The sequence below is a fragment of the Saccharolobus solfataricus genome, assembly GCF_900079115.1.
In the GTDB taxonomy this organism is placed as follows: Archaea; Thermoproteota; Thermoprotei_A; order Sulfolobales; family Sulfolobaceae; genus Saccharolobus; species Saccharolobus solfataricus.
The window spans coordinates 574,068-628,413 of record NZ_LT549890.1; the positions used below are offsets into that span (position 1 = coordinate 574,068).

83 protein-coding genes, 2 tRNA genes and 1 pseudogene (2 of these 86 only partly in view) are annotated in these 54,346 nt (G+C 35.8%); 22 read left to right on the forward strand and 64 right to left on the reverse strand.

Annotation, left to right across the window (positions count from 1 at the left end):
- A protein-coding gene (locus SSOP1_RS03310; RefSeq protein WP_009991200.1) for a CopG family ribbon-helix-helix protein crosses the window boundary here: on the reverse strand, positions 1-166 show its 5' end (the start). It extends 236 nt beyond the left edge of the window; the window shows 166 of its 402 coding nt (coding positions 1-166); the start codon lies at positions 164-166; its stop codon lies beyond the left edge, outside the window.
- Positions 167-200: 34 nt separating this feature from the next.
- Here SSOP1_RS03310 and tldD point away from each other — a divergent pair, with 34 nt between their 5' ends.
- Positions 201-1,532, forward strand: a complete 1,332-nt coding sequence (gene tldD / locus SSOP1_RS03315; protein ID WP_009991202.1) for a zinc metalloprotease TldD — start codon at positions 201-203, stop codon at positions 1,530-1,532.
- Entirely contained in the window at positions 1,525-2,784 is a 1,260-nt protein-coding gene (locus SSOP1_RS03320; protein ID WP_009991204.1) for a TldD/PmbA family protein, read from the forward strand. Before tldD ends, SSOP1_RS03320 begins: the two co-directional genes overlap by 8 nt.
- Here SSOP1_RS03320 and SSOP1_RS03325 read toward each other — a convergent pair.
- A complete protein-coding gene (locus tag SSOP1_RS03325; RefSeq protein ID WP_009991205.1) occupies positions 2,776-3,465 on the reverse strand; it encodes a biotin--[acetyl-CoA-carboxylase] ligase in 690 nt (229 codons plus the stop codon). The two genes, SSOP1_RS03320 and SSOP1_RS03325, sit on opposite strands and share 9 nt — an antisense overlap.
- Positions 3,443-4,519: an L-threonylcarbamoyladenylate synthase gene (locus SSOP1_RS03330; protein ID WP_009991206.1), complete on the reverse strand. Its 1,077-nt coding sequence runs from the start codon at positions 4,517-4,519 to the stop codon at positions 3,443-3,445. Before SSOP1_RS03330 ends, SSOP1_RS03325 begins: the two co-directional genes overlap by 23 nt.
- Before the next feature lie 128 nt (positions 4,520-4,647).
- Here SSOP1_RS03330 and SSOP1_RS03335 point away from each other — a divergent pair, with 128 nt between their 5' ends.
- Positions 4,648-5,160 carry an NADH-quinone oxidoreductase subunit B gene (locus SSOP1_RS03335; protein WP_009991208.1) on the forward strand — a complete coding sequence of 171 codons (513 nt, stop codon included), beginning with the start codon at positions 4,648-4,650 and terminating at the stop codon, positions 5,158-5,160.
- Here SSOP1_RS03335 and SSOP1_RS03340 read toward each other — a convergent pair.
- Genes SSOP1_RS03340 through SSOP1_RS03355 form a run of 4 tightly spaced genes read right to left on the reverse strand, consistent with a single transcriptional unit; the run spans position 5,139 to position 7,554 of the window.
- Complete coding sequence (locus tag SSOP1_RS03340) at positions 5,139-6,341, reverse strand: glycerate 2-kinase (protein ID WP_009991211.1); 1,203 nt, start codon at positions 6,339-6,341, stop codon at positions 5,139-5,141. The two genes, SSOP1_RS03335 and SSOP1_RS03340, sit on opposite strands and share 22 nt — an antisense overlap.
- A 2-nt stretch (positions 6,342-6,343) precedes the next feature.
- Entirely contained in the window at positions 6,344-6,682 is a 339-nt protein-coding gene (locus SSOP1_RS03345) for a hypothetical protein (protein ID WP_009991212.1), read from the reverse strand.
- Positions 6,675-7,313, reverse strand: a complete 639-nt coding sequence (locus SSOP1_RS03350; RefSeq protein WP_009991214.1) for a metal-dependent transcriptional regulator — start codon at positions 7,311-7,313, stop codon at positions 6,675-6,677. Before SSOP1_RS03350 ends, SSOP1_RS03345 begins: the two co-directional genes overlap by 8 nt.
- A gap of 4 nt (positions 7,314-7,317) precedes the next feature.
- Entirely contained in the window at positions 7,318-7,554 is a 237-nt protein-coding gene (locus SSOP1_RS03355; protein ID WP_009991215.1) for a hypothetical protein, read from the reverse strand.
- 96 nt (positions 7,555-7,650) lie between these two features.
- Here SSOP1_RS03355 and SSOP1_RS03360 point away from each other — a divergent pair, with 96 nt between their 5' ends.
- Entirely contained in the window at positions 7,651-8,070 is a 420-nt protein-coding gene (locus SSOP1_RS03360) for a hypothetical protein (RefSeq protein WP_009991216.1), read from the forward strand.
- Positions 8,046-8,459, forward strand: a complete 414-nt coding sequence (locus tag SSOP1_RS03365; RefSeq protein WP_009991217.1) for a hypothetical protein — start codon at positions 8,046-8,048, stop codon at positions 8,457-8,459. Before SSOP1_RS03360 ends, SSOP1_RS03365 begins: the two co-directional genes overlap by 25 nt.
- On the opposite strand, the gene SSOP1_RS03370 is transcribed toward SSOP1_RS03365, so the two are convergent.
- From SSOP1_RS03370 to mobB, 3 genes are read right to left on the reverse strand one after another with little or no spacing between them, the layout of a single operon-like run.
- The gene (locus SSOP1_RS03370) at positions 8,446-9,144 is read right to left on the reverse strand and encodes a class I SAM-dependent methyltransferase (protein WP_009991218.1); all 699 of its coding nucleotides are present in this window, start codon (positions 9,142-9,144) and stop codon (positions 8,446-8,448) included. The genes SSOP1_RS03365 and SSOP1_RS03370 overlap by 14 nt on opposite strands.
- Entirely contained in the window at positions 9,141-9,863 is a 723-nt protein-coding gene (locus tag SSOP1_RS03375) for a CBS domain-containing protein (protein ID WP_009991219.1), read from the reverse strand. Before SSOP1_RS03375 ends, SSOP1_RS03370 begins: the two co-directional genes overlap by 4 nt.
- Positions 9,847-10,356 carry a molybdopterin-guanine dinucleotide biosynthesis protein B gene (mobB, locus tag SSOP1_RS03380; RefSeq protein ID WP_009991221.1) on the reverse strand — a complete coding sequence of 170 codons (510 nt, stop codon included), beginning with the start codon at positions 10,354-10,356 and terminating at the stop codon, positions 9,847-9,849. Before mobB ends, SSOP1_RS03375 begins: the two co-directional genes overlap by 17 nt.
- Positions 10,357-10,389: 33 nt before the next feature.
- Between mobB and SSOP1_RS03385 the strand changes: the two genes are divergently transcribed.
- From SSOP1_RS03385 to SSOP1_RS03400, 4 genes are all read left to right on the forward strand, one after another.
- Positions 10,390-11,559, forward strand: coding sequence for a molybdopterin molybdotransferase MoeA (locus SSOP1_RS03385; protein WP_009991222.1), 1,170 nt, complete (start codon positions 10,390-10,392; stop codon positions 11,557-11,559).
- Positions 11,537-12,121, forward strand: a complete 585-nt coding sequence (locus SSOP1_RS03390; protein ID WP_009991224.1) for a molybdenum cofactor guanylyltransferase — start codon at positions 11,537-11,539, stop codon at positions 12,119-12,121. The genes SSOP1_RS03385 and SSOP1_RS03390 overlap by 23 nt, the downstream gene beginning before the upstream one ends.
- A gap of 387 nt (positions 12,122-12,508) precedes the next feature.
- A complete protein-coding gene (locus SSOP1_RS03395) occupies positions 12,509-13,177 on the forward strand; it encodes a diphthine--ammonia ligase (RefSeq protein WP_009991226.1) in 669 nt (222 codons plus the stop codon).
- Positions 13,147-14,382 (forward strand): amidohydrolase, encoded by a 1,236-nt coding sequence (locus SSOP1_RS03400; RefSeq protein WP_009991227.1) that lies wholly within the window; start codon positions 13,147-13,149, stop codon positions 14,380-14,382. The genes SSOP1_RS03395 and SSOP1_RS03400 overlap by 31 nt, the downstream gene beginning before the upstream one ends.
- On the opposite strand, the gene SSOP1_RS03405 is transcribed toward SSOP1_RS03400, so the two are convergent.
- A complete protein-coding gene (locus SSOP1_RS03405; protein WP_009991228.1) occupies positions 14,350-15,234 on the reverse strand; it encodes a glycosyltransferase family 2 protein in 885 nt (294 codons plus the stop codon). The genes SSOP1_RS03400 and SSOP1_RS03405 overlap by 33 nt on opposite strands.
- Before the next feature lie 19 nt (positions 15,235-15,253).
- Here SSOP1_RS03405 and SSOP1_RS03410 point away from each other — a divergent pair, with 19 nt between their 5' ends.
- Entirely contained in the window at positions 15,254-16,321 is a 1,068-nt protein-coding gene (locus tag SSOP1_RS03410) for a glycosyltransferase (protein WP_009991229.1), read from the forward strand.
- Here SSOP1_RS03410 and SSOP1_RS03415 read toward each other — a convergent pair.
- Both SSOP1_RS03415 and SSOP1_RS03420 read right to left on the reverse strand, forming a co-directional pair.
- The gene (locus SSOP1_RS03415; protein WP_009991230.1) at positions 16,308-18,287 is read right to left on the reverse strand and encodes a class II glutamine amidotransferase; all 1,980 of its coding nucleotides are present in this window, start codon (positions 18,285-18,287) and stop codon (positions 16,308-16,310) included. The genes SSOP1_RS03410 and SSOP1_RS03415 overlap by 14 nt on opposite strands.
- A complete protein-coding gene (locus SSOP1_RS03420) occupies positions 18,287-20,431 on the reverse strand; it encodes an FMN-binding glutamate synthase family protein (protein ID WP_009991231.1) in 2,145 nt (714 codons plus the stop codon). Before SSOP1_RS03420 ends, SSOP1_RS03415 begins: the two co-directional genes overlap by 1 nt.
- Positions 20,432-20,815: 384 nt before the next feature.
- On the opposite strand from SSOP1_RS03420, the gene SSOP1_RS03425 reads away from it, so the two are divergent.
- Positions 20,816-21,634, forward strand: a complete 819-nt coding sequence (locus tag SSOP1_RS03425) for an integrase (RefSeq protein WP_158011685.1) — start codon at positions 20,816-20,818, stop codon at positions 21,632-21,634.
- A gap of 117 nt (positions 21,635-21,751) precedes the next feature.
- Here the strand turns inward: SSOP1_RS03425 and SSOP1_RS03430 are convergent, their stop codons facing one another.
- From SSOP1_RS03430 to SSOP1_RS03505, 19 genes are all read right to left on the reverse strand, one after another.
- On the reverse strand, positions 21,752-22,453 hold the full coding sequence (locus SSOP1_RS03430; RefSeq protein ID WP_015972992.1) for an NTP-binding motif containing protein: 702 nt from the start codon (positions 22,451-22,453) through the stop codon (positions 21,752-21,754).
- Positions 22,434-22,895 (reverse strand): hypothetical protein, encoded by a 462-nt coding sequence (locus SSOP1_RS03435; protein ID WP_015972991.1) that lies wholly within the window; start codon positions 22,893-22,895, stop codon positions 22,434-22,436. The genes SSOP1_RS03430 and SSOP1_RS03435 overlap by 20 nt, the downstream gene beginning before the upstream one ends.
- A 5-nt stretch (positions 22,896-22,900) precedes the next feature.
- The gene (locus SSOP1_RS03440; protein ID WP_015972990.1) at positions 22,901-23,734 is read right to left on the reverse strand and encodes a B277 family protein; all 834 of its coding nucleotides are present in this window, start codon (positions 23,732-23,734) and stop codon (positions 22,901-22,903) included.
- Positions 23,724-23,996, reverse strand: a complete 273-nt coding sequence (locus SSOP1_RS16135; RefSeq protein WP_158011686.1) for a hypothetical protein — start codon at positions 23,994-23,996, stop codon at positions 23,724-23,726. Before SSOP1_RS16135 ends, SSOP1_RS03440 begins: the two co-directional genes overlap by 11 nt.
- A 12-nt stretch (positions 23,997-24,008) precedes the next feature.
- Complete coding sequence (locus tag SSOP1_RS03445) at positions 24,009-24,260, reverse strand: DUF5493 family protein (RefSeq protein ID WP_015973019.1); 252 nt, start codon at positions 24,258-24,260, stop codon at positions 24,009-24,011.
- Between the two features lie 36 nt (positions 24,261-24,296).
- The gene (locus SSOP1_RS03450) at positions 24,297-24,575 is read right to left on the reverse strand and encodes a V1/V3 family capsid protein (protein ID WP_015973018.1); all 279 of its coding nucleotides are present in this window, start codon (positions 24,573-24,575) and stop codon (positions 24,297-24,299) included.
- 13 nt (positions 24,576-24,588) lie between these two features.
- Positions 24,589-24,855, reverse strand: coding sequence for a VP1/VP3 family protein (locus SSOP1_RS16140; RefSeq protein ID WP_015973017.1), 267 nt, complete (start codon positions 24,853-24,855; stop codon positions 24,589-24,591).
- Complete coding sequence (locus SSOP1_RS03455; protein ID WP_015973016.1) at positions 24,812-25,150, reverse strand: transcriptional regulator; 339 nt, start codon at positions 25,148-25,150, stop codon at positions 24,812-24,814. Before SSOP1_RS03455 ends, SSOP1_RS16140 begins: the two co-directional genes overlap by 44 nt.
- The gene (locus SSOP1_RS03460; protein WP_081225704.1) at positions 25,147-25,659 is read right to left on the reverse strand and encodes a C166 family protein; all 513 of its coding nucleotides are present in this window, start codon (positions 25,657-25,659) and stop codon (positions 25,147-25,149) included. The genes SSOP1_RS03455 and SSOP1_RS03460 overlap by 4 nt, the downstream gene beginning before the upstream one ends.
- Positions 25,640-25,879 (reverse strand): DUF5489 family protein, encoded by a 240-nt coding sequence (locus tag SSOP1_RS03465; protein WP_015973014.1) that lies wholly within the window; start codon positions 25,877-25,879, stop codon positions 25,640-25,642. The genes SSOP1_RS03460 and SSOP1_RS03465 overlap by 20 nt, the downstream gene beginning before the upstream one ends.
- On the reverse strand, positions 25,879-28,308 hold the full coding sequence (locus SSOP1_RS03470; RefSeq protein ID WP_063492722.1) for a hypothetical protein: 2,430 nt from the start codon (positions 28,306-28,308) through the stop codon (positions 25,879-25,881). Before SSOP1_RS03470 ends, SSOP1_RS03465 begins: the two co-directional genes overlap by 1 nt.
- 36 nt (positions 28,309-28,344) lie before the next feature.
- The gene (locus tag SSOP1_RS03475) at positions 28,345-28,710 is read right to left on the reverse strand and encodes a hypothetical protein (RefSeq protein ID WP_014513209.1); all 366 of its coding nucleotides are present in this window, start codon (positions 28,708-28,710) and stop codon (positions 28,345-28,347) included.
- 32 nt (positions 28,711-28,742) lie between these two features.
- On the reverse strand, positions 28,743-29,660 hold the full coding sequence (locus tag SSOP1_RS16145; protein ID WP_015973012.1) for a hypothetical protein: 918 nt from the start codon (positions 29,658-29,660) through the stop codon (positions 28,743-28,745).
- A gap of 36 nt (positions 29,661-29,696) precedes the next feature.
- Positions 29,697-30,071, reverse strand: a complete 375-nt coding sequence (locus SSOP1_RS16150) for a C2H2-type zinc finger protein (protein WP_081225705.1) — start codon at positions 30,069-30,071, stop codon at positions 29,697-29,699.
- On the reverse strand, positions 30,055-30,672 hold the full coding sequence (locus tag SSOP1_RS03485; protein ID WP_015973010.1) for a Dna2/Cas4 domain-containing protein: 618 nt from the start codon (positions 30,670-30,672) through the stop codon (positions 30,055-30,057). Before SSOP1_RS03485 ends, SSOP1_RS16150 begins: the two co-directional genes overlap by 17 nt.
- Positions 30,669-30,971 (reverse strand): DUF5658 family protein, encoded by a 303-nt coding sequence (locus tag SSOP1_RS03490; RefSeq protein WP_015973009.1) that lies wholly within the window; start codon positions 30,969-30,971, stop codon positions 30,669-30,671. The genes SSOP1_RS03485 and SSOP1_RS03490 overlap by 4 nt, the downstream gene beginning before the upstream one ends.
- Before the next feature lie 384 nt (positions 30,972-31,355).
- On the reverse strand, positions 31,356-31,598 hold the full coding sequence (locus tag SSOP1_RS03495) for a ribbon-helix-helix protein, CopG family (protein ID WP_063492723.1): 243 nt from the start codon (positions 31,596-31,598) through the stop codon (positions 31,356-31,358).
- Positions 31,582-31,848 carry a hypothetical protein gene (locus tag SSOP1_RS03500; RefSeq protein ID WP_015973005.1) on the reverse strand — a complete coding sequence of 89 codons (267 nt, stop codon included), beginning with the start codon at positions 31,846-31,848 and terminating at the stop codon, positions 31,582-31,584. Before SSOP1_RS03500 ends, SSOP1_RS03495 begins: the two co-directional genes overlap by 17 nt.
- Before the next feature lie 6 nt (positions 31,849-31,854).
- On the reverse strand, positions 31,855-32,145 hold the full coding sequence (locus tag SSOP1_RS03505; protein WP_015973004.1) for a hypothetical protein: 291 nt from the start codon (positions 32,143-32,145) through the stop codon (positions 31,855-31,857).
- A gap of 119 nt (positions 32,146-32,264) precedes the next feature.
- Here SSOP1_RS03505 and SSOP1_RS03510 point away from each other — a divergent pair, with 119 nt between their 5' ends.
- From SSOP1_RS03510 to SSOP1_RS03545, 9 genes and pseudogenes are all read left to right on the forward strand, one after another.
- A complete protein-coding gene (locus SSOP1_RS03510; protein WP_158011687.1) occupies positions 32,265-32,492 on the forward strand; it encodes a hypothetical protein in 228 nt (75 codons plus the stop codon).
- 4 nt (positions 32,493-32,496) lie between these two features.
- Entirely contained in the window at positions 32,497-32,667 is a 171-nt protein-coding gene (locus tag SSOP1_RS03515) for a hypothetical protein (protein WP_173645064.1), read from the forward strand.
- Between the two features lie 45 nt (positions 32,668-32,712).
- On the forward strand, positions 32,713-32,895 hold the full coding sequence (locus SSOP1_RS03520) for a hypothetical protein (RefSeq protein ID WP_063492724.1): 183 nt from the start codon (positions 32,713-32,715) through the stop codon (positions 32,893-32,895).
- Entirely contained in the window at positions 32,892-33,065 is a 174-nt protein-coding gene (locus SSOP1_RS03525; protein ID WP_063492725.1) for a protein D-63, read from the forward strand. The genes SSOP1_RS03520 and SSOP1_RS03525 overlap by 4 nt, the downstream gene beginning before the upstream one ends.
- 6 nt (positions 33,066-33,071) lie before the next feature.
- A complete protein-coding gene (locus SSOP1_RS03530; protein ID WP_197653735.1) occupies positions 33,072-33,386 on the forward strand; it encodes a winged helix-turn-helix domain-containing protein in 315 nt (104 codons plus the stop codon).
- A 7-nt stretch (positions 33,387-33,393) separates the two neighbouring features.
- Complete coding sequence (locus tag SSOP1_RS03535; RefSeq protein ID WP_015972998.1) at positions 33,394-34,326, forward strand: hypothetical protein; 933 nt, start codon at positions 33,394-33,396, stop codon at positions 34,324-34,326.
- A 6-nt stretch (positions 34,327-34,332) separates the two neighbouring features.
- Positions 34,333-34,488 (forward strand): nuclease, encoded by a 156-nt coding sequence (locus SSOP1_RS17810; RefSeq protein WP_269454379.1) that lies wholly within the window; start codon positions 34,333-34,335, stop codon positions 34,486-34,488.
- Positions 34,489-34,517: 29 nt separating this feature from the next.
- On the forward strand, positions 34,518-34,967 hold the full coding sequence (locus SSOP1_RS03540; protein ID WP_269454380.1) for a nuclease: 450 nt from the start codon (positions 34,518-34,520) through the stop codon (positions 34,965-34,967).
- Positions 34,968-35,442: 475 nt separating this feature from the next.
- Positions 35,443-35,541, forward strand: a pseudogene (locus SSOP1_RS03545) (putative integrase); the annotation flags it as partial.
- 54 nt (positions 35,542-35,595) lie between these two features.
- Here SSOP1_RS03545 and SSOP1_RS03550 read toward each other — a convergent pair.
- The 4 genes from SSOP1_RS03550 to SSOP1_RS03565 all read right to left on the reverse strand — a co-directional run bounded on the left by SSOP1_RS03550 (position 35,596) and on the right by SSOP1_RS03565 (position 40,348).
- Positions 35,596-35,671, reverse strand: a tRNA-Gly gene (locus tag SSOP1_RS03550).
- Between the two features lie 167 nt (positions 35,672-35,838).
- The gene (locus SSOP1_RS03555) at positions 35,839-37,098 is read right to left on the reverse strand and encodes an ABC transporter permease (RefSeq protein ID WP_029552573.1); all 1,260 of its coding nucleotides are present in this window, start codon (positions 37,096-37,098) and stop codon (positions 35,839-35,841) included.
- 3 nt (positions 37,099-37,101) lie between these two features.
- Complete coding sequence (locus SSOP1_RS03560) at positions 37,102-39,657, reverse strand: COG1361 S-layer family protein (RefSeq protein ID WP_009991233.1); 2,556 nt, start codon at positions 39,655-39,657, stop codon at positions 37,102-37,104.
- Entirely contained in the window at positions 39,650-40,348 is a 699-nt protein-coding gene (locus tag SSOP1_RS03565) for an ABC transporter ATP-binding protein (RefSeq protein ID WP_009991234.1), read from the reverse strand. Before SSOP1_RS03565 ends, SSOP1_RS03560 begins: the two co-directional genes overlap by 8 nt.
- Before the next feature lie 200 nt (positions 40,349-40,548).
- Here SSOP1_RS03565 and SSOP1_RS17500 point away from each other — a divergent pair, with 200 nt between their 5' ends.
- Complete coding sequence (locus tag SSOP1_RS17500; protein ID WP_231918199.1) at positions 40,549-40,686, forward strand: hypothetical protein; 138 nt, start codon at positions 40,549-40,551, stop codon at positions 40,684-40,686.
- A 77-nt stretch (positions 40,687-40,763) separates the two neighbouring features.
- Here SSOP1_RS17500 and SSOP1_RS03570 read toward each other — a convergent pair.
- A tRNA-Phe gene (locus SSOP1_RS03570) sits at positions 40,764-40,837 on the reverse strand.
- Positions 40,838-40,969: 132 nt separating this feature from the next.
- Here SSOP1_RS03570 and SSOP1_RS03575 point away from each other — a divergent pair.
- The gene (locus SSOP1_RS03575) at positions 40,970-41,521 is read left to right on the forward strand and encodes an archaemetzincin family Zn-dependent metalloprotease (protein WP_009991235.1); all 552 of its coding nucleotides are present in this window, start codon (positions 40,970-40,972) and stop codon (positions 41,519-41,521) included.
- On the opposite strand, the gene SSOP1_RS03580 is transcribed toward SSOP1_RS03575, so the two are convergent.
- From SSOP1_RS03580 to SSOP1_RS03705, 27 genes are all read right to left on the reverse strand, one after another.
- Entirely contained in the window at positions 41,499-41,918 is a 420-nt protein-coding gene (locus tag SSOP1_RS03580) for an archease (protein ID WP_009991237.1), read from the reverse strand. The genes SSOP1_RS03575 and SSOP1_RS03580 overlap by 23 nt on opposite strands.
- A gap of 118 nt (positions 41,919-42,036) precedes the next feature.
- Positions 42,037-42,192: a hypothetical protein gene (locus tag SSOP1_RS17370; protein ID WP_014511592.1), complete on the reverse strand. Its 156-nt coding sequence runs from the start codon at positions 42,190-42,192 to the stop codon at positions 42,037-42,039.
- 10 nt (positions 42,193-42,202) lie between these two features.
- Positions 42,203-43,006 (reverse strand): DNA-translocating protein CedE, encoded by an 804-nt coding sequence (gene cedE / locus SSOP1_RS03585; RefSeq protein WP_014511593.1) that lies wholly within the window; start codon positions 43,004-43,006, stop codon positions 42,203-42,205.
- Entirely contained in the window at positions 43,003-43,245 is a 243-nt protein-coding gene (gene cedA1, locus SSOP1_RS03590) for a DNA import protein CedA1 (protein WP_009991240.1), read from the reverse strand. The genes cedE and cedA1 overlap by 4 nt, the downstream gene beginning before the upstream one ends.
- Entirely contained in the window at positions 43,245-43,814 is a 570-nt protein-coding gene (gene cmk / locus SSOP1_RS03595) for a (d)CMP kinase (RefSeq protein WP_009991241.1), read from the reverse strand. The genes cedA1 and cmk overlap by 1 nt, the downstream gene beginning before the upstream one ends.
- Positions 43,815-43,855: 41 nt before the next feature.
- On the reverse strand, positions 43,856-44,122 hold the full coding sequence (locus SSOP1_RS03600; RefSeq protein WP_009991243.1) for a 50S ribosomal protein L34e: 267 nt from the start codon (positions 44,120-44,122) through the stop codon (positions 43,856-43,858).
- A gap of 13 nt (positions 44,123-44,135) precedes the next feature.
- Positions 44,136-44,585, reverse strand: coding sequence for a hypothetical protein (locus tag SSOP1_RS17510; RefSeq protein ID WP_009991246.1), 450 nt, complete (start codon positions 44,583-44,585; stop codon positions 44,136-44,138).
- A 4-nt stretch (positions 44,586-44,589) separates the two neighbouring features.
- Positions 44,590-45,177, reverse strand: a complete 588-nt coding sequence (locus SSOP1_RS03610; RefSeq protein ID WP_009991247.1) for an adenylate kinase — start codon at positions 45,175-45,177, stop codon at positions 44,590-44,592.
- Between the two features lie 2 nt (positions 45,178-45,179).
- A complete protein-coding gene (gene secY, locus SSOP1_RS03615; RefSeq protein ID WP_009991249.1) occupies positions 45,180-46,589 on the reverse strand; it encodes a preprotein translocase subunit SecY in 1,410 nt (469 codons plus the stop codon).
- A gap of 16 nt (positions 46,590-46,605) precedes the next feature.
- Positions 46,606-47,040: an uL15 family ribosomal protein gene (locus tag SSOP1_RS03620; protein WP_009991250.1), complete on the reverse strand. Its 435-nt coding sequence runs from the start codon at positions 47,038-47,040 to the stop codon at positions 46,606-46,608.
- A 2-nt stretch (positions 47,041-47,042) separates the two neighbouring features.
- Positions 47,043-47,519, reverse strand: a complete 477-nt coding sequence (rpmD, locus tag SSOP1_RS03625; protein ID WP_009991253.1) for a 50S ribosomal protein L30 — start codon at positions 47,517-47,519, stop codon at positions 47,043-47,045.
- Between the two features lie 6 nt (positions 47,520-47,525).
- Positions 47,526-48,170 carry a 30S ribosomal protein S5 gene (locus SSOP1_RS03630; RefSeq protein WP_014511594.1) on the reverse strand — a complete coding sequence of 215 codons (645 nt, stop codon included), beginning with the start codon at positions 48,168-48,170 and terminating at the stop codon, positions 47,526-47,528.
- A gap of 1 nt (position 48,171) precedes the next feature.
- Entirely contained in the window at positions 48,172-48,762 is a 591-nt protein-coding gene (locus SSOP1_RS03635) for a 50S ribosomal protein L18 (RefSeq protein ID WP_009991255.1), read from the reverse strand.
- Positions 48,763-48,767: 5 nt separating this feature from the next.
- The gene (locus SSOP1_RS03640) at positions 48,768-49,223 is read right to left on the reverse strand and encodes a 50S ribosomal protein L19e (RefSeq protein WP_009991257.1); all 456 of its coding nucleotides are present in this window, start codon (positions 49,221-49,223) and stop codon (positions 48,768-48,770) included.
- Positions 49,220-49,636 carry a 50S ribosomal protein L32e gene (locus SSOP1_RS03645; protein WP_009991259.1) on the reverse strand — a complete coding sequence of 139 codons (417 nt, stop codon included), beginning with the start codon at positions 49,634-49,636 and terminating at the stop codon, positions 49,220-49,222. The genes SSOP1_RS03640 and SSOP1_RS03645 overlap by 4 nt, the downstream gene beginning before the upstream one ends.
- Positions 49,633-50,178, reverse strand: a complete 546-nt coding sequence (locus SSOP1_RS03650; protein ID WP_009991260.1) for a 50S ribosomal protein L6 — start codon at positions 50,176-50,178, stop codon at positions 49,633-49,635. Before SSOP1_RS03650 ends, SSOP1_RS03645 begins: the two co-directional genes overlap by 4 nt.
- Before the next feature lie 9 nt (positions 50,179-50,187).
- Positions 50,188-50,589: a 30S ribosomal protein S8 gene (locus SSOP1_RS03655; RefSeq protein ID WP_009991261.1), complete on the reverse strand. Its 402-nt coding sequence runs from the start codon at positions 50,587-50,589 to the stop codon at positions 50,188-50,190.
- Between the two features lie 6 nt (positions 50,590-50,595).
- A complete protein-coding gene (locus SSOP1_RS03660) occupies positions 50,596-50,760 on the reverse strand; it encodes a 30S ribosomal protein S14 (RefSeq protein WP_009991264.1) in 165 nt (54 codons plus the stop codon).
- 5 nt (positions 50,761-50,765) lie between these two features.
- The gene (locus SSOP1_RS03665) at positions 50,766-51,305 is read right to left on the reverse strand and encodes a 50S ribosomal protein L5 (RefSeq protein WP_009991266.1); all 540 of its coding nucleotides are present in this window, start codon (positions 51,303-51,305) and stop codon (positions 50,766-50,768) included.
- A 1-nt stretch (position 51,306) separates the two neighbouring features.
- Complete coding sequence (locus SSOP1_RS03670) at positions 51,307-52,026, reverse strand: 30S ribosomal protein S4e (RefSeq protein WP_009991269.1); 720 nt, start codon at positions 52,024-52,026, stop codon at positions 51,307-51,309.
- A 7-nt stretch (positions 52,027-52,033) separates the two neighbouring features.
- The gene (gene rplX, locus SSOP1_RS03675) at positions 52,034-52,393 is read right to left on the reverse strand and encodes a 50S ribosomal protein L24 (protein ID WP_009991270.1); all 360 of its coding nucleotides are present in this window, start codon (positions 52,391-52,393) and stop codon (positions 52,034-52,036) included.
- Between the two features lie 5 nt (positions 52,394-52,398).
- Entirely contained in the window at positions 52,399-52,815 is a 417-nt protein-coding gene (locus SSOP1_RS03680; protein ID WP_009991271.1) for a 50S ribosomal protein L14, read from the reverse strand.
- A gap of 1 nt (position 52,816) precedes the next feature.
- Positions 52,817-53,161, reverse strand: coding sequence for a 30S ribosomal protein S17 (locus SSOP1_RS03685; protein WP_009991272.1), 345 nt, complete (start codon positions 53,159-53,161; stop codon positions 52,817-52,819).
- A gap of 9 nt (positions 53,162-53,170) precedes the next feature.
- Complete coding sequence (locus SSOP1_RS03690) at positions 53,171-53,410, reverse strand: ribonuclease P protein subunit (RefSeq protein ID WP_009991273.1); 240 nt, start codon at positions 53,408-53,410, stop codon at positions 53,171-53,173.
- 16 nt (positions 53,411-53,426) lie between these two features.
- Positions 53,427-53,648 (reverse strand): 50S ribosomal protein L29, encoded by a 222-nt coding sequence (gene rpmC / locus SSOP1_RS03695; protein ID WP_009991274.1) that lies wholly within the window; start codon positions 53,646-53,648, stop codon positions 53,427-53,429.
- Entirely contained in the window at positions 53,645-54,334 is a 690-nt protein-coding gene (locus SSOP1_RS03700; RefSeq protein ID WP_009991275.1) for a 30S ribosomal protein S3, read from the reverse strand. Before SSOP1_RS03700 ends, rpmC begins: the two co-directional genes overlap by 4 nt.
- Before the next feature lies 1 nt (position 54,335).
- Positions 54,336-54,346, reverse strand: partial view of a 50S ribosomal protein L22 gene (locus SSOP1_RS03705; protein ID WP_009991277.1) — the 3' end only. Its footprint extends 463 nt past the window's final position; the window shows 11 of its 474 coding nt (coding positions 464-474); its start codon lies beyond the right edge, outside the window — the gene reads right to left on this strand; its stop codon occupies positions 54,336-54,338.

Here is a 54,346-nt window from a genome sequence, read left to right on the forward strand (position 1 = left end):
TAATACCATAGATGATCTCATTGCCGTCCCTATTCTCATCTAGATAATTCCTCAAAGCTATCTGAAAGATCTTGGATCTATCGGGTATACCTTTTCGTATAATGAAATCCTCTAGTTCCCTATAAAGTTCTTTTGGCAAAGATATACTTATCTTTTCAGCGCTCATTGATATTATATACTCAAGAGAGTATTAAAGTAATATGTTTAAATACATTAAAAAAGCTGAAGAGCTAGGAGCCAGTTTTGCCGATATTAGATACGAAAGAGTAATAGCAAATGAAGTAACCATTACAGAGGATAGAAAATACGTAAGTCACGGAGTAGATGAAGGTTATTCGATTAGAGTAATTTATAATAGAAATTGGGGATTTAAAGCAACTGATAAGATTACTGAAAACGAGATAGAGGATACCATAAATCACATATATGGTGACGAAAGAGTTAACATCGTATATTTGCCTTCAAAACATGATACTATAAAAATTGGTAAGGATATTAACAAAAATGAAGAGGAAAAAATCAACGATTTGCACAAAGTCGCGAGCCAAGTTAATACCCTTCATCCTAGTATAAAATCATATTCCATAAAATATTATGATGAAATTTTTCATAAGGAATATTATAGTTCAGAGGATAGAGAAATAATAGCTGATGGGAGCTCCTCTAGTTTATCTATTTTAGTTGTTGCAAGGGAAGGAGATGTAACTGTTGAGGTGTCAGAGATATTAAGCACTCAAATGGGTTATATATTTGACGTTTTTGATATAAATCAAGTATTAGCTAATCTTCAGAAGAGAATCATAAATCAATTAAAGGGAAGTACACCTAAAGCTGGTGAGTATCCAGTAATTTTAGCTCCAGAGGTAGTAGGGATTTTTACACATGAGGCTATAGGGCATTTGAGTGAGGCTGATGTAACATTAAACGGATCGCTATATAAATTAAGGAACAAGAGAATAGGAGATGAGTTCTTAAACATCTCTGACCTTCCCGCTATGGATCATCCTCAGTCTAGTCTCGTATATTATGACGATGAAGGAGTTGAGGGAAGAGAGGTAAAAATTATCGAGAATGGTATTCTAAAAGAGTTTATGACTGATAGATACTATTCAGCATATCTGGGGCAACCTCCTACTGGAAACGCTAGGGCACAAAGCTATAGAAACTTCTCATTAATCAGAATGAGAAACACTTACATGAAGCCTGGGGACGCTAGTTTAAATGAATTATTTGAAGGAATAAAGGAAGGATATTATTTGGTTTCACCTATAGGTGGTGAAACGAGTAGTAATGGTACGTTTCAGTTTGCAATTCAAGAAGGTTATAGAGTAGAAAACAGCGAGATAAAAGAACCATTAAGAAATATTGGGATTTCTGGCAATACAATAAGTACTCTAAACGCGATTGAGATGATTTCTAAGGATTTTGGAATGTCTTCAGGCTTTTGTGAAAAGAATGGGCAAACAGTTCAAGTTAGTAATGGAGGTCCACATATTAAAGTGAAAAAGCTTAAGGTGGGAGGCTATGTATGAAAGACTAATCTCAAGAGCTAAAGCTATGGGGATCTCGTTAGAAATTTTTTCTGTTAAAATGAGAGAATATACTATAGCTAAAGATAAGTTCTACGTTCCAATTATTGTGGAAGAGACAGGCTATGGGATAAGGCTAATTGATGAGAAATATAGGATCGGTTATATATACACTAAAAAACTTAACGATAACGTGTTAGAAGAAGCCTTAAAAATAGCCAAATTGGGAGAATCGGATAAGGCTAATATATTGCCATCGAAACAACCAGTAAAAAGAATTAATGAGAATCAAATAAATGAGGATGTAGTACAAGATACAATTAAAGATCTAATAGAATTAGAGGAAAAGGTAAATCTTACTTCGGCTTCAGCATCTGCAATAAACTATGAGGTTTCTATATTCAATACTGAAGGAGTTGAGGTGAGTGAAAAACGAGGAGTACTTTCAGTACAAGCTTCAGCTAATGATGGCAATAATTCCCCAGAAATTTATGAATATCTAATAAAAAGAGATTCAAAGATATCGCTTGAAAAATTAAAAGCGTCAATAATTGAGAAGGTAAAAATAATGAAGAAAAAAGAGAGAATAGATCCCAAAGGATATGATGTAACTTTTACACAAAAGGCATTAGACTCGTTATTTTCATCATTATTCCCATCGCTGTTTTCTGCTAGAAACTTCTATAAGGAAACTAGTCCATTTAAGTTAGGAGAACTAGTAAATGAGAATCTAGAAATAATTGATGATCCTTTGAACCAATCATTACCTTTTAGTAGATCTTTTGACGATGAGGGAAATCCATCAAGAGTGAGTAAAGTTATAGAAAGTGGTTTAGTGAAGAGACCATTAACTAACACTTACTGGGCTACAAGAATGTCTGTCGAAAATACCAGTTCAGCATCGAGAAATCTAGATTGGGTAGTTCCTTCATATTTCATACCGCCTCATGTAGATTTTTCAAACATAATTTTTGACTATAAAAACACTGAATCTAATATTGAGGAAAATAGCGTAATTGTGGATCAGCTAGAAGGGATAGATACTGCAGATTTAAGTTCAGGTAACTTCAGCCTTGTAGCAAATGTAAGTTGGCTAAATAGAAAAGATGAGAAAATAGGACTAGAAGAACTGCTAATTACTGGAAATCTTAAGCAGTTGCTCAAAAATATTGTGAGTACTTCCAAAAATATTGAGAACTATGGAAAAGTAGTCAGTGGAAAATTAAAGGTAAGAGGTCTTTCATTATTAATGTGAAACTTCAACCCTATAAATCTCTTCAACCTCATATATTCCACATTCTGTCACTAGCCTTCCCATATAATCTACGAATAGTGCCTTACATCTCTTTTCCCAATTTTCTCCTTTTAGCGTTACTTCTCTATCCTTTATTGAGAGATACTGATTCACTATGTCAATAATTTTTCTATTATCTAACTTTAAGTGCTCCTCTATTTTGCCTATCACCTCATCTATATTGAGTTCTACTTCCTTACCTATCTCTAAATATAATGATGTAGCGTTTAGATCACTAGGGAATTCTTTGATGAGAATATCTATACCAGCACCTATAAAGAGATCCGCTAACTTAATGTCCTCTTCATAAGTCTTAGCTTCAATCAAAATCCCTGCAATTTTCTTATCATTAACCACTATATCATTAGGCCATCTTATCTTTGCATCTACAAACTTTCTTAAAACATCTAGAACTGCAACGGCAACTTTTAGGCTAGATAACTGAATCTCTTCTGTTTTAAAGTTCTTTTTTACATAAGTAAACCAAAGTCCACCTTTGGGAGAATACCAACTTCTCCCTAATCTTCCCCTAGCTTTAGTTTGCTCCTCTGCGATTACCAGAAAATCTTCAAACAACATATTGCTAATTGCTTCTGCGAAATCTTGTGTAGATGTAACCTTATTGAGTCTTATTACCAACATACTTCCACACATCTTCTATATTATAAATTGAAGAGAAACCGGATGCCTTTCTTGTCCTATTCATTATTGCCAATCCTATTCCTTTCTCACTAATACTATGAATAACTCCAATATCTACATTAGATTTATCTAACTTCCTAAAGCTATCAAATAAGTTTCTAGATATCTCATAGAGGTTATTTTCACTTCCGAGCTCTATTATTTCAATTTTTTCTCCTCGAAATTGCTTACAAACTTCACTCGCGCACAAAAGCGCTATCCTACAACTTCTCTTTTGCAATTCGTTGATGACGCCACGTAGTACACTTCTGTTTTCAACTACTAGCAACCTTTTTGTAGGAGCATAATGCTTATATTTCATGCCAGGTGCTAATGCAACGTCAAACTCCGCTGTACCTTTAGCTTGTTCTGGAACAACGACCTTTCCAAATAACCTTTCTAATTCTTCCACACTAAATGGACCAGGCCTTAAAAGTACTGGAGGGTCAACTGTAACGTTTATAACTGTTGATTCGACGCCAAAAAACGTTTCTCCAGAATCCAATATTACATCTACTTTTCCATATATGTCATCAATTACATGTTCTACCCTAGTAGGGCTAGGTTTTGTTGCCAAATTCGCACTTGGCGCTGCTATTGGAACGCCACTTTCATTTATTAAAGCCAATGCAACTGGATGAGCTGGCATTCTTACTGCTACAGTTTCTAGCCCTCCGGTGGTCTCTTTAGGAACTTTCTCTGTTTTCTTTAAGACAAATGTTAATGGTCCGGGCCACACTATATTCACTAAATTGATTATTTTTTTGGGTATATCTTTAGCTACTTCATAAAGCTGATCTATATTTGATATATGAACTATAAGAGGATTGTCCATTGGTCTATTTTTAGCGATGAATATCTTTTTCACCGCTTCTGGATCTAGAGCGTTTGCGCCTAATCCATAAACAGTTTCTGTAGGAAAGACTACAGTACCGCCGGCTTTTATTACATTAGCAGCCTTTTTTATCTTATCTAATTCTGGATATAATGGATCGACCTTAAGTACTTCAGTCATTATTTTTAACTTTAAAGATTAACAAGAAAATATACTTGTCGATGATGAGTCAAGAAAAATGATTTGATGATTTTTGAGGTGATCTCTGAATAAAGTTATTTAAAGGAGTAGGAAAAGAGTGTATAGGAATGACAGAACAGACTATTTTAATGGGTAATTTAAATGAAGTAGCTAAAAAGGCGGCTCAATGGCTAATTAATAGGAAACCCATCAAATCGATAATTGATTGGGGAATTTCATTTTCTTTATGGCCACCTCACTTTACTACATCTTGTTGTGGTACGGAATTTGGAGCTTTCGCAGCTGCAAGATTTGATGCAGAGAGATATGGGATGTTGCCATTCTCCTCTGCTAGACAATCAAATATACTTATACTGGAAGGTACGCTAAGTAGAAAAATGGGTAGAGCAGCGAGAATTGTTTATGACCAGATGCCAGAACCAAAATACGTTATCGCCCTTGGAGCGTGTATACTCGAAGGAGGAATCTTTTGGAATTCTTATAATACCGTGCTTCCCTCAGATATTGGAATACCAGTTGATTTATACGTTCCGGGATGCCCAATAAGGCCAGAGGCTGTAGCTAGAGCAGTATTAATGTTACAGAAGAAGATAAGAACTCAAGGAGCCCTTAAGACATAAATGTTATTTACATTAGTGTGAGTATATCCTGTTTTTATAACAGCTTTATGGCTTTCTAGCAATCCATAGCTATTATGAGTCTCCAATGCATTATTTATCTCATCCTCTCTTATTTCCATGTCAGAACTGACCTTACAACCAGCATATTCTGAGTTACCGTCGATCCCATCAGTAGCGAAACCTAAAAGTTCAAATCTATTTCTTTTTTTAGCATATTTAAGGAAAGATAAACATACCTCTCCATTCCTTCCACCTTTCCCTGCCTTTCCTTGAATTGTAACTTCAGGCTCTCCACCAACCAATAAATAGTAAGGTCTCCTAAAAGGTATATTGTAGCTCTCTGATGAATTATAAATCGAGGCGATAATAGCTCCAACATCTCTCGCCTCTCCTCTGATTTCAGAAGTAAGAATGAAAGAGTTCACCAGAGTATTCGCAAGCTTCCTAAGCACCTCCATGTTATCTAAAATTATGTAATTTTTTACGATTCTAGAGAAACTCTTAGGAGTCTCTGTTAAATACTTAGAGTATTTCTCCAACCCTATAGCTTTTAAAATTTCTAACGCATCATCATTACTAGAATTATCAATACTAGTAAGACCACTCCCAATACTACTAATGTCATTACCTGGGACATCACTAACAATAAATGATACTATAGGGATTTTATCTTTTACATATTCAAGTATTTTACCACCTTTTACCTTAGATAGATGTTTCCTTACTATATTTATTTTATTAATCCCCAATCCAGAGGTTACGAGCACCTTGTTAATTATTTTTAACTCATCTAAGGGTATTTCAGAATACTCAACTAGTGCAGATGCACCCCCAGAAATTGCAAATATTACTAAATCGTAGTCTTCATTAGCTAGTAACTCTATCATCCTTTTCCCAGCCTTTATGCTGTTCTCGTCTGGCAAAGGGTGGCCAGCTTCTATAACATCATTTTCTTTTCCGTTAGTACCCTTTGGTGTCACTATTAATTTAGCCTTTAGCTCCATCCTCTCTCTGAAGAATCTCGCCATAGGTAGAGAGGCTTTCCCTATTGAAATTAGTATAGGTTTTTTAAATGGAATCTTTTCGTTGTTAAATAGAAGAATATTATTATATACCCTAACTTTCTCTTGTAAAGCCTTATAGGGATCTGTATACTCTAATATCTTATCAACAATATCCATAATTATCCATTCTCTTTTCTATATTCCTTATATAATAAGGATGCTACTTTTCTTCCCTCTTTACTTAGGTCATAATAAATTCCGTTGGGCTTATGATCTAGTTCTCTAGCTTTAACTTTTAACCACGGCTTTATAGATGACGTTACAGATTTTTTTAGTGAACCTTTAAATCTAATCAAATATCCCAGTTCTTCTAGTTTTTTACAAGCTTCTTCTATTTGAGCCATATCGTATTTTGCTATCCATCCGCTTTCTCCTAAAAGTCTCCTCGCCATGTACCAAGGATTATCAGGACCGTATTTGTAAATATGAATTAAGATTTTTTTCATCAATTCATCCAATTACTAGCACCTGGTCGCCAATTACTTTGCTAACTTCCTCTATTTCCTCCCCTATCTTAATTTTTATATCAGTGCCATTATTTTCTATAACTTCAAGTACTACCCCGGGTTTTAATCCTAGCCGTGTAGCCTCTCTCAAAATCCATTCTTCCTCTCTTACTATCATTACAACCTTATACTTACCAGCAATATTTATTTCAGATAGTTTCTTTCCACTCACTTTTATCCTATTTCCTATTGGATGTCCATGAGGACAAGTTGTGGGATAACCAAGTAATCTATCTATTCTCTCCAATATATCATCTGGCCAAATGTGTTCTAGCCTGTGTGCTAACTCGTGAGCTCTTATCCAGTCAACCCCAACTATGTCCGTTAATAAACGTTCACTAAGTCTATGAGACTTAATTAGTCTTTCCGCAATTCTCTTTCCCTCTTCAGTTAACTTTATTTTTCTATCATTAGTTCTCTCTACCAATCCTAATTTTTCCAATTTGTTTAACGCTTTACTTATTGTTCCTGGTGAAATGTTAAAAATAGAAATTAATTCTGACACTTTAGCACTACCCTTAATTTCCTCTATCTCATACATCTCTTTTAAGTAATTTTCTAAAGGTTCCGAAAGTTCAACCATATGTTTATATTGTGACTCTTGTTTTTATACTCTCAACAAGGTTTGATGCTCTTTCATCCTTAGCGAAAACTTCTATTAATGCGTTTACCGTTTTTCCGCTTATACCTTCCTTTTGTAGAGTTAACTTTATTTTATAAATGGCTTCATCAACTGCTGCAGATATATGATCGTGTAATTTAGTTTCTATCTCAAAACCATATACCTTAGCTATTGCATAAAACTTCTGTAGCTCAGACCCCATTTCACTATAACTTTATCCTCAAATCAAAAATAAATCTTAGGTTCTAACTACGAACAACCAAAATATTAATATAAAAATTTATCAATATAATTAACTGTGTACAAGGTCATTTTTAGAATTAAAGGAGGATATGGAACATCATTTAGAGAATTAAGACAAGCTGGCTTCACTCCAATTTATTTTAGAAGAGATAAAGGTGAGGAATACTATGTAACTATATTTACGGGTAAAGATTTGAGTGAGGTAAAGGAGGCAATTCTAGACTTATCTTACTATTTGTCTAAATGGGGGAAATATGGTGATCATAACTTCGCAACAATATATGAAGTAAAGAATCAAAATTTAGGCAAGGTAGCCGGAGGTGCACTAGGTGCACTTGCAGGATATTATCTTGGCGGATTGGCTGGACTAGTCATAGGTGCACTTGGGGGAATATTTTTAGGTGAGTTAGTAGATATTGAAATGGGAGAAAAATTAGTTGGTGTTTTGGGATGGCCCATGTCAATAAGCAGATAAGAAAGAGGCTTGTAAGCATATCACTAGGGATATTATTATTAACGACTTCGATATTTTTACTCATAAAGACTGGAATAAATAGCGAACAATTACAGTCAGCATTATTTTTTGGAATAAGTCCCATTCTATTCTATATGTTGGGAATCATATTCGGACTAGAAAGGATAGTATTTGGGGTAACCGGGAGTGAAAAATTATTTAGATTATTAGCAGGTGATGGTGAGCTCTATTATACCGCTCTCCTAGGAGTATTTTTCATATTCATAATTTCCGGAGTACTAATTCTAGCATACACACCATTAATAGCTGGAATTATTGAAAAAGTATTAGAGCTCATCAATGGATTAAGTTTCTTTGCTCTTTCGGCGACATTGTTTATGAGATCTTAATACAATTTATTACCTCCCAAGGTCCTAATTCCTTCCTTTCAACTACTTTTAATGAATTCTCTTGAAGTAAATTAATATAGTAATCATAGTGCCTTAAATTAACTTTCCACCATCTTGACAGTGTTTTACCTATTATCGAATTTACGTTGGCTAAAACTGCGATACTACATTTACCATTAGATTTAAGTACTCTAGACATTTCTCTTATAGCAAAAGATGGATTAGATAACATATGTAAAACTAGTGTAGAAGAAATTCCGTCGGCGATTCCAGACTTGAGAGGTAGATTATTAGCATCAGCCCTTACTGCTATCACCCTAGTCCTCTTTCTTTTCATATACATTAAAAACCGTAAAGATACATCAATACCAATACAAGTCTTACAATTCAGAAAATCAAAAATCTTACCTGTACCAGTTCCTACATCGATTATTAAATCGCCATCTATAAACTCACCAATTTCTCTGAGAAAGGATGTATAAGTTTTACCAGAAGTGATCAGCAATCCTAACGGAGCCCATATACTTTCGTAAATAGGAATTACTCTTGATAATAATTTATCGACCTCGACGTCTTTCAATAGGAAATCATAAATTTGGCCTCCAATTATACCAAATTTGTGACCTTTTTCACACTCTAACTTCTCATTTACATCACTTCTATCAATAGGGCAAGAGAATATCACAATATATAACTAAAAATCAACTTTATTAAATCTCTGTTAGTAAGAATTTTAACTTTGTTCTTAACTCTAGTTTTAACTATTAGACTACCAACATTCCTCCCTATCATTAAATTTATCGCATAACTTAACTCACTATTATCGTCTGCAGTAACTAAATTTACATTCATAATTTTTTCAACTATTGTATTTCCAGTTACTGAGTCATAAGAATAAGCTATATCTCTTGCACTAACTATGCCTAATGCAATCCCATTAACAATTGGTAAGTGTCTGATATTGTTTTTAAGCATAGTTTCAATACAAGTTGAGATCTTCGTAAAGGGCTGTACTACAATCGCATCTTTACTGATACCTTCTACACTTCCCTTTACCGAACTCCAGTTAAAAGATCTTACAACATCCTTTTCAGTTATAATATATTTTCCTCTATATAGTACAAAGTCTGAGCTCTCACCAATCATCGTTCCTACTATACTTTTAATGTAGTTGTCCTCGACATATACTGGCCTTCTTAACTTTAACTCGTTTAGCCTTACTTCTAATCTATTTTCCAAAATTTGCCTAATAGCGTTCTCTATTGTAAAAACTCCTATTATATTGCTGGAATTACTTACTACTAATCTTCTCACGTTATTTCTCCTCATGAAGAATAAAGCGTCCGTTACATACGCATTAGGATCCAACGATATAATTTCAGCTCCATTAATCTGAACTGACATTTTTAACTCCTAATACTTTCATCAAATTATAAAGGGTTAGTAATAAAGCGTTATCTGATGTTACCTCTACTTTCACATTATCCAATATTAAGGCTCTATTCGTCTTTTGACACTCTTTTTTTATATCGTTTATAACTTGTTTACTTATGGCTTCAACTTCATTTACGTTATTGATAATGTATTTCTTACCTATATCCACATTCGAAAAACCCTCTACAAGGATAACATCTACTGGGAGAAGTGTAATTAAGGTAAGGGAGGATACAGAAGGCATAAACAGAACTGACTCTTCTTCGCCCTCTTGAAATAGAATTAGATCAGATCCAGAGTTTCTATATCTATAAGTATCCTTTCCTGCTAAGTCCAACTTGTGATGAGAATGCTTAACCACTGCAACCTTTAAGTTGTCCTTCTTAATCTCTCTTAATACGCTCTCAATAACACTTGTCTTTCCCGTATCTTTTTTACCTATAATATGAAATATGCATGCCATATCATATATTAATGTGGGGTAAAATATTAAATTGTGGCACTAATTCCAGTTGAAGAGGCTAGAAAAATAATAAGCAATACTAATTTTGAGGTAAAGAGAAGAGAAAAGTACGTTGAAATCTTTCAAGCACTAGGTAAAATAGCAGTAGAAGATATACTTGCAGTAAAAAGTATGCCCGAAAGATCATTATCAGCAATGGATGGATATGCAATCAAATATGATGACTATCTAAAATATGGAAAGTTAAGAGTCGTAGGAAAACTATATCCAAGCACGTCAAATATTCCAGAATTAAAAGAAGGAGAAACCTATTACGTAACCACCGGTTCACCTTTACCACTATATGCTGATAGTGTAGTACCAGTTGAAAATTCTAGACTTGAGGGAGAGTATGTTATATTTAAAGGAGAGGTAAAAAAGGGTAAGAACATAAGGGAAGAGGGAGAAGACATTAACATAGGACAGATAATAATACAAAAAGGTACTGAAATAACTCCCTATTATTTAGGAATTCTAATACAACAAAAAATCTTTCATGTTAAGGTTTCAGATTTAAAGTTTACAGTTTTTGCTAATGGAGACGAAATAACTAGCTTTGAAAATCCACAGAAAAATAAGATTATAGATTCCATCTCACCGATACTGATCAAAATTCTCGAGAAATTCGGTAGTGTGAAATATATGGGAGTTGCGAAGGACGATTTAAATGATGTAACGGAAAAAATTGAAAAATCATTAGAAATTTCGGATGTAATAATATCTGTAGGAGGATCATCGGTTGGCGAAAAAGATTACGTAAAAAAGGCCGTAAATAAACTGGGAGAGGTGCTATTCGATGGCGTATCCGTAAATACAATTAAGAGAGGTAGTGTGGGCAGAATTCAAGGAAAACCAATATTGATATTACCAGGACAAGTAGTATCTGCTATAACTGCGTTTCATGAATTTGGTCTTTCAGTATTGTCTAATATATTAGGTACTAATCTAAAGAAGTTTATAAAAAGTACTCTTGTAGAGGACATCTATGTTAATCACTCTATGGATTCAGTATACCTATTTAATGTTAAGGGGAACTCAGCATTTCCGCTTAGATGGGGCGTAGGTTTGTACAGCGAATTAGCTAAAGCTAATGGATTTGCAATTCTCAAGAGAGGTTTAACTTATAAGAAAGGGGAAGAAGTTGAGTTACAACAACTCATATGATGTTATAATACTAGCTGGGGGACTATCGAAAAGATTTGGAGCTGATAAATGTTGCTTCGAGGTAAATTCAAAGACAATGTTGGATAGGTTACTAGAGCAATTTGACAATCCCATTGTGGTATCAAGATCGCCTAGGAGAATAAAAAAGGGAATTTTAGTTATAGAGAAGGGTGAATATGAAGGACCAGTTAAAGGTGTTAGAGAAGGATTAAAATATGTAAGGAGAGATAGAGTTTTTATCACTGGATGCGACTTTCCGTTCCTCATTAAAAATTTAGTAGATTATGTATGTAGCAAACCATATGACATCGTAATTCCATTTGATCATAGACCACAGCCACTGTTAGCTTGTTATTCCACAGAACTGCTTAATAAAAACATTGATAAAATTAATGGACTTGTAGAGCTGATTGAACTCTCTAGCTCAGTATATTTTATCGGTACTGAAGAACTATTAAAGATAGATCCTTTTCTTTATAGTTTGATTAATATCAATAGTATAATAGATCTAATTTATCGTCCAATTAGAATAAAAACGAAATCAAATTTTATTCTTAGATAAGTGAAAATACATTCTTGATATAGAGACCAAGGTTTTACAATAAAAAGTTCATTAGCAAAACATATTCTCTTTTTAAAGAAGAATAAAAAATTTCTAAAGTAATACGGTAATATATTTAAAGATTTATGGTACTATACTTTGCCATAATGAATTAAGATCATGATTGGCGTAACTTTTTTTCGATAATATTCTACTAAGATTTCATAAGGAATGCTTATTAGGTATTTCATTGTGAATTTCTATCAGATACAAAATGGCCAAGAAGAAGAAGGAGCAAGGTGGGCAACAACAACAGAGTGGCGGAGAGCAGAAAAAGAAATAACGGGCATCAAACCTATATTATAGTAAAGTATTAAAGTTAATCCCTTTTTTACCTCCTTATATCCTATGAAAATTTGTGTGTTATACTCCGGAGGGAAGGATAGTACTTACGCGTTGCATTGGGCAGTTTTCAAAGGATTTGAGGTTGTCTGCCTAATAACGCTAATACCGAAAAGAGAAGATTCTTGGATGTTCCAATATCCTAACGTGATTTATACTAAATATCAGGCTGAAGCCATGGATTTTAAGTTAATTACCTTCGGGACTTCAGGAGAGAAAGATAAGGAACTAGAAGATCTCAAAAAGGCGTTATTACAAGCTAAAAATGAAGGTGCTGATGGAATAGTTAGCGGAGCGTTACTTTCCGATTATCAAAGATTAAACATAAGCATAATAGCCGAAGAATTAGGACTAAAGACATATACTCCGCTTTGGAGAAAAAGCCAAGAAGAATATATGCGATGGTTAGTAAAAGAAGGATTTAAGTTCATAATAACATCAGCCTCCGCCTATGGTTTTCCATTCGATCTAGTAGGTAAGGAAATCACTACAGAGGATGTGGAGAAAATTATTGAGAGAGCAAGAAGATATGGGTTCAATCCTGCATTTGAGGGTGGAGAAGCTGAAACTTTTGTAACTTACGCTCCACTTTTCAAAACACAATTAAGGGTAAATGGTAAATTAAAAAGAATAAGTGAGTACGAATGCAGATACGAAATAACGGATATACATTAAAAAATTGCAGATTTATTGTAAACTATGATAAAATATTGGAAAACGTGAACATAGTAATACAAAATGGATATATAAAAAATGTAGGAAGGGAAGTTGAGGGAGATGAGGTAGATTGCTCAGAATACATTGCAATACCAGGGCTAGTTAACGCACATACACATACTCCAATGATAATATTGCGTGGATATTATGACGATGCCGAATTAACAGAATGGCTAAAAAAGATATGGGAATTTGAAAAAGTTTTCAAGCTAAATGAGATGAACATAGCCTCAGAGTTGGCTATAATGGAAATGTTATCAAAAGGTACAACAGCTTTCATAGACATGTACTTTAATCCTGAAGGAGTAAAAGAAATTGCAGAAAAGTATGGAATAAGGGCCTATGCTGGTTATACGTTTCTAAACAGTTTATTCGAGCCTCATGAGATAGATAAGAAACAAAGACAGCTTAAAACAAGTGAACTGTTTAAACCAATTGTGAACGTACATAGCATTTATTCAACATCTATAGAAACATTAAAATTGGCTAAACAAATTGCAGAGGAAACAGACACATGGATTCACATCCATGTATCTGAGACCAGAAGCGAGATTTATGAGATAAAGAAAAAATATGGCAAGTTCCCAGTAGAGTTATTGAATGAGCTAGGAATCGTAAAAAATGCTCAGTTAGTCCATTTAGGATGGATAGCTAATTGGGAATTACGATATGTGAACCAAGCAACTCATTGTCCTACATCGAATATGAAACTTGCTACCGCAGGTTTCTTTCCATTTAAAGAATTGATGGAAAATGGAGTAAACATAACCATAGGTACAGATGGAGCAGCGAGTAATAACTCGTTAGATATGTTTAGAGAGATGAAAAATGCAGTATTGCTCCAAAGACATTCGTATTGGGATGTTGGAGTAAAGGCATTTCATGCATTTAGGGCAGCAACAGAAAATGGATACAAACTTATTAATTTAAAAGGAGGAAGAATAGAAGAAGGTTACATTGCTGATATAGTATTATTAAAGAAGGACAAATTATATCCGCTAAGGAAGGATAGGATTCTATCAAACATTGTTTATTATACCGTAGGTGAATATGTAGGTAAGGTTATAGTAAATGGAAGAATAGTTTACGACGAAAAAGTAGAAAGGGAATTTGATAAGAGAAGAAGAGAATTACTTAAGCTTTTGGATGAGATTATATCCTAGACCGTATGGGAATGAAATAGCCAAAGATAGACCGGGTATTAAATTCAATAAATATTTCTTTGGACCTTTATAATAATAGACACCATAACCTATGAGTGGTAGATAGAGGAAAGTTAAGGGATGGAAAATAACTGATAAAATTGCTAATATATAGTAACTACCATAATATGAATAGCCCGTCAAAAAGGTAAAATCTGTAAGACCGTCGAACATAAGCATAATGTCGTATTTACTCCTCCAAAGATTTCTTCTAGCTTCAGCGACTGAAGAAGATAAATTAAGCCTTGCGTGAACCTTATTAAGATGCAAACATCTGCCCTCGGCGGGTTCTACTTTATATCCAGTTTTTTTTAATTTAGCGTAAAGCCAAACATCCTCATCTCTTTCATATCGTTCATCAAAGTAACCAATCCTCTTAATTACCTCTAGATTAAGCCCTGCGCATCCTAGATTAGGATTATTTTCGGATATAGATAATGGTTTTTCAATTTCCTCTTCTGAATAAGCATAATGAATCCAAGTATATGCAACTCCTCTTTCCAGTTTATTTATAATATTATTAGAATAATTCTTAGGTATAACAACATCACTATCTAGCATGATCACATATTTATCACTGGCTAACGAAAGCATCTTATTACGTAATCTAGCCATGTTAACCTTTGTCATTCTCTTATCCTTAATATAAACTAATTTATCTTTCAATTCTTGAAAAAAGTTGTAGATATCTGCTCTCTCACTATTATCATAAATTATCACTTTATCAACTGATTGTAATAATGCGGAATTTACACTTCTTTTAACCCATTCAAGCTTATCATTAGGACCCACTGGTATTATAATCTCAACCATTCAGAAGTAATAATGGAATATGAAGAAAATAAAGGTTGCAGTAATAGCCCATGGCTTAGGGATGAGTATGGGCTATAGTGGTGAGGGAAATATATATAAAACTTTTTTTGAAATGCTAGAGGAAAGAAAAATAGATTATACTGCAATAAGCTTTGCAAAGCCTTACAATACATCAATACCCTCAGTGTATACGTTACCCTTCCATTTGCCAAAGCTGGATAAGTATCAAAGATTATTAACCTATTATACAGCAAAAAAAGTAAAACCGGATTTGTACCTTAACGCATCCGGAGTTCCAATACCACTATCCAAAATAGCTCCACATATAGTTTATGCGGGAGCGCCTTCAATAGCTAACCTACCTAGCAAGTATACTAGATCCCTATTTTGGAAACTTTATTTATTACCGTTTCGTCTTGTCATCAATAAAATAAAGGAAGAGGGGAAGAGGGCAAAGATAATAGCAAACTCTCGTTATTCTGCAAAGGCGATAGCTGAAGTTTACGAAATAAGTGAACCTAAAGTAATATACCCACCAGTGGATGTAGGATATTTTCAGAGAGCATATAATGAGGAAAAAAGGGAAAATTTCTTCGTCACAATAGGAAGAATAGAAAGGGGGAAAATGCTTGAAAACTCAATCCTCCTATCAGCTAAGAGTGGAGTTAAGGGGGTAATCATTGGTTCATTAAATGAAAAAGACTATCTGAAAAAGCTAATTAACCTTAAGAGAGAACTTAATGCTGATATAGAGATTATAACTAATTTACCAAGGGAAGAGCTACTTAAAGTACTCTCTAAGGCTAAAGTGTATTTCCACGCAACGATAGGAGAGCATTTTGGGGTACCAGTTGTAGAAGCAATGGCAAGTGGAGTTATCCCAATAGTACCTAAAGAGAGTGGAGCTTACGAAGTAGTTCCGGAATTCTCGTATTCTGACATAGAAGAGGCCGTAACTCTATTAAAGAGCTTATTAGAGAAGGAAAACGTGGAGTTAAGAAGGGAATTAAAAGATAGGGCTCTAAATTTCAGTAAGGAAAACTTTAAGCGTAAAATATTTAATGAAATTTCTTCTATAATTTTCTAGCAGTTACAACAGTAAACTTTTCCTTTAAAAGTTCTTCATAAGAGTGGTCCATCATGTCCTTAGAATACTCATTAACTACTGGGGACAACTCCTTAAACTCCTCCTCAGTCAATTCTCTATATTCGTACATCGGAACTCCAATTTTCTCCTCAAACAATTTCTTCGCGTATTCCTTGGCTTCTCCTTTTAACTTATTAACAATCCCTATATACTCTTCATTCTTTAATGAATCATATTCTTCACTAGAAATTAAACCTTCTAAGAATAGCGCTTTTATTAGTCTCATCACCTCATACTTAGGTGGTTGTAATCCTAACTTTGATGGGGAAACTTTACCTCTTATGTATATCCTACCCCCTACCATTCCCGTTCCTACAAAATTTCCTACTGGTTCTCCATTGTATCCCTTACCAAACACTATTATTGAACCTCCAGCCATATATTCTCCTAGATAATCATCGACAATACCGCCTATTATGAGATATGGTCTTTTATCCTTATATTCTCTCATCTGAATACCGACTCTATTCCCGGCATTACCCTTAACGAAAATCTTACCGTTCTGAAAAGTCTGAGCTAAAACATCTCTTGCATCGCCGTAAATTACTACCTTCCCTCCATGCATGGTATCGCAACAATCATCAGCGACATTTCCATAAACATAAAACTCATTACCCTCATTTAAGTTTGCCATAGCGTTTCCGATCACACCATAAAGGTTAATCCTCAAATTATTTATACCTCTAGCAGGTAGATTTATCCCAATATATCTATGACCTAAAACATTGGCAACTGTTATTTCCCTCTTTCCTTTTTCAGCTAACTTAAGGATCTCATAATTTAACTCCTTATACCCTATATTATAGGCATTAATATCATACTTTTCTGGAACCATTATTGGGGGAGGAGAAAATGTCTTTAACTCTTCATTGCTCCTACCGTACGATATGACTCCCTTTTTGTAAGACGCTATAAAATAAGAACCGGGTTTGAGCGTCCAAACTTTGGCCTTAGGGCTTACTTCCCTAATCTCATTCTCCTCACTTGCTATATAATAATACGAATCATCCTCACCAACTATGGCCGGCCTAAATTTAGATCTATCAGCAATAGCTATCAAATATAAATCATCACCAGAATCATAACCAATAACTGCAGTAAATGGACCATCAAGTCTAGCGTTTCTATATAGATAATCAACGTCTTTAGGTAAGCCATCGAATCTTCTAGATGGATTAATTAGAATCTTTACCGCTTCTTCAACAGTTAAGCCTTCTGCGATGAGTTCCTCAAATAAGAAAGCCAATACTTCACTGTCAGTTCCTACAAAACTATTTAACCCCCTTGAGTTTAGATATTCAACGTTTGCGCCAAATGAGCTAACATCACCATTATGTACTATAGCAATATTAAATGAGGAAAAAGGATGAGACCAAAATGGATAATAACCAGGAGAATTCGTGGGCTGTCTAGTATGTGCTAACCATAAATCACCCTCGATTTCCTCAACACGATATTGTTCAGCTACATCTCTAGGATATCCAACACCCTTATAAACATGAAGAGAACTACCAACGCTATATACTCTGCCTTTCCTCTCTTTACCATTCCACATAATCTCATTTATATTCCTTATAGCCTTCCTAACTTCATTTATATCGCCTAAAGCAATTAGATTACAATCACACAAATTCGAATACTTACTTACTAACTCAACATTCTTAACTTCTATACCATACTTACTAAATACCTCCTTTAGTTCACTTGGGTTTCCATTATAAAATGCTTTAATAACATAATAGTTTCTTTTTTCTAAATTAAATACAGCAAATCCTGCACCCTTATCACTACCCCTATATCTAACTCTATCTATTGCTCTTACAACTAAATCGCCTTTAACTTTAGGGGCATCTCTTTTCCTTAAGATCCCAAAAACACCACAACCAGAAGGATAATAGTCAACCATTATAAAGACCCCGCTGGTTTTATTCTAAGTGCTTTCCTTATAGAATGATTCAAATTGATAGAACGTAATAACTCCCTATTACCAGTCAAGGTGGATTGGACACTATAAACTCCAGCTGCACCAGCAAGCAATGCTATTTCCTTCTTCATTCCAGTTATGAGACTGAAGGCTTTTTCTTTCAAATTACCCTTATTTCCCTCACCTATGGCTTTTTCTAAAATAAAGTAAGGCATTATGACAGAATCCGCACCTAATAGAATCAATTTGAAAGCGTCTGCAGAATGTCTTAGTCTGCTTGATTTAGCTAAAATATCATAATGATTTCTAACACCCACTTCCTTTAATTTGGTATCTAAAGCACTAACAACCAATTCTAGATCACTATTTCCGCTGTCCTCATCAATTATGAACCCTTGAACACCCATTCCAATAACTTCATCTATTACGTTCTCATCCGCGGGTATCAAGAGATACGAGTTTTCATAAATCTCGTTCCTACTCCACCTAGCGATACCTCTTCCATCACTACTTATGAAAACTTCTGCGTACTTGTCAATAGTTTCGTAATCGAAAACTGCTGAAGACAACGCTAGGGCACTCCAACTGAACGCTTCCTTATACTCTAAAGGAGCTTCAGTGATGTCAAAAATTATTGGAAGGGATAAGTATATCTCTCCACCTTTAAGATAAAAGGAAGTATCTACGTCTTCCCTATAAGGATCTATTGAAGGCCTAGTAACTTGAGCTCCATCAGATCTGAGCCAATCAATTATTCTAGCTGGTTTCTCCACATCTGGTGGTGCAGTACTTCCCATGCTAGTTATTACTGGATTTCCCTTATTCATCAATTCGTGCATATAAGCAATAATTCTCCTATTCCACAATTCACCCAATTTAGGATTCGCTTCATCCTCTGTACCGTCAATTCCTAGAGTTTCTAAAGTATCTTTACTCAAACCATGCCCGTAAAGGAGATCTCTTCTACCCCTAAGCTCTCTAATATTATTTAACCCTAAATTGTCTAAAATATTGGCTAATTCAAGAGAAAACCCATTAATAAAATTAACTAACATCTTAACTCCAAACTCTGTATCAACTACTCTAGTTCCATCAATCTTTGCAGTCAAACCTGTAGGACATGAGCCTACATGACACTTATGTACCATGACACAGCCCATGGCAATTAAGGCTCCAGTACCAACACTTACTATATCAGCACCTAAAGCAAATAGTTTGGCAGCATCCGTAGCTGACGAAACCCTACCAGCAGCTATGATAGTAAACTTATCCCTAAGGCCTTCTCTCCTTAAAATCTTGTCAGCTGAGGCTATAGCTAGCTCTATTGGTATGCCAACGTTATCCCTTATAACAACAGGTGTAGCACCCGTCCCTGCTCCATGTCCATCTATTATAACACCATCAGCCCCCATTCTGGCAATACCAGACACTATATAAGGAATGTAGTTAGTTGCTGCCACTTTAACGAAAACAGGCCTTCCAGTGGCTTCTTTTAATGCCTCTATTCTTTGCCCAAGATCCTCAATGGAATAAATGTCATGGTGAGGTGCTGGAGATATGGCATCTATACCGATTGGGATCCTTCTAGTTAAAGATATTGGCTCAGTAACTTTATTGCCTGGTAAATGACCGCCAATTCCAGGCTTAGCTCCTTGCCCAATTTTTATTACAACCCCCATACCAGCAGTTAAAACTCTAATATCAACGCCGAATCTAGCTGAGGCCCACTGTACAAAAATCCTCTTATGTTTAGCAACTTCTGGGTGCAGACCACCTTCTCCGGTACCAGCTAGAGTTTCAGTCAAATCAGCCGCAGTGGCAATTGCTATATTTGGATTACCACTCAACGCTCCATAAGACATATCACCTAGATATAATGGAGACTTCATGTAAATTCCAGAAAATTCTAGCTCTAGATTTGCCTTAGGGGTCAAAGATATTGAAGTTGCTTTATCGAGCTTAAATCTAACCTTGTCTAATACTCTTAAAGAGTTCATGTCCTCATTAAATATTTTATAAGGCTTTCCTGTTAAAGAGAGATATCTGATGTGTTCTACCTTTTCCACAGTCCAAAATTCGTCATTAAATTGTTTTGGTATTGGTAGATATTTGTTGTATACGAGCAATCTAACCTCATGATAACTGTAATGAAATATATTATATAACTGTTTATGAGAAATTCTACTGTAAAGTATGGTTCCCAATTTATTATATTCTATTATCATGAAACTATCTCTTAAGTTCGGAAATCAAACCTCATATTAACGCCAATCAAAACTAATTACTAAATAGTCTATGAAATTTATGAATAGTTTTTAATCAATGCCTTCAACAATAGAAAGAGTTATGTGCATATTCATCAATATATAAAAAGAATTCTGCTATACAAAAAAGGATCTCAATACTTGATATTATATAAAAAAATTATAGAAATAATGAAATATAATAACAGATAGTGAAATTTTTCTTAACAACTTTCAGATAAAGAAGATGTATGCGGCCGCCGGGATTTGAACCCGGGATCACCGGCTTGGGAGGCCGGCATTAGGGGGACACCCCCTAAGACCCCCGATGCTAATGATGATGAATTGAAAGGAGTTAGAATAATTGACTCTAATCTAACGTCTTCTAACAACTCTGAAATTTCCGCATCAGATTTACTCAAATTCGAATTTACACTTAGGCAGAAAAAAATTACAGATAAAACGATAAAAGAATATATCAACTGTGTAAAGCAAGGAAGAAAAGAAAGCAATAACTGCATAAAAGCGTGGCGTAACTTCTATAAGCTTGTACTTAACAGAGACCCGCCCGAAAGTTTGAAAATAAAAAGAACGAAACCCGATTTACGAGTCCCCACATTAGAGGAAGTACGAAAAACGTTAAGCACTGTCAAAGAATATCCTAATTTATATTTATTTTACAGACTGCTTTTGGAAAGCGGTTCAAGGGAATCTGAAGCACTTAAAGTGCTGAACGACTACAACCCGCAAAACGAAATTAGGGAAGAAGGATTCAGCATATATATACTTAACTGGACAAGGGGTCAAAAGAAGAGCTTTTACATCTTTCATGTCACAGAGCTAAAACAAATTAAGATCTCTAAAGCCTATGTGGACAAATATGTTAGGAGGCTTAATCTAGTTCCTCCTAAGTATATCCGAAAATTCTTTGCCACCAAAGCCTTAGAACTAGGTATCCCCAGTGAGGTTGTTGACTTCTTAGAGGGTAGGACACCCGGCGATATTTTGACAAAGCATTACTTAGACTTATTGACCCTAGCGAAAAAGTACTATCCCTTGTATGCTGAATGGTTGTATACATTTTGAATTTTTCTAACGGGTGCAAAAGCGTGGAATTTTACATATGCGCTTATACGTCTCTCAATACAATTTTTCAAAATTCAATGAGATTAACAGACACTGACCTAAACCCCGTTTTCAACCCTAGTTTACGCTGTTGTTTACGTTCAAAGTTGACAGAATTTGTCTTAACTCCTGTAAAAGTTTGCGTTCAGTCTCTCTTCTTCTTTGCATATATTCCTTATATATAATATCTGGAATTTGCACTTTAAATAAGTCTAACGCCTTTTTCTTCACCTGGGTAACGATTTCACCTTTGCTGTTACGCCCAAAGTCTTTGGAGTACAGTGTCGCCCTAGCTGTCATCGTCTTACGATTTACCATCGTCACCCGTATCTGATACCATCCTTTTTCCCTTAAGTAAAACGCCAGGTCTTCCGGGCTAGGCGTTGTAAAGATAACCGCACTAACTCTAGTCCTGATAAGAGCGTATATCTTGTAGAACGTTTTCATATAGTCTTCATACCATACGTACTTACTCAGCCATATGCCCGCGTCGTCAAAGATGAGTAACGGGATCCGGTAGTCGTTATCAATCGCATCTTGGATTTTACTTAACGCGTCAGGAAGTTCAAAGAAATAGGAGTTCTGAACGTATTGCCATGCGTCATCTTTAGTACTCAAGTTGTTGAGTTTCCAAAACACATCCCTAGAGACCTTGAAAGCGTATGTAGTCTTCCCGCTTCCCTGCTTTCCAAAAATCACCGCGGACACAAAGCCTACATTGTTGTATGCTGAAACGATTTTCTGAGCTAACCACAACATCTCATTCTTCTTCTGTGACATCGCTATCCCTACCCCCCTGGAGTAATTGCTTAAATAATGATTTATTCACGTTTTCTCTGACTTGACCAGAGGATACGCGTAACACTCTTAGTATATCCCTCCTGCCTTTTCCGCCCTTACTGACTAAGTAGTGTTTGAGTCTGACCGCAAACTCTGCTAATTCTGTTACTGGCTCTTCACCAAAGTATGCCGGTAACCTGGAAAACTCAAACGCTGTTAAGATAAGTGATATCTGATTCCCGCTAAGATAGAACATGGTATCACGGGGTTCCACAAGTTCTGTGATTGCCCGGTTTGTCACCGTATAGGGGTTCTCAATCTCTTTTAACTCTTTATCCTCCTCAGCCGATTCGTTATTGGCAATTGCCTCCAGTTTCTTCTTCAGCTCTTCATTTTCTCTTCTTAACTGTTCTAACTCAGTTACCCCATTCTTCTTAGCCACTCAACTCACCCCTTTGTATTGTTTGAAGGAATCGTAAACGGTGTGGTTGTAGTTGTTGTAGTAGCTAAATGAGTTGTTGTTGTGTTTGCCACATGTTGACTGAGTAGATGCGTTAAGTTTGCGTTTGCTATACCAAAACCAATTGCCACTCCTATTCCGACACCCATAATCACACCTATTATTAACATCATCAGATCAGGTCCCGCCCCTACTTTTGCTAACGCCTCAAAGAACTTAGTCTTTATGACTGAATGAATAATCTGTGGAGCATTCAGAGTCTTTAATGTAAGCTGTCTAATCTTCTCATCTACCACCAAGTTGAGTGTGTAAGGATAATCGGGCAAAGTAAACCAGACCGCCACAAACTTCTTTCCGAATGGGAATTTGTTCTTTTCAAGAAGAAGAGGTTCCCCGTTAAGAACCCACACCTTCTTCATCTTTTTCACTTCTAGCATTAGATACCCTTGATTCTCTACTAGTTTTGCCCGGCGTAAGAACAGTAATTGTAGACCATCTTTCGATTGCTGTAACATGGCTATGTAATGTTCTGCAGTGAATAACCGTGAGTTGATCCATTTCTTTGTGATTTTTACCTTTACATCGACTCTCTCTTTCTTTACCTTTTTCTTCTTTTGTGAAAGCTCCGCTTTTAGTTTTTCAAACTCCTGATACTTTAACTCGAATTCCCTTTTCTCTTTAGCCTTCCACAACCTCTTCTGCGTTTTGTGGTCTGCTACTTGTAATTGTACCTCATCCCATACCTGTTTCAACTCCTCTAATGACTTCGCATTCCTTATTTTTTCCTCATAAACAGAAACAAGTTTCCCATCAGTTGACAAGAACTTTCACCCCCACATAAAAGATAAGACTGTTAAGGAACAGACCCATGAAGTAGTCTATCAAAGATTGATATAAAGCAAAATGACTTACGGCTAAGGCGGTGATAGCTGAGATGACTAAGTACCACCCTATGAATCTCGGGTTTGGTGTTAACCTCACGGATTTGGGCTTTGGTTTTCTGAAGAGAAGTGAGATAGTCATAATAATTGTATCGAAAACGAGGACTATTTCGGCGTATGTTTTTGGGACTAGTAAGACCATTTGTCATCCACCTCATATCCTTTCCTCCCTCAGCCACTCAAAGAAGAAGGCAAAATTGATTAGTCCAAATGCCAGTGGTAGGAACGATATGTAAAATGTTGATGCAGAAAACGTTATGTCTGTCTGATTACTCACGAACACCAAAAACCCTATTGTCCCCATCACAAAGCCCATTAGGTTTAGCATAAAGTTCCTTATGACCAAACCCAAAAGAGGAATCAGAATAGCTAAAACGTATATGATGTCCCCTAACGCACTCATCAAGAAAGAAAAAAGAAGACTGACTTTATAAAGGGCTATCTAATCTTTGTAGATCTTGTAAGCTACAACCGCGGGTACAACAATTAAGACTATCAGGTAGAAGAGTGGGACTAACGAAACCAGTGGGGCGTTTGATGATCCTACATAGTTAGGATTGGAAACAAATGATGTTTGCGTTAATGTACCGGATATAATAGTAGTGTATGTCCCAGATGTTGTTACATTATTCACATAACTGATTATCGGCTGAAACAGAACTACACCAATAACAAGAAAGATAGCCAAAAAAAGAATTTGCTTAATATTTAACTCCTCCATCCTTCAGCCCTCCTCAGTCACGATATATCTTATACGCTATGACCGCGGGGACAATTATAAGCACTAGGATGTAGAATAACGGCACTAGGTTTAACAGTGTGGCGTTTGTCCCGGTTACCTGTGGATTAGTTCCGCCAGTTAAATTAGTAACTTGTGATGTGATGACTGGCAAAAGCACTATGCCGATTAGGATGAAGATGAACAGACCCAGCAAAACCCCTATATTAATAGATCCCTCAGCTTTCTTTGATTTGGGGCTTAGCATTAGTCTGGTGGCCATCTTTGTTCAAATCCAGGTTTTCACTAGTCTTTTTAAACCCCTCTAGTTCTGTATACAGAATCTGAATTTGTTTCGAGTTTTCGCGTATTTTTGCGTATAATATACGCCCCTGTTTGTACAATTCGATATAGCCCTGTTCATTCAAAATCTTAAGATGGCGTAAAACTGTTGTGTATGAGAGTAGTAGTGTGTGACTGATGAGAGACGCTGAGAGTATATAGTTCTCTGCTATCAGCTCAAGGATCTTTCTTCTTAGGATTTTCGCCCTAACACTGTTGGAGTTATAGTCGCTCATAACCCATAACCCCTAATCAACTTCACCAATTCCCAAATGAGTATGAAGTTAATGATAAGTGTAAATGCTGTCAGAAACGGTCCCACGGTAGGTACATTCGCTAACAAGCTTATAGAAGAAGTGAAGATGCTGAAGAGATAACCGACAACACTCGAAATTACTTGAAAGATCCAGACTATCCAATTCGCCAAATAGAGAATTGGAGCTAACCATGAGAATGATATGGAAAATAACGTTACACCGGGAATGGTTAAACCCGGTAACGTCAAACCGGGAAAGTTAGCCCCCAGTATTGAAAATGGCGGGATTAATGTGACTGGTCCCCAAAGTGTCAGAGGTCCCCAGCCCACAGTCCAAACGATTGAGGATGCTATTTCTTGTGCCAAAGAGTAACTGGGTTCTGGCGGGATACTAGGCGGTGTTATACCCGAATAAGCACCCACCATCAGTGATAAGAAGACATCAAACAGTAAAACGTAAACTATTAGCTTAGTCCCCATCCCTACCACCCAAGACCAGACCGGCAATTAACGCAAAGATAACCGTAATGGCCCAGAATAATGGCAGAAAGTCTAGAAACATCAGTGCAAAAGTTGATGCAATACCCACTAGAATTGAAGGTATCTTTCCCGCCATCTTGTATGTCAACCCCATCATGACTAGAATAATGATTATTGCTACAACGGGTCCTAATCCTGTGCTTAACGCTAAAGAAATAGCATCTGTCATTACTCATCACTCCCCATAAATTTGTCTATCATTACTTTTGCTAATAACATTGCTATCCCGAAAATGAAGATGTAGAAGATATACCAGGGTATCAGACCTAGGTATGCACTCATTATTAATCCCATTACTACAGCACCGCTAACGCCTGCCTTTCCGCCAAACTTCCATCCCAACAACGCCACAACTACCGTTACTGCAATCCCTATGATAGTCGACCAGGGCTGATATGCTGAGAAATTGTAGATACTGCTGTTAGGCTGAATGTTGTTACTGAAGGGCTGAGTGTAGTTATAGTTGATTGTCGATATGTTAACGGTTGTTGTGGTAGATGTAGTAGGCTGGGTTACAGTGATATTTAGCAAAACGTTTTTGTTTACGCCCGCCCAGTAGATGTTGATTAATTCGTAAGGTGTGTCAGTCAGCGTAATCGTGACCTGACCGAATCCACTGGAGTTAGTATAGCCTGTTGTGTACTGTGTTAATGTTGATGGGTTAGTGCCAACTGATATTACATATGCCTGATTTGCTGTGGCACTCTGCAGTATAATACCGCTAACAAAGACCCAATTCAGTGCCAGTTTCCCCGCTCCATAGTAGAAACCTAAGCCTATCACTTTAGATGAATTCGCTATGTTAAGTGTACCACCGTTAATCGTTAGTTGTAACGCGTTGTTAACAACGTTAATTTGTACTGTGTTGATACTGTTGTTATACCATGTTAGCCCTGTGAAATTGAATGGAATGAGATAATTCTGATTTTGCGTAATTAATAGTATCCCATCACCCGCCGATAGCCAATAGCTCTTGAATTGTATCACTGATGAAGATGATATTATAGATGCATAAGCCCATGCAAATGTTGAAGTTGTTTGTGTGAACGCCGTCATTGAAACGTTTGAAACTGGAGTGTTATAGCTGAACTGAAAAGTAATCGTTACTTTTGTGCCGGCTACAACACTATGGGGATACTGTGAGACAAAAATTACGGGCAAAGGCGATACGGGGTATATGGTTATCGTGCCTGTGGCACTACCTAGAGAAAATTGCCCCAACTGAATGTTAATAGTGTAATAGTAAGTAGTAGGGTTGACTGCATTTGCTGTTATTGTATAAGGTAGTGGCACAAAGCCGTTAGTTAGACCCTGAATATTTATAAGTGTCTGAGGTTGCACAGCTAACGAATATCCCGCATTACTAGGATATTCTATTGTTGTCGAATTAGTCACGCTGATAGTCTGACCTGTGAGATAAGATGGTTGCGATAAATTGACTTGCACAAGAACCGCAAATCCCGCGACAAAAACGGGGATTGTAACGTTCTCAAGAACCGTTTGTTGTTGTGTTACAAACTGAAACTCTATCGTGACATTCAGATACCATGTATTTACGTTAACCGCCGGGTATACATTTAATAATAGGTATATTCCTTTAGGGGCTGAAACATAAGACACACTTCCGCTTAAAGGGTATAATGTTCCTGTCACGGAAAAGTTTTGTATTTTCATTATGCCCACAACACTCCATGATGTGGCATTAGTAGAAATGTTAAGTGGGTTATTGGCACCTGTAAAGCCCGCTAACATCTGTAGTCCATTCCCAACAACAGATGTGTAACTTAGTGTTGCTGTATAAGTTTTAGACTGAAAAATCGAATATGTTATCACCACCCACTGACCATAACCATAACCCGGACCTACATTCTGTGCATCGATAACGTAATTACTATTTACGGTATTCAGTGAGAGAGGGTAAAATTGATTATTGATAACTTGACCCGGTATTATTGAAAAAGTCTTCAAAGTACCGTTATAGTAATAAACGTAAAGTTGGTTTGAAGAGGGTAAGTACCAGAACCCTAAACCTATATATTGCCCAACACTAATTGAACCCACAGACACATTTAGCTGTTTCACACCGTCAAAGTATACGAATAATCTATATGTTGGGAAACTACCTTTTTCCATATAAACCACAATCCCATCAGAGGCGTAAGGTGATGCGGGGGCATAGCTACCCGTAAACCCCGAAGGGAAATTTACACCGTAGCCTATGGCGATTGAACCGTATGATCCCGAATTACTTGAGGACGCCAATAACCATGTGACGTTTAGTGCGATTTGTGATGATGAAAGAGAAAGAGATGCGTTATTATTAATGTACTCTTGATTCGGCAAAACTTGAAGGTAGTATTTGTTATAAACGCTTATATAAGTTGGGTTAAGCCAAGGTGCGGTGGAAAGTGTTGAACCATTATATTTAGAAGAAAAAGTAGAGGAACCAACTTGAATTGTCTTAGAGTATGTGAAGAAAGGTCCGGCAAAACCGCCTCCACCATCAAAATAAGGATGAGGACCAGTTATAACAGCGTTTGTGGAAATAGGTAAGATTAGTAGTGTTAGAAGAAGTAAGGATAATAGACTCCACTTCATTAAGCGATAAAAAATTATGTGACTTTATAAAGGGCCTTAGTCTATTAAACGTAGTAATATTGCTAAAGATACCAAAACGGCTACTAAGACAATTTCCGGGGCATATGCGAAAACATATTCATATCCAGAATTAACTTTCATATTGACATATAGATATATCTCAACTATTGAAAATAATATTACGGAAATCGCATTAAGAACTACTAATATGTGTCTAAAATATGGAAAATCCCTTATACCATTTTTTATTAGTAATAAAAAGCCTATATAGGCTAAGGGTATGTAGGGAATTGTGATCATAAATAAAAGGTATGAAATTGAATATATTATCGCAAAAAGTAAACCCAAACATACGGAGTAAGGAATTAAGAATAATAGGTCGGCTTTTAATCTTCTATCCATAAAAAAAGAATTAGCTTAAAATATAAAAATTTTCATAGACCATAAGTGGTTTGGCTACCATAAGTGAATTGATATTCATAACTCCATTGTGGCCATCCACTATATAATTGAACATTAACATAATTGCTACCATAACTTTGTAGTTGTAAAAGGTCTGCGTAGTAACTTACACCAGATGGTGGTATATTTGCCGGGCCTACATTGTAGCCATATTGATTTGGATAATAATATGAAAATTGAAAATACTCTATAATACCACCGGAAGCAAGAGGTAATGTTACTACGGGTGTGGAGTTATCTAAACCAGAACTTGTAGTAATCATTTGAAAACCAGAATACATTGGTGAGTTAAATGGGTTTGGTAGCTTATATTGAAAGCCTTTATAAAACGAAAAGTTCGTTGTAAAGTATATATTTATCTGTGCGATAAAATATTGATTATAATTAAACGGTGTATTTGGGGCAGATAAGGATAAAGTGAAATAGTAATTTTGTATTTTTCCTAGATATATGAAAGATTGATTGAAATCTTGTGAAATGAATTGACCATTTTTATATGCGGAAGTTAGAGTAGAAAACCCAATAACTCCATTGTTATAAAGAATTATATTAAAACCGGCTAATATTATATTTCCCGTCCAAAGATTACTTTGTACGCTAAAAGGACTAAGAGCCAATCGAAAACCTATAACATCCTCATTTAGACTGTTAGGAATATATAGAAAACTTGCATTTTTTAAATAAACAGTCTCAGATAAACTATACATTTTGTTGAAAGTATTGGTTGAAGAATTATATACGCTATAACCTACCCCCGCCCAATTGGCGTTAATTAACGTATAATAAATTTGTTGTGCACCTAGTTGGCTTGCAGATATAGCACCGGTAGGCGTTGCCAACATTAGTAACGCTAGGGATAGGGTTAGAAGGGCTAGTAGGTACTTCCTCATTGTAGGGCTAAAAAGGAGTTAAGTTTTATAAAGGGTCTAACTAACGCAAATATTATGTTTTTTGCAAACATGGTCTAGAGTCGAATCAGTGTTTCTAAACTCTTTCCCGCACACCGGGCAGACCTTTGAGTGTTCCGTATAACGGATGTGTTGTTTCAGACTAACGGAAGAACTAAAGGGCATTAAGCAGAGGGGGCAAACGTAGGGTGAGACTGCTTTACTTGCCAGTAACTTATAGAGATAACCGCTTTCGTCTAACAATTGGGGATTATGGATTAACGCCTTGACAACAGCTCTAATTATTCTTTTCTGTTCCGGCGTCAGAGAATGATAGCGTTTCAGTTCTTCTAAAGTCACGTGAATCATAATCCCCTTATGATTACTCAGGTACTTTTTACTGCCTGACTCCATTCCTATCCCCCCTCCAACAGAAGTTATAAAACGGGCACTCAGCACACTCAGAATCTTGCTTAGACTTTCGCGGTGGTAAGATGTTTTCCTCAACTGAAATCCCGAAAGCGTTAGCCCTTGCCTCCAAGTCAGTCTCTGCCCAATCTCTCTTTATTTCTTCCACCCTACCATCCGCATGAACGATTATTAAATACCCCGCCAAAGCATTAGCCATTTCAATATAATAATTCAATTGACGTAAGTAGTTGTTAAGTCTAGGTCTGTCTAACTCATCTAAATGTGTATACTTCAACTCGTAAACTGTTCCCTCTTCTTTGTCATAGACATCAATCTTCCCAACCACAATGAATCCTAAGGCGGTCTTCTTTTGTACTTTTACTTCAGTCTCAAACCCGTTTTTCTGTAGGATCCGCTGTAACCTCATATGAAGTCCAGTACCGATATGCATCTTCATTATCTCGTAATGACTCAGTTTCACCTTACCGTTCTTCCGCATCAGCCAACTTCTTCTCAAACATCTGGTTAACTCAGTAACCCATATCGTTTGTGTATCATTTGAAACTATTTCATAATTATATATTATAGTGAGTAGTCTACTCATTTCTTCCTCCCCTTATGCCTCCTGATTGCGAATATATTATTTAACGTTACAAGACACTCAACAACATCTGCTATCAGTAGAAATATTTCAGTCTGATGCGGTGTAGGTAGCATTAAACCTAAAAGCAGTGCTACAGTAGCTAAATCGAATTTGTAGATTGCTAGTGTCCATTTATTCTTCATAAATAATTTTGCTACAATATTCGCCTCATGTGCACCCACATTAACACCTAATACTGTAGACCAATAATCGTTGAACTGAAAACCGTAATATAACAATATATCATATATCAGAATCATGGTCTTCTCACCTTGAAGTAAATATAGAAATATTCAAGAGTGACCTTATTCATCTGACCATGAACACTAAGCAGATGTTCGATAACTTCACTTCTTTTGTCGAATATAGACCCACATCTCAAACACTGATACATAAGCATCACTCCACCTGCAATTTCCTTTTTATCGCAAGTCTAACGTGAAAGGGCAATTTGTATGAACCGAATAGATAACAATAAATGAGATGCTCCATATCAGACTGAAAGTAGAAATGTTGGTTAAGATGTCTGTATTCTGTGTTGCAAACTGGGCATTTGGTTAAAATGTGGTTTTTTCTGGCGTGCTGTTTCACTGCAAACAAGGTAACAGAAGTAAACCCGCATATAGGGCACTTGAACATATAAATCACCAGTTGCTAAGATACTTCTCTAACGCCTCTCTGATGATTTCGCTTTTGGTTTTCTTTAATTTTGACGCCACCTGTTCTAATTTGGCATTCATCTCTGGTGGTAATTTGAAAGAGACAACATCCATGGTCTGTGTCAGAGTTAGCTCTATTATTCCATCCTTTTTCGTTACTTCAATTTTTCGATAACTCTTAGAATATGATGACTTGGGCAATTTGATGTACTCAACTCTTGCCTTCATTACCAATCACCTTGATTTTATGAATCCTGAAGATTTTGTTATCATGACTCTCATATATGAGGACTATTTTCACGCCTGAATCATAGAATAGTACTTCAGTCCATAGATCGCCTCTATTAACCAGCACGTTATGGTGTGGCTTTCCGAAAATCTCTAACATTTGCGATTTAGATAAGACAAGAGGTTCTTCAAATTCTATTTCTTCCTCTTTACTGTTAAAGATAATTTGTTTCAGTAGTTGCGTGTTCATTGCTTCTCACCCAAACAAGTACATTAGTTTGGCAATCTCAAGAAGTACTTCTTTCCTTATTGCCTCCTGTGTTTGTGATTCTGAATCCTCATATACCTCATAGAGTCTCTTTATCTTTAATAGGACTTCTTTTAGTGCTGGTTTTTCTGTAAAAAAGAATTTTTTCTCTATTCTGTCATTGTCGTTTATTTCAATCTTGAGATTTAAATACTTTCCATACGTTTTCCTTCCTTCCGTTAATAAAAAATAAATTGAACTTTGGGACACAAGAACTTCTTTTTCCTCCTGAGGTTCCATTTTCAGACCCTCTATCTGTCAATCTATCAATCTAGGTATATAAATTTTTCTGTCTTTCAATCCAACTATAAAGACGTAGATATATAAGAGAATTCTCTTAATAATCTGTGGGGACAGAGGTGGTCGAAAGTAAAAAAATCGCAAAAAAGAAGACTACATTAGCATTCGATGAAGATGTCTATCAAGTACTGAAGTTAGTATCTGTCTATCTGAACAGGGATATGACTGAGATTATAGAAGAAGCAGTAGTCGCGTGGTTAGTCCAAAATAAGGAAAAACTACCTAAGGAACTCCAACCAAAAATTGAGGAAATTAACAAACGATTTTTTCCCAACAACAGTAGATGATAGAGTGAAAGAATTGTTAACTACTATATTGGCGTTAGGTGGCAGTGCGGTAACAATACCCTATGCAGAGTTTCTAAAAATATTAGGTATATTAGATTCCAAAGAGGCCAGAGAGGCGTATGAAACGTTCAAAGTATTATTAGAGAGGATTGACAGATTGAGAAAGAGAGATTGAAAGATAGAAAGGTTTATAAGGGAAAATTGACAGATTGATAAATTGATGAGCATGGAAAAATACGTAAAAACAACTCTCAAGATAAGGGAAGATATTTTTTTGAAGGGAAAACTCCTTGCCTCAGCAAGGGGTGTATCTTTCTCAGAAATTCTGAACGAAAGTCTTGAGGCATATTTGAAGGCACATGAGAACGAAATTAGGCAAAAAATTTCAGAGGTGATGAAATGAACATAAATGAATTATACCTGGAGTTAGATGAGGACACAAGAGAACTGCTTAGTATTATACATAATATAAAAATAGATATTATCACTCAGAGTTACAATAAAGAGAAAGTAGAAAGAGCACTGTTCTTAAGCCAAAAGATACAAGCTGAGCTCTATCAGTTGCTAAGATGAGTGTCCATGTCAGTTGTTAGAAAATATAACAGCTTTCTTGATTGGTTAGCCGAAACTAAGGATGGACTTTCCTTCTTACTGAGGTATGATAAGGAATTAGAGGTACTCCTTATCATTTCAAGATTTAATGAAGGGATAACTAAGCACAGGTTAGAACAAGAGGCAAACGTAAATGGAATAAGGCTGAACGAAATCTTATCCAGGCTGAGAAGTAATGGACTGATTTATAGCCTAACTGATGGGAAAAAACAGTTAATTTTCCTAACTGAAAAAGGTAAGGAAGTAGTTGAGTTAATTGCAAAACTTTCAAGAATAAGGTGATAAGTGAATGAGTCACACTAACGCTAACTCTAACGGCAACTCTGACTCACAAACTACTACTAAAAAACTGTTTAATAATAGTGCTGTCAGACAGCTAGCTGTCAGACAGCCGGCCTATAAAACAAACTCTAATACTACCCCTTTGAGTCAGAAGGAAGGCTTAGATACGCAAAATTTGACTCATTCAATTAGTCTGTCAGACAGAGAGAAACTTTTGGAATTGCTAAAACAAGATAGAACATTACTAGAACAAGTAGAGATTTTGAAGTTGTTAGAAAGGATTAGGGAAGAAGGGTTAGTCGGCAATGCTATGATATTCTTTAGGGTTTCGTATGCATTAAAAGAGCTTTATGACAGATACTATGCCCCTAAAAAGCCTACTCTTTCCCCAAAACTCCAGGCTATTAGAGAGGCCATATTCAGGATCATTTTAGATGACTTGATACTTAGCAGGAAAATAGACGCCGAAACCTTAAGGCAATTAGGATATGAAGTCCCAAACCTGGAAGAAGTCAAAAAGGCTGAGAGAGTAGTCTACATGCCTATTATCCAAAAGGAAGAAACTGAAGAAAAGGAAGAGAAAGAAGAGCAAAATGAAGAGACCGAGTTTGAGCGTGAGCTTAACGAGTTTGAAAACTTCCTCATGAAGTTTATCTTCATAGAGAAGAACATGTTTAAGAATGGATATATCGTTACCAAACCGTTAGCTGATCAGATATTCGAATATCTAGATAAGCTAATTGAAATGGCGAATGGAAATGTCAAAACAAAACTAGTTGAACTTAAGGAGTCACTGAGCAATAATGCTCTAAACGAGAAACATTTCAGTTACACATGTTCAGCTATAGATAGACTTCCAATAGCAATCATCCCTAAAGCTGTGCGATTGGACATAGAAGAGCTACTTCAGAAGATGGTTAAGAGAAAAAAATTGAGGTGACCCGCCGTGGCCGATTTTAAATTGAAGTATTGGGGCAATCAGACTGAGGACTACATTTTACCTAATTTCTATTTAGGGCGGGAATACTTAGTTTTAGGGAAATTATTAATTAAGTTAGCTCAATGGAGGGTTAAAGGGCTAATAGATTTTGATGTATCGTAAAGATAACAGGAGTCGGGACTTTAACGAATGTGATAAATGAGCACTATTACGAAGGATTGCAGGACAAATATGATCTAACACTTTATGTGAAAGCTAAGGATTCATACTATCCTTTAGTATGGATTGATATCACGGGTTCAAGTTGGACTGAGGAACAAAGTAAAGAGAGATATGGGGAAAGCGTTTACGCCATCCTCAGTGCTAAGGTTGAAGTGGCAATAAAGCATGATGTGATGGGAAGAGTTTGGTTTATTCATTATAACGATACTGAGGATAAGCTCAAATGCATAAGTGCTTTACAAATCTTGAATCTTGAGAGACAAGGAAAAATAAAGAAGGATAAGTTTGAGAGAGACGCCAAAAGCGAATATTATCTTATTCCCGTTTCAATGTGGAAGAACTTAGTAGAGCTTAGAGTGGCAATTAAGGGTTTCTATCAGAGCTTTAAGGAGTATCTTACTAGGGTGAGCGGGAAATGATTAGATGGTCTTCCGCAGGTCCACCAAAGGTCCATCAAAGGACCTGGATCATCTCTGGTCCTGTGGTCCTCTGGTCCATCTCTGGACCTATAATGGACCACCAGTGGACCTATGGGTCCTGGACCATCAGTGGACCTCTATCTCTGGACCTATAATGGACCACCAGTGGACCTATGGGTCCTGGACCATCAGTGGACCTCTATCTCTGGACCTATAATGGACCACCAGTGGACCTATGGGTCCTGGACCATCAGTGGACCTCTATCTCTGGACCTATAATGGACCACCAGTGGACCTATGGGTCCTGGACCATCAGTGGACCTCTATCTCTGGACCTATAATGGACCACCAGTGGACCACAAGTCCATCATTCTTTTTTCGCACTATTGAGGAATTTTTGCCGTCTTCTTTCAATTTCTTTACTGATATTCTATTAGAATGAGTATTTAACCCCGCGTGAATTAACATTCTTAGAATGCCTAACTTTTACGTGGGTTCTAAATTCTACGTAAAAGAGATTAAAGGTAAGTATTATGTTTACTCAATAGAGAACGGTGATGATGGTAAGCAAAGGCACACTTACATTGGTTCTTTAGAACAAATCGTAAATGAATACTATGATATGAAATGCGGCCGCCGGGATTTGAACCCGGGATCACCGGCTTGGGAGGCCGGCGTCCTAATCCAGCCTAGACTACGGCCGCAGTTTCACTACAAATTGTTTATAAAGGTTTATTTTAAGCTTTCTGATTATCAGCTTTTCCAGCGATAATCATCAAATCATTGGACCCTCTCATCATCATAATCTAATTTACTCTTCACTTTAAAAAGGCGAGACTTTCTGTTGGGTTTACTATTTAAAGACAAAAATTTAATCTCTTCTAATCGCATCGATTGCCGTAAGTCTCGCAGCTTTCCAAGCTGGGTAAATACCAGCTATTAAACTTACAGCAACTGCTACTACTAATGCTATTAAAATGGCTTCTATTGAAATAACTGGTTTAAATGTGAAGGCCGATGAAGATGCGGCTGTTCCAAATCTGCCAAAACCACCACCTCCTCTAAATCCACTTGAGCTAACAGTTGTTGAGGTACCAGATGCAGACTGTGATGTTATTGCTGATAAAAGATCAATAAATGACGTACCCACTAAACCTACCAATATACCAACTATGCCCCCTATTAGCCCTATTATTCCAGATTCTGCTAAAAAAACTAATAGAATATCTCTAGTTGTCAGACCTACTGTTTTCATTATACCTATTTCTCTTATCCTCTGATAAACTCTACTTAACATTATTGCCATTATTCCTACAGCACCTACGAAAAGAGATATTGATGCAACTGATATTAATAGAAAACTAAATCCAGATGTTATAGTAGATACTGTATTGATTAACTGTTGAACCGAGATAACACTTAACTGATTACCATATATTTCTTCAATAAGGTTTACCACGTTATTAACATCATTAACTGATTGAGCATTTATTATCAATTCGCTATACGAAGTTCTGTTTAGAATTGCCATTGCCTCGTTCAAGGGTAAAAATATAGACGTTTCAGAATTAGATAGAGGATTAGCACCAGATGGAGATAGTACCCCTACAACTTCTAATGCTACACTATTACCCCTTGAAACTTGAACAGTAATTATATCCCCTGGTGAGAAGAAAATCCCTGGAGCTGGATTCGCTACTTCTGATCCAATTACAGTTTCTGGAGAAGTAACTGGAGGATAAACTGACCCGCTTTCCAGTAACACTTGGCCAAGAAGTGCTGACAAGTTATCTATTCCAATGATACTAACCCCTATTGGTTGCCCCTCAACATTCATTTCCCCGAAACCGCTAACTACTGGATAAACTGCCTTAATCCCCGGCAAACTCGCTATAGTTGCTACGGTAGCTTGAGTTAAGCTAGCGCCACCCCTAGGTAAAACTAAAATTGTACTAGGTCCCAACGACTCCACAACTGATAAGACTGATTGACTTACACCTTGTGTAAAAGCAACTAGTACAGTCACACTAGCTACTCCTATCATCACTGATATTATAGCTAAAATCGCTATCGCTTTCCTAGATACTAACCCCTTATATGCTAGCCATAAAATATCTAATGAATTCACTATTAATCACCTTCTTTTTCTTAATAATACTATCACTAAGACTACAACTACGATTATTACAATTATTATACCTAATATGTCAATTAGAGATATGTGAGAATTATTACTACTTCTTGAGAACGAGATGAAGAAACTAGAAGAACTATTTGAGACTTGTAGTGTGATACTTGAATTTGAGTGTATAACTTGTCCAATGTCATTAGTATAAGTATACTCTATAGGAATAACATAAGAACCTGGCTTAGTGGAGTTAAGTATTCTAAATGCAAAGGTAAATGTTGATGAGGTATCCGAACCTAAATTACCTACATAATAAGTGTTTTGACCTATTACCACAACGCCTCTAGGTGGAAATACCGTAACTGTGAGACCGTTAGCAGGACCAGTACCAAAATTATAGATGGTCGCTGTAACTGAAACTATGCCACCTCTTACTGCAACCGTAGGAACTGAGGAAACACCAGTTATTATAATGTTAACTGAACCTGCAGCTAGACTATTAATAACTTCTTGAGCTTGCTTTAATTGTCCAGCCTGATAATACGATATACTAGCGCTTATACTAATTATTCCAGCGCTCTGAGTATATACTTTGACGGGAATATCTAATCTTTGCAAAGGTTGAAGCGAGGGTAGAGTTATTGTCGTTGTATTAATATAAAGTGTTCCTTGAGAGGCTAATGATATGGTAACGTTATACAATGGTTGATTTACTGTGTTTTGTATTATGATCGTTGCATCCTCTACTTGACCAGTTAGTAATGTAGAAGAATTGAATTGAATTAAAATTGGTATAGTTGGTGAATTGATCTGTATAACGTAAACTGGAACTGTAATTTGCTCTTGTCTTTCTATATTACCTTGGTAATAAACAATCGATATTGAGATAGAATAACTCCCAGAGCCTTGTGCGTAAACAGTTATAGGTAATTCGTATTTAGAAGTAGGTTTGAGAGACGGTAAATTAAACGCTGTAGCATTAACGTAAACTGGTGACGAAAGGGTAATTGATAGATTGTAAAGGGTAGTATTTAACGAGTTTGTCAATACAAGATACGTAGTTGTAAACGAATTTGGTGAAATTATCCCTGGGTTTAAAGAGGCGATAATAGGGGTATTTGGTGAAATTAGAGGAGAAACGTAAAGGCCTATCTGTTGTTGATACTGCGACTGTTGATAAACTGAATTTAAATACGATATTGAAATAGTGAACTGTACAGGAGCTCCTTGATAAGTAGATGGAACATAAACTTCTAAAGGTATTTTAACCGATTGAGTTGGAGATAGTGATTGAATTTTAGGCAAGTTATTAAGGATGGATACTTGTTGAGAGGAAACGGAAAGGGATAGATTGTATATACTTCCAGATCCTAGATTTAATATAACTAGAGTAATATTGTTAACTTCTCCTGGATATAATAAAGAGGTTTCAGGGTAAACTTCTATATTCGGTTGACCCATAAGGAACATAGTAAATGACATATACTGTAATGTATTTACAACTACGCCGTTACCTTCTATAGTGCTCCAAATTATCTTTAAAGGAATTGTATATGCACCTAAAGATACATTACGAATATTAATAGTAAAAGATACCGTGAACTCCTCATAAGGTTGCAGTGGTCCCCCATTGATGTAAACAGAATTTCCACCAGTTATATTAGTAAAGCCATTTGGTAAAATAAGTTGAATTGAATAGCTACTTACTGAAATGGGACCGGTATAAATTAACTGAAGAGTTATTGGAACTCCTAATTGATATGAACCAGCAGGTAAGATAACGTAAGGAGTTATTAGCTTCCCTCCAACAGTCTGATTACTGTTAATTGTAATTGTCACATTAAGCGAATGATATGTGCCATATACGAAGGCTGTAAGTGGTATTTTATATGTACCAATTGTCGCATTATTATAAATATTTGCTATTGCTTGAACATTAAGTGAGGAACCAGCGCTAATAATTGGTATATTTATCTCTTTAGTTATGAATTGTAATGGATATGTTGAGTTTAAGAACAAGGCTACGTTATTGGCAGTAACAGTTCCAGTGTTGTATATTACTAAATTTATTGGAACGTACTGTTCACCTGGAAATACTGTACCGCTAGTTTGAGCTATTGCAGAAAGTTGTACATATCCAAGAATAGGAATTTGCACTGTAATTATCTGCGATTGCTCTGCTCCGTTTTCTAGATATGTTGCTTGCAGATAGAAATTATATACACCTAAAGGTATATTAGGTGTAATATTTCCAATGAATACAAGTGAATATTGTTGATTGGGAAACATTGAGGGAAGAATGTATGTTTGTGTAGACGGATAAACTATAAAAGGACCACTTTCTATTGGAGAAATTTCCACATTTGTTATATTCCCATTTCCGTGATATACTAAATTTACTTGTAACTGTACTAATCTTTCCCCCGGAGTTACATAAGGTGTAGAAGAAAGCCATTGTGAAGATGCTGAAAAAGACGATTGTGTGGCAGAGGATGTTAATGGAATAAATAACAACGACACTAAAAATAGTGATATAGTAATAATGGAGAATATTTTACTCATTCTGTATCACCTCTTTTTCAACTAATCCATCTCTAATATATACGATCCTATCCGCATATCTCATCATATCTGGGTCGTGAGTAGCCATTATAATAGTTACCTTTTTTTCTTCATTCAACTTCTTCATTAACTCCACTATTGCCTCACCTGTTTTCGAATCTAGATTTGCAGTCGGTTCGTCTGCAAGCAATATCTTGGGATCATTGGCTAAGGCTCTAGCTATTGCAACTCTCTGTTGTTGACCTCCGGATAATTCATTAGGCTTTTTATTCTTAAGTTCTAACATACCGGGTATCATGGACAGAATCTCTTCTGCTTTCTCCCTCCTTTTCCATACGGGGATCCCTATAGCTGCTAAAGCTAATTCCACGTTCTCAAGAACTGTCAGATACGTAATTAAATTATATGACTGAAATACAAAACCTATATATCTTCTTCTAAAAATTGCTCTCTCATCTTCATCAAAATTCGTAACATCTATTCCATCTATTATTATTTTACCAGCACTAGGTGAATCTAAAAGGCCTAGCAAATCTAAAAGTGTGGTTTTGCCAGATCCAGAAGGACCAGCAATAACCAAGAATTCTCCTTTATTTACTTTCAAAGTTACTCCTCTTAATGCAACGTATTCAATATTTTTAGTTTTGTATACTTTCTTTAAATCCATAGCATCGATTAAGATATCGGTCATATAATCGACTCTATTGGCTCCCTCTAAAAAATCTTTTGGCAATAGATGCTAGTGTAGACTAGAGTTTTGTTAATTTAGTATAAATCATTTAAAGTATCCGTTTATCTCCAATTTAACATATGATTTAGCTGTCATCAAGAAAGAAGATGTCACAATTTTTAATCTTTTTCAGAAACTTTGTTACGTAGTTGGGGCATTTGGTGAGACTGCTATTCGAGGAATTTAAACTAAGTTTCAAACTAATGAAATTGTTGTCAATACTTGCGGGCAATATAAAATACGCCAAAGAGGGAATAGTATTACGTTTACGAAATAGAAGGACGATAGGAGTAATGTAAAGGAACGTTACATACGTGCTTTAGACAATATAATTGAAACGCGCATTAATATTGAGGATGTGGGGGATACCCCACAGTGCCGCCGCGGGGACTTGAACCCCGGACAACCCGGTCTTCAGCCGGGCGCTCTCCCGGGCTGAGCTACGGCGGCATAATAATAATATAGATATGACTTTTTAACTTTTATTGTCATTACTTCTAACGGGGATCTGGCGACACCCTTGGAGAACCCTAAATATTTAGGGATTCGATGAATTAGGGTCTCCAGAGATCCCCACAGTAGGTGACGGAAATGAAGATTTTAATAGTTACCCTAACTTACATTGAAAAATCAATAATAGATGAAATTGTTAATAATCTTTCAAGCTATGGATTAGAAGTTGATATATTGTTAGATAGTAGGAAATATCTTCCTATTTCTGCCTTTAATTGGGAAAGATTGCAATACGACGCTGAAAAAGTATTGAGCTTCCTTAAGTCAATACACGACTTTAACTATGACTCAATAATATTCTTAGCAGATTCCGACGGCTATATTGATGGTTATAATTTTGTATTTGGATTAACTATAGATAATTTTGCCATTATTTTTCTGCATAGATTACGAGAAGAGTTTTATAACAGAAAACCAGATTTAGATTTGTTTATGAAAAGAGTAGTTAAGGAAGTAACTCACGAAGTAGGTCATACATTAGGGCTAAGTCATTGTAATACAACCGGTTGTGTTATGAATTTCAGCAATTCAGTTGAGGATGTAGATAAAAAACAAGCTAAGTTTTGTAAAAATTGCGCACATAAAATAGAAAAATTATCTAAATATCTACAACAAAAGTAATAACATAACCGCTTTCTGTTTTTTCTATTGATAACTGATGATAAGTCATTGCTTTTACTACGGTTCTTCTCTCATGTATTTTATCGTTAAATCTTTCTCCCCATGCTTTTCCTTCTAAAGTTATAGAATCTTGATCTATCATAAGATCGAATTTACTGAAGATCATTAATTCAGAATCATAATAATATAGAAGTTCCTCTATCCATTTATATAACAAATTTTCCAAATCATATCCATTTAAATAAATTTCACGATATTCTACAGGTCTTACTTTCGAGGTATCAGTAATTACTTCAAAAACTCCTAACGCAGCATTTGAGAATGCCTCTTCCAAGGATCTACCATACGATTTAATACCGACATCTGCTGTATGTTCAAAGAATTCAAACTGCCTCATATAACTTTATAACATTTCTTCGCATTAATAGTTATTTGATGATATAACATGGGAGGAAGACAAAAGACAACATTATTTATGACAAAAGAAGTTAGAAAAGAAAAGAAGACTAGTCAAACTAGTCCTCAACCCTCTTCAAAATAAATTTGCTTATTACTAGCAGAACTAAAACGAGCAGAGTGGTGTAAATAATAACGTAATTGTTTTTTGAATACACAAAGGCTAGGATACTATCTATTATTATAAGTATTATCATTAGATTACTGCTTTTCACTTTCCATCACCTAAAACAAGTCTAATGGAAATGGAACTCGACCACTTGAGCCTCCGATTGCATTGCCTAACCCTAGTGATATGCCAGCTAAAATACTTAAATAAAGCATGGGTATTATTATAAATACAATTACTAGTTCTGGAACTACACCAGCTATAGTCTCAACCAACGTGTTTACATCGGTAATCGTAGATAATTGAGATCCTATTTGAGAAAGCGTAATAGAGGACATTTCTTGCATGAAAATTGGTAAATATGGCAAACCGATATAAAATATAATTGCAGACGATATTAAAGTCCCTCCTACTCCCTTTCCCATTCTAAAAGGAAGTGATAGTAAAAGAATACCAATTGCTATAAGTATCATGTACGATTGTTGTATAAATTCTCCTAGATCTATAAAAAATTGTAATAAAAAAATTATATCAGTAATAAATGAGGAAAACTGAAGTACTGGATCTGCAAGAAGGGCAAGAGCCATTGATATCTTCTCAGTCGTAATAATATAATATAAACTCTTAACTTGAATAAGCGCGCTAAACATATTAGCTTGTAATTGTAAAATTGACGAAAAGAAACTACTCCAATCTACTCCAAGTAAGCTTTGAATTTGGCCTATCGCAAAAATTATAATACCATAAATGTTTACCCATACAGCGGCATATATTGCATCACTCATCATTCTTGGTCCCCATTTTTTTAAGCCATAAATAGGAATTGGCAAGCCGTAAAATAACGTACCAACCGCATATGTTAATGTCGCTATATTCATCGCTATGTATAATATATAGAATGGAGAATATCCACTGCTCATGATCCCACTTGTGAAGCTAGATAAGTTATTAATGAGAACACTGTTGTTCCTAATGCAATCCAAAACGCTGCTAATATCGCATCTTCTATCAAATCTTGGCCAGTTCTTTTAATTCTGAAAATAGGTATTGGCGCGCCCCTTAATGCCCATCCAACGGCCCACGCTAATATAAAAACGCTCCAAGCAACCTCAGTAACTTGTGTGTCTAGATTTTGTACAAATTGAACTATATTAGCCATCACTTATCGTTGATATTTTTTTCTTTTAATGGCTGAGAGTTATGTGAAACTGATGATAGATAGTCCAGAATTAATTTCACTATATTATTAATGTCTATATTTGAGGTATTTATAACTAAATCGAATACCGATAAATCATTAATATCGATACCATAGAATTTGTTAAACCTTTTATAATGCATGTATTCTCTTCTAATAATTTGCGAGACTGCTTCGACATATGATATTTTATCCCTAATAGCTATTCTATTTGCCCTGATTTTAAGTGGTGCCCACAAATATATTGCAACATCAGTATATTCTCTAAATATCCAGCCTGCAATATGTGACTCTACGATAAGGTTTCTCTCCCTTAATACATATTCGTGAATCTTTTTATCAACCATCTTATCAATATCAAAATTGGATTCTGCAACCCTATTCAAATTTATGATATCTAATCCCATGCTTTGAGCGATATCTCTGAAAATTTTTCCGGCTGATATAAATTTATATGATAGTTCGTTTGCGAGCTTTATTGCAACTGAGGTCTTACCACTACCTGGAGGACCGCTTATTATAATTATCATCCAATTTCTTCCTCATTAAAATTAAAAATTATAAAATTATCTCATTGAAGTTGTTGCCTTACAGTAGCTTTGATTAGTTGAGTAAGGCAAGATGAGCACAAGTATCCGCCAAAAGGCCTTTCTGGTCTCTTCTCTGACTTACTATATTTATGCAAAAAGTTAGTTTTTACACCATGTAAAGGTTTCTTACATATAGCGCATATCGCAATATCGTTTCTCTTTCTTTCATAATGTATAACAGTCTTTCCACTTGGCAACTTTACATAAACCCTCCTAAGTGACCTAGAGCGTAAAGCTGGTCTAGGCATATCTTAATCTATCCTATCTTGTTTTTAAATTTGATCTTAAAGATAGAGGGGTAAATAAGATATAAGATGCTATAAACTCAAAGAGAGACCCGTTGAGCATTAAATACATATTACTACTGCTCTTCGCTGTAAGATAAGGTATATAGAATGGCAGATATATATTAGTATTTAAGTAATTCAATATAATTACAAGATCAACTATATAAACGCCCACTAATATCATTGAACGCAAAAACATATAATATCTAACAGAAGAGATATAGGATTCTAGCTCTTTAGAAATTTTCTTGTAAGCCTTTTCTCTTCTTTTCGACGAGGCTATATTCTTTAACCTCTCTTCGTACTTTTCGACGAGGCTTATCTTATTGATTATTTTCCCATAAAAATAATACTTGTAGATCAAATAAACAACAAAATTCGAGAAAAGCGAAATCAAAAAAATGTATATTGTATTTAACTCCATACTTTCACATTAAGGAATTTATTATTTCACTTGCAGCTATTGAAGGGTCTCCCTCTTGATTTACTACTACCTTGACCGATGCCCCAACTAGTACAGCTGACGCCATAGCTGAATACCTAGCAAATTGAATAACCTCGTTAATAACAGCTGTATCACTATAATCAGTCCTAGCTCTACTACTATCCCTCTTTTGTCTCTCTAAAATGATTTTGGGATCTGCTTCTAGAAGAAAGATTACCTTGGGGGAAAGGACTTCTATTACATGTCTTGGAAGACCAGGTAAATAGCCTGCTGGTGTTCTAATTACGGCATGCGTATCTATTAACCCTATTCCTTCATCGCCTAATAAAGATAGATCTTCAACTATTCGTCTAGCCGCTAAAGCTTGCAATTCTCGTTGCTTCTCTATTTGCAATTTCCTTATTTCATCTCTGCTCTTCACATAGCCTTCTTTTAGAGCAGTATTTAGCATATAATCCCCATAATTTACAATCTTGTGTGATATACCCTTTTCAGTTAGAATTTTATCTGCAAAAGAAAGGACAGTTGTCTTGCCTACACCGGGTATACCAGTTACTATACCTATTTTCATGTCTATTCACCTATTAACCTCTTTAATAATGGGTACATTTCTAAAGATCTTTCGTAAGCTAATAAGCTATAGTATTGTATTGCTATTGTTACTGCCAATAATATCCCTATGCCGGTACCATATGCACCTAGGAGCGTAGCAAATACTGCAATCAGACCTACAATTATGGAACTGAAGAATGCCAGCGGATAGATGTACCTAGCTAATATTCCCTCTATAATCTTTGGATTGTTTCTGACTCCAGGAATTTCAATACCAGCTTCAACTAGCTGTTGAGCTTGAGTAGCAGGATCTAAACCAGCTACATCTACCCATAATATGCCAAACAAGATACTAAGAACTATGAAAACTACAGCATATTCAAGCGCGCCTAACGGATCTAAAACTACAGCATATATACTATGGGGTATTGCTGAATTTGGAGGAGGGAAAAAGAAGACTCCACTAACGGTATTTAATATATTTGAAGCTGAGGGTGAGACATAAGAAGCTAATGAAGCGAATAACTGGATATCAGAACCTAGTACTGCAACAAATATTACTGGTATACTACTAACATATAAGAAGTTTAACGGAATTGTCCTCCTTATTCCTCTTAACTTCTGGGAAGTTACTGGAATCTCTATAGTCATTGTAGTTAGATAAATTGTTATAATTATCAGTGCTATAGTAGTTACTAAACCAACTAAATCTGGCTGAAAGAGATTTTTAGTTGAAGTATTAACTATTAAATTAAGAACGTCACTATGAGATGCTAAAGCGGTAAATAATGCAGGAAAGAATCCTATCGGTAAATTCTGGGAACTAACACTAGCAATTCCAAACATGTCCCAAAACATAATTTTCATAACTCCAGCTAATATAAACAGACTAACTCCCGATCCTAAACCCCAACCCTTCTGTATCAGCTCATCTAACAGTAAGATCAAATATGTGGCTACAATAAGCTGAGCTATCACTATCCCTGCAATGAATAATATTGACGCATTTATGGTTGTTGAAGTTCTAGCTAATACGTAACCAAATAAAGCTGATTCCACTAGAATAAAGATAAATGCCAAACCCTTTTGCGCTTCTGTAAATTTAACCCTATCGTCAGGATCATTTAGATCAATACTTATTAACTTAGATCCGGCTAGTATTTGCATAATCAAACCTGCAGTTATTATAGGACCTATTCCTAATTGTGCTAAGGTCCCTGTAGTAGAAGCGAAAATAATCTGCTCTAAAATAAGGTTTTTGAAAAAAGAAGCTGATGTTATCCCATATAGTGGTGTTGAAGCCATTATCAGATAAATTATTACTGCTACTAAAGACCAAACTAACTTTTGACCAAGTGAAGGTTTCTCTTTGGGTTTAGTAACTGCTGGTAAGTATTGTCCAAGAGTAGCGAGTGAATCGATGAATGACATAATTTACTCAAAAAAATTACTCAGTTGGGCTTAATATTACTTCTCCTCCCATCTCCTTCACTTTCTGTATTGCCTTATTAGTAGCCTTACCTACTTTTATAGTAACGGGAATACTTATACTACCTCCACCAAGTAATTTATTATACCCTAACTCGTTTAAGTCTACTATCTTTTTTCCATCCATTTCCTTAATTTTTATATAACCACTTTCTAATAACTCATTTAATTTCCTCAATGAAATAGCGCTTGTTAACTTTGTAGTTGGATTTCTGAATCCGTGCTTACCATACCATCCTTTGCCATATTTAACTAACCATGACCATTTCTCCTTGTGCATACCAATTTGCCTACCACCTTGTGAACCTCTATCTCTATGCTGCCCTCTAATACCCCATCCCATTGTTCGTGATCCTCTCATTTTTCTACTCTTTTTCTCTCTTCTTACTACCATCCTTACACCATCCTCCTCATTAATTCGTTTATCTTATCTCCCCTATATCCAAACTCACCTTTATTTTTATAGGGCCTTTTAACACTCCCCTTAAACCCTCCTCTAGGTGGATGCAAGCGAATAGGCAACTTGAAATATTCATCAAGTTTATGTAAGTAAATTTTACCCTCATACAATTGTTTTACCATTGCATCAATATTTTCTATCTTCAACACTTCTTTCACATAACTATCCGAAACCTTATCCCCTTTTACCGTTTCAAGTCTATTTATAATTAGTAGCTTTAAAGTATCTGGATCTATCTCACCCCATGTAATATATGGAGAAACTTTATTCAGCATACCAAGTATTTGAGACGTTTTTGGATATACCATGGTATTGAAATTATACCTTAATCTCAACATATTTAATGTTTCATTAATATACCAAGGGGCCTTCGCCCAACCTCTAATCCTAATTATGCCTAATAACTCCACCACTTCTGCTTACCTCTTCCTAACCCAATCCTGTAAAGTAACAAATTTATATGTATTATAAAGTGCACTGTATCCAGCTCTAACAAAATTCTCTGTAGTTCTAGTCTCACCCTTTGTGGTAGACCAAGCATCCTTTATACCAGCATAAGTTAACAAGGTCTTTAGTACGCTTCCAACCACTAATCCAGTACCTTTAGGTGCAGGCAATAAGTCAACTTCTACACTGCCCGCCTTACCAACTACCTTAAATGGCAAACTATGTGGCTCACCACATGTACACTGCCAGCTACCACACCCTCTTCTTACTGGTATTATATTCATCTTAGCATCCCTAATTGCCTTCTGAATTGCAACCCTTAACTGTTTAGCTTTTCCAGTTCCTATACTGACATATCCATCCATGTTGCCCATTATAACTAGAACTTTATATCTAGATATTTCTCCTGCATCAGTTTGCTTCTGAACTACTTTAATATCTACAACTTCATATTTTAGTTTAGGTAGTAGCACGTCTACAATTTCTGGTTCAGTAATAGGAAGATTCCTATCAAATAGTTCCTTTATAGATGATATTTTTCCTTCCTTTACTAGACTACCTATAGAGGTTCGTGGTTTCCATTCTTCTATATTTAAACTTGGTACTTCCTCTGCCATTTTAACCACCAGAAGATTTAATCTTATTTAATATTTCCTCAAAATGAGAAGGCAAGTTCTCGGGGTTTAGTCCCCTTTGTAAATACCTTGAAAACAATTTACTATATAAGTCCGAATTCTCAGATTTTAACTTCTCAGCATACTTTGCTATATGCTCTCCCTTTATTCTATCATTTTCTATACTTATGTCGCCTATCGGAATTTTCAATCCAGCATCAATTGCACCTTTTATCACATAAAACACCCTGTTACCCTTAGATGGTACATGAAGCCCAATATCCGCCACGCACTCAGTTACACCTCTCTTTATAGCTCTTAAGCCTGCTAAATATCCGGTCAGGTATGCAGCTGGAGTGTTATTTTCATCACCCTTCCATCCGAACTTTTTAGCAAGTTCAGCTGAATGAGCACTAGCAATCATAATATCGCCTTTAGGATCGATTTTTGCAATCTGGACTATAACGTATTTGTTTGTTATTCTTACAATAAACCTTGTTTGTTTACTTATAACATAGACATATCTTTTATAGTAGTTAGTTTTTCCTTCTCTTCTTCTTCTGGGTTTTACCTTATAATTAGGACCATTGGCCAATTTATTCACCCTTTAATTTTCCCCATTTGTATTAGGACATTTCTGACATCAGAAACTCCCTTATAGTTGCCGCCTTTCGTTTTTAAGTATAATTCCCTGTAAGTATGTCTATCAATAACCTTATGATCTCTCAACCACTTTAGATAAGCTCTTATTTTTCTTACCCTTTTAACCCACATTTGTTTACTATTAGCCCTTGCTCCCTTCTTGCCTTTTCTGCTCCCTGACTTCTTTCCTTCGCTCTTAAGGCTCCTCTTCTTTCGCCTTTCCTTTAATCTACCACCGCTTATTCCAACCTTTTTTAGGACTATAATCTTACCATCTTTTATTAAATTTCTAATTTCATCTCTGGTTAATGAGCTTTGAACATCCTCAATGTAATCCTCAACGACCTTAATTCTGTTTATACCTACCCCTGCAATCGATGCTGCTAATCTTTTTTGCGCTTTCAAGTTAGTCATGTAACTACACCCTCATTACTTACTTTCAGACCCAATTCCCTAGCTTTATTTAGAATTTCAAGCCTCTTTTTAAAACCAACTGAAGAAGATATAGTTACAATAACGTTGTCCTTTTGGTTCTGAACCTTAACTAGTTCATTAACATTATGAACTATAACTTGCCTTAATCCACTTGGGTGGAATCCCCTAACCTTTTTAGGTAATCTATAACCTACACTCACTATTGCTGGGAATCCCCTAACTTTCAATCTAGTCTTATTATCTCTTCCATATGGTCTTCTCCATTTTTCTTGTCTTCCTAATCTGTAGAACTTATCAGAATCATACCGCAAGAACTTAGGCTTCTTTGCCTTAAGCTTCTGCCTTATTACATAAATCTTTTTCCTATACGACTGAATTCTTCCTTCGGTCATTCAATCACCTCTTTTTTATAGATGAAAATTCCATCCGAGAAGATACGTCTATCAAAACCAGATATCTTTGAAGCCGACTCGATATTAGCTGCAGTCTGAGCAACAGCCTCTAAATTCGGACCCTCCACAACTATATCTTCACCCTTCACGGTAACCTTGACGCCTTCCAATATTTGTGCCCTTCTAGTATTCTTCTCACCTATTAGATTAGTTATTTGAACTTCATTCCCTACTACCTTTACAGATGTTGGAAAGTGCGTATATATAATTTTAAGGTAATATCTATAACCCTTTGTTACGCCAGTTATCATATTTTTAATGTGACTAACTATACTATAGAAGACAGCCTTTTTTCGTCTATTAGCAAAAGTAGTCTCTAGCACTATTTTATTCCCATCTAAACTAATTTGTATACCCTTTGCAAAGCTGAAATCTTTAACTACTTCACCTTTAGGTCCCTTTATCTTAATTATTGACCCCTTTAGATCAACAACAACATTTTTCGGGATTTCGATTTCTTCCCTCAAAATTACTATCTGCATTAAAACACCTCAATACACGTATCCTAGTGCTACCCCACCTATTCGCAATCTTGCAGCTTCTTTATGGGACATTACACCTTTAGATGTCGAAACAATAATTATGCCTATCTCTTTCGATGGTAGATAACGTCTAACGTAATCTGGCAACGCAATCATCTGTCTATAACTAAGAGGATATCGTGGAGTTATTGGACCGCACTTATTAACTCTTCCTAACAACTGTACTGTTATCTTTCCCCATCTTCCATCATCAATATATTCAAATTCTCCTACATAACCTTCCTTCTGCATAACTCTTAAAACATTTATTACTAATTTAGATGCTGGCATTATAATAGCTTGTTTATTCCTTCTCATCTCATTATTATATATGGACGTTAATGCATTTGCCAACGGATTCACGAATACCATGACCTATCACCAATATTTCCTAAATCCTAATTCATACGCGACTTCTCTAAAACACTGCCTACACAAATAAATCCCATATTTTTGAATTACAGAATCCTTACTTCCGCATCTTTGACAAGATTGAACTCCTTTTCCATACTTTCTCTCAGCCGGAGGCTTATATTTACCCATTTCACTCACCCTTCTACCAACTGTACATTAAAATTATTTCTTAAAAACTCCATAGCTTCCTCCTTCGTAACCCTATGCCTCTTTGGAATTTTAGCCTTCTTTCTTCTCCTTCTAGAAATCCTATAGCCAGCCCTCTCAAGTGTAATAGCTATATCCATTCCGAATATACCTATTTCTGGATCATATCTTGCACCGGGCAAAATTACATGTTCCGCAATGCCAAAAGATACGTTACCATAATCGTCAAAGCTACTCTTCTTTAATCTGTATCCTATAGCTTCTAATACCTTTCTTAAGAATTCCTCAGCTTGTGCACCTCTCAAAGTCACTTTAACTCCAATTTCTTGACCTTTTCTAATTCCAAACTCCCTTATAGTCTTCTTGGAAATAGTATATACTGGTTTGGCTCCCGTTAGCTCTTGTAAAAGTTGATAAGCTTTTTGCAACCTATCTCCAGACTCACCTAGTCCTATGTTAACAGTAACCTTGCTTAATTTAACCTTCCTCATTGGATTCTGGCTAAGAGGTAAAGTAGACTCTGCCATTTTAATCAACTCTCAAGTCAGATTTTTCCCTACCTATACTCATTACGTTCATAATATTAGTCTGATAAGTATTACCGTCCCTACTTTCTAAGGTTATCACACTGTATTTTCTAGACTTAAACTTACTCAAATTTATATTCTTAACAATACCGTGAATACCGACGTTTCTACCTCCTACGAAAATCGCATATGATCTTTCTGAGATAGTGAATGAATCTAATATTTGTTGGCTAGGTAATTCGATCTTTAACGTCATAAGCGTTTTGAAATTCTTGGCAGTCTCTTTATCTACAAGGATATTTCTTCCATCCTCTAGATTAAGCTGAATTCTTCCTTCCTTTATCGTAGTTTTATTTATAATTCTAACGTACTTATACCGGGCCTCATCAGCAGATATCTTGGAAAATCTCATGAACCTAACATTATCTGGAAGAACCCTAAAATATAGGTCAGCAGAGGGAATTGAAACAATATCCATAAGTCCAACAGGATACTTATAGTCTTTCCTTACCTTACCATCCACTAAAACTTTGCCATCAAATATTATATGCTTAGCCTCTCTTATCGTCCCCGCAAGTTTCAGATAATCTCTAATTACAACAGCTAAAGGTATGCTTTTCTCAATAGAGTGAGGTCCAGCATTAGGTCTAACCGTCCACTTATATTGTTTTTTACTTATCATTAAAAACCAAGGTGCTTCAAATCTTGTTATATGCGCCATTTTTCCATCACTTCTTAGATTTTTCTAACTTTTCCCGTCTTCTTGGATCACTCAGATCTAGCTTAGTTATCATCACTTTAGACGCATGAATCCACACATATACTGGTGTTCCATCAACTTTTTTTCTCGTTATTCCTTCTATTGCTAATCTTCCGGTCTTAGTATTAACTTCAACTACCTTTCCTTCTTTACCACTATTACCTCCTCGCATTACCCTAACAGTATCTCCTTTTCTTACTCTAATACGTTTTATACCATATTGAGACGCAATATCATCAGATACTTTAGCAACTAGTAGCTTCTTTCTTTGATGCAATGGTAAAGTATATAGTAATTTCCTTTGTTTAGAAGGTTTAAGAGATACCATATCTCTTACACCACCAATGTAGCGAGACTAGCTATTTTTGGCCATCTCTCAGCTGCTTCTCTCGCTATCGGTCCCCTAACCTCAGTACCTTTTGGTGTTCCATCTGGATTTATTATAACTACTGCATTATCCTCAAAAGAAATCCACGTACCATCGGGTCTTCTATATGGCATTCTTTGTCTCACGATTACTGCTCTAAACTTCTGTTTTCTAACCTCTGGCGTTCCTTTCTTAATTGACACCATAACCATATCAGCAATGTTAGCAAATGGAACTCTTCTTAAAACACCTCTATAACCATATACGCCAATTATCATAGCTTCCTTTCCTCCACTATTATCAGCAACGTTAACTACCGAATAATGTTGGAGAGCTGGCGTTAAACCTTTTCTGGATCCTAAAACTTGAATCTTTTCTGACACTTCAACTCACCTTGCCTAATACAACAAAACTTATAGATTTAGAAAGAGGTCTACATTCGCCTATTATAACTTTATCTCCCTCTCTAACATTAATACATGGCGGTACATGGGCATGGATCCTACTTCTCCTCCTTTCATATCTCTTATACTTCGAGTCATAGTATAAGTATTGCCTTTCTATAACTGCAGCTTTAGTACCTCTATACTTTACAATTACTCCTTCTAATGTTATACCCCTAACTCTCAATGATCCATGATAAGGACAATCTTCATCTTCACATACCTTCTCGGGAATAGTAATATTAGGTATTCCCGGGTCCTTTACCGTCTTTCCCTTAGATACCATCTAACCCACCTAAATTCTTTTCCAAGGTTTTCTTACCAGCTTATAGCCAGCTATTATAAAAGACTTACCTTTAAAAGTTATCTCAAATATACCATGAGCTTTAAATATCCTTATAAACTTGTTCTTCTCTTCTAATTTAATCAAAAACGTTTTTTCCGTCTCTAATACAATAACACCTTCTCTAGAAATTAGAAAAGGATCCGTATACCATAAAATCTTTATTCTAGAATTAATGTAATCTAAAATCATATAACATATAAAAATACTATTTATTCTCTACTTTTTCTCTTTTAACTTTTTTCTTCTCACTTAAAACTGTTAATATTCTTGCTATATCTTTTCTTGTATTTCTAATACTTGCAGTATTCTTTAAAGTTCCCATTCTAGATTGTACTCTAAGTTTTATTAGCTCTAACTTTAATTCATCTAACTTCTTCAACAGATCTCCAGTTTCCATTTTTCTTAATTCTTCGGGATCTACCGTCATTCTTTCTCACCCTCACTTTTCTCCTCACTTTTTTGTGACGATTCTTCAATAAAAGTCACATTAGTTACTGACACTTCTTGAGGTACGGAAGGAGACTCTTTCAAATTAATTTTATCTTCAATCTTAAGTGGTTTAGTTATAACTACTTCAACACCAAATATTCCAGGTTTCAGCATCGCTATAGCTATGGCTCTATCTATCATTTTCTCTAATTGCTGTCCGCTTTTGTATACAATACCTTCTTTTAATTTCTCATATCTAGCCCTCTCCGTAGTAAGCTTGCCACTTATTATTATTTCTGCGCCTAGTGCTCCAGCATTCATAATTCTTCTCATTGATATAAAAGCTGCTCTTCTAAAATGGTATCCCTTTTCTAAGGCTATTGCTAACCTAAATGCCATTACTCTAGCATTAAGCTCTGGGTTTTCTACATTTGTTATTGTAATTTGTGGATTCTCTAGACCAAAAACTTTTTCGAAAATTTGCGCCAGCTGTTTTATATTTCTTCCACCCCTTCCTATTATCATTGAAGGCCTTCCTGCATATATTATAACTCTAGTTCCAATTGGAGTTTTCAAGACTTCTACTCCTGCATATTCTGCGTTATAATATTGCTTAGCTAAATACTCATCAATCTTGACTTTCACTATAGACTTTTCAAGGAAATACCTCTTAATGTTTGGCATATTACTCCACCT

Coding starts and splice junctions, on each gene's coding strand:
- tldD (WP_009991202.1), top strand. CDS start 201: ATGTTTAAATACATTAAAAAAGCTGAAGAGCTAGGAGCCAGTTTTGCC.
- SSOP1_RS03320 (WP_009991204.1), top strand. CDS start 1,525: ATGTATGAAAGACTAATCTCAAGAGCTAAAGCTATGGGGATCTCGTTA.
- SSOP1_RS03325 (WP_009991205.1), bottom strand. CDS start 3,465: ATGTTGGTAATAAGACTCAATAAGGTTACATCTACACAAGATTTCGCA.
- SSOP1_RS03330 (WP_009991206.1), bottom strand. CDS start 4,519: ATGACTGAAGTACTTAAGGTCGATCCATTATATCCAGAATTAGATAAG.
- SSOP1_RS03335 (WP_009991208.1), top strand. CDS start 4,648: ATGACAGAACAGACTATTTTAATGGGTAATTTAAATGAAGTAGCTAAA.
- SSOP1_RS03340 (WP_009991211.1), bottom strand. CDS start 6,341: ATGGATATTGTTGATAAGATATTAGAGTATACAGATCCCTATAAGGCT.
- SSOP1_RS03350 (WP_009991214.1), bottom strand. CDS start 7,313: ATGGTTGAACTTTCGGAACCTTTAGAAAATTACTTAAAAGAGATGTAT.
- SSOP1_RS03355 (WP_009991215.1), bottom strand. CDS start 7,554: ATGGGGTCTGAGCTACAGAAGTTTTATGCAATAGCTAAGGTATATGGT.
- SSOP1_RS03365 (WP_009991217.1), top strand. CDS start 8,046: ATGGCCCATGTCAATAAGCAGATAAGAAAGAGGCTTGTAAGCATATCA.
- SSOP1_RS03375 (WP_009991219.1), bottom strand. CDS start 9,863: ATGTCAGTTCAGATTAATGGAGCTGAAATTATATCGTTGGATCCTAAT.
- mobB (WP_009991221.1), bottom strand. CDS start 10,356: ATGGCATGCATATTTCATATTATAGGTAAAAAAGATACGGGAAAGACA.
- SSOP1_RS03395 (WP_009991226.1), top strand. CDS start 12,509: ATGAAAATTTGTGTGTTATACTCCGGAGGGAAGGATAGTACTTACGCG.
- SSOP1_RS03400 (WP_009991227.1), top strand. CDS start 13,147: ATGCAGATACGAAATAACGGATATACATTAAAAAATTGCAGATTTATT.
- SSOP1_RS03405 (WP_009991228.1), bottom strand. CDS start 15,234: ATGGTTGAGATTATAATACCAGTGGGTCCTAATGATAAGCTTGAATGG.
- SSOP1_RS03410 (WP_009991229.1), top strand. CDS start 15,254: ATGAAGAAAATAAAGGTTGCAGTAATAGCCCATGGCTTAGGGATGAGT.
- SSOP1_RS03415 (WP_009991230.1), bottom strand. CDS start 18,287: ATGGTTGACTATTATCCTTCTGGTTGTGGTGTTTTTGGGATCTTAAGG.
- SSOP1_RS03430 (WP_015972992.1), bottom strand. CDS start 22,453: ATGTCACAGAAGAAGAATGAGATGTTGTGGTTAGCTCAGAAAATCGTT.
- SSOP1_RS16135 (WP_158011686.1), bottom strand. CDS start 23,996: ATGGTCTTACTAGTCCCAAAAACATACGCCGAAATAGTCCTCGTTTTC.
- SSOP1_RS03450 (WP_015973018.1), bottom strand. CDS start 24,575: ATGGAGGAGTTAAATATTAAGCAAATTCTTTTTTTGGCTATCTTTCTT.
- SSOP1_RS16140 (WP_015973017.1), bottom strand. CDS start 24,855: ATGGCCACCAGACTAATGCTAAGCCCCAAATCAAAGAAAGCTGAGGGA.
- SSOP1_RS03455 (WP_015973016.1), bottom strand. CDS start 25,150: ATGAGCGACTATAACTCCAACAGTGTTAGGGCGAAAATCCTAAGAAGA.
- SSOP1_RS03465 (WP_015973014.1), bottom strand. CDS start 25,879: ATGACAGATGCTATTTCTTTAGCGTTAAGCACAGGATTAGGACCCGTT.
- SSOP1_RS03470 (WP_063492722.1), bottom strand. CDS start 28,308: ATGAAGTGGAGTCTATTATCCTTACTTCTTCTAACACTACTAATCTTA.
- SSOP1_RS03475 (WP_014513209.1), bottom strand. CDS start 28,710: ATGGATAGAAGATTAAAAGCCGACCTATTATTCTTAATTCCTTACTCC.
- SSOP1_RS16145 (WP_015973012.1), bottom strand. CDS start 29,660: ATGAGGAAGTACCTACTAGCCCTTCTAACCCTATCCCTAGCGTTACTA.
- SSOP1_RS16150 (WP_081225705.1), bottom strand. CDS start 30,071: ATGGAGTCAGGCAGTAAAAAGTACCTGAGTAATCATAAGGGGATTATG.
- SSOP1_RS03485 (WP_015973010.1), bottom strand. CDS start 30,672: ATGAGTAGACTACTCACTATAATATATAATTATGAAATAGTTTCAAAT.
- SSOP1_RS03490 (WP_015973009.1), bottom strand. CDS start 30,971: ATGATTCTGATATATGATATATTGTTATATTACGGTTTTCAGTTCAAC.
- SSOP1_RS03495 (WP_063492723.1), bottom strand. CDS start 31,598: ATGAAGGCAAGAGTTGAGTACATCAAATTGCCCAAGTCATCATATTCT.
- SSOP1_RS03500 (WP_015973005.1), bottom strand. CDS start 31,848: ATGAACACGCAACTACTGAAACAAATTATCTTTAACAGTAAAGAGGAA.
- SSOP1_RS03505 (WP_015973004.1), bottom strand. CDS start 32,145: ATGGAACCTCAGGAGGAAAAAGAAGTTCTTGTGTCCCAAAGTTCAATT.
- SSOP1_RS03520 (WP_063492724.1), top strand. CDS start 32,713: ATGAGCATGGAAAAATACGTAAAAACAACTCTCAAGATAAGGGAAGAT.
- SSOP1_RS03525 (WP_063492725.1), top strand. CDS start 32,892: ATGAACATAAATGAATTATACCTGGAGTTAGATGAGGACACAAGAGAA.
- SSOP1_RS03530 (WP_197653735.1), top strand. CDS start 33,072: ATGTCAGTTGTTAGAAAATATAACAGCTTTCTTGATTGGTTAGCCGAA.
- SSOP1_RS03535 (WP_015972998.1), top strand. CDS start 33,394: ATGAGTCACACTAACGCTAACTCTAACGGCAACTCTGACTCACAAACT.
- SSOP1_RS03560 (WP_009991233.1), bottom strand. CDS start 39,657: ATGAGTAAAATATTCTCCATTATTACTATATCACTATTTTTAGTGTCG.
- SSOP1_RS03565 (WP_009991234.1), bottom strand. CDS start 40,348: ATGACCGATATCTTAATCGATGCTATGGATTTAAAGAAAGTATACAAA.
- SSOP1_RS03580 (WP_009991237.1), bottom strand. CDS start 41,918: ATGAGGCAGTTTGAATTCTTTGAACATACAGCAGATGTCGGTATTAAA.
- cedE (WP_014511593.1), bottom strand. CDS start 43,006: ATGAGCAGTGGATATTCTCCATTCTATATATTATACATAGCGATGAAT.
- cedA1 (WP_009991240.1), bottom strand. CDS start 43,245: ATGGCTAATATAGTTCAATTTGTACAAAATCTAGACACACAAGTTACT.
- cmk (WP_009991241.1), bottom strand. CDS start 43,814: ATGATAATTATAATAAGCGGTCCTCCAGGTAGTGGTAAGACCTCAGTT.
- SSOP1_RS03600 (WP_009991243.1), bottom strand. CDS start 44,122: ATGCCTAGACCAGCTTTACGCTCTAGGTCACTTAGGAGGGTTTATGTA.
- SSOP1_RS17510 (WP_009991246.1), bottom strand. CDS start 44,585: ATGGAGTTAAATACAATATACATTTTTTTGATTTCGCTTTTCTCGAAT.
- SSOP1_RS03610 (WP_009991247.1), bottom strand. CDS start 45,177: ATGAAAATAGGTATAGTAACTGGTATACCCGGTGTAGGCAAGACAACT.
- secY (WP_009991249.1), bottom strand. CDS start 46,589: ATGTCATTCATCGATTCACTCGCTACTCTTGGACAATACTTACCAGCA.
- SSOP1_RS03620 (WP_009991250.1), bottom strand. CDS start 47,040: ATGGTAGTAAGAAGAGAGAAAAAGAGTAGAAAAATGAGAGGATCACGA.
- SSOP1_RS03630 (WP_014511594.1), bottom strand. CDS start 48,170: ATGGCAGAGGAAGTACCAAGTTTAAATATAGAAGAATGGAAACCACGA.
- SSOP1_RS03640 (WP_009991257.1), bottom strand. CDS start 49,223: ATGACTAACTTGAAAGCGCAAAAAAGATTAGCAGCATCGATTGCAGGG.
- SSOP1_RS03645 (WP_009991259.1), bottom strand. CDS start 49,636: ATGACCGAAGGAAGAATTCAGTCGTATAGGAAAAAGATTTATGTAATA.
- SSOP1_RS03650 (WP_009991260.1), bottom strand. CDS start 50,178: ATGCAGATAGTAATTTTGAGGGAAGAAATCGAAATCCCGAAAAATGTT.
- SSOP1_RS03655 (WP_009991261.1), bottom strand. CDS start 50,589: ATGGTATTCGTGAATCCGTTGGCAAATGCATTAACGTCCATATATAAT.
- SSOP1_RS03660 (WP_009991264.1), bottom strand. CDS start 50,760: ATGGGTAAATATAAGCCTCCGGCTGAGAGAAAGTATGGAAAAGGAGTT.
- SSOP1_RS03665 (WP_009991266.1), bottom strand. CDS start 51,305: ATGGCAGAGTCTACTTTACCTCTTAGCCAGAATCCAATGAGGAAGGTT.
- SSOP1_RS03670 (WP_009991269.1), bottom strand. CDS start 52,026: ATGGCGCATATAACAAGATTTGAAGCACCTTGGTTTTTAATGATAAGT.
- rplX (WP_009991270.1), bottom strand. CDS start 52,393: ATGGTATCTCTTAAACCTTCTAAACAAAGGAAATTACTATATACTTTA.
- SSOP1_RS03685 (WP_009991272.1), bottom strand. CDS start 53,161: ATGGTATCTAAGGGAAAGACGGTAAAGGACCCGGGAATACCTAATATT.
- SSOP1_RS03690 (WP_009991273.1), bottom strand. CDS start 53,410: ATGATTTTAGATTACATTAATTCTAGAATAAAGATTTTATGGTATACG.
- rpmC (WP_009991274.1), bottom strand. CDS start 53,648: ATGACGGTAGATCCCGAAGAATTAAGAAAAATGGAAACTGGAGATCTG.
- SSOP1_RS03700 (WP_009991275.1), bottom strand. CDS start 54,334: ATGCCAAACATTAAGAGGTATTTCCTTGAAAAGTCTATAGTGAAAGTC.